The organism is Microbacterium sp. AG1240, assembly GCF_003635115.1.
In the GTDB taxonomy this organism is placed as follows: domain Bacteria; phylum Actinomycetota; class Actinomycetes; order Actinomycetales; family Microbacteriaceae; genus Microbacterium.
The window spans coordinates 1,190,028-1,244,881 of sequence record NZ_RBXJ01000001.1 but is presented as its reverse complement, the minus strand read 5'-3'; the positions used below and the strand labels follow the sequence as shown (position 1 = coordinate 1,244,881).

The window sequence follows — 54,854 nt, the reverse complement described above, 5'->3', positions numbered from 1 at the left end:
GGCGCAGTGGCGCACCCTCAAGCTCCTTCGCGATCAGGGTCCGCTGCGCGTGGGAGAGCTCGCGCTGCTCAGCCGCATCTCGCAGCCCGGGATGACGCGCCTGGTCGGGCAGATGGTCGATGCCGGGCTGCTGGAGCGGGCGCCGGATGCTGCGGATTCCCGCGCGTCGGTCGTCTCCGTGACCGAGGCCGGCGACACCGCGCTCGACACGTGGCTCGTGCGGCTGCAGGATGCCCTCCTGCCCTTCTTCTCCGACCTCGACGACGACGACTGGGAGGCGGTCCGGCGGACGGCGGATCTCATCTCACGCAAGACCTCGATGACGGAGGCCGTGCGATGAGCGGCGCCGCCGCCACGAGCGTCTGGCGCCAGCCCGCCCAGGTCTGGGCGGTCGCGTTCGCCTGCGTCGTCGCCTTCATGGGCATCGGTCTGGTCGACCCGATCCTCCCGGCCATCGCCGACTCGCTCGAGGCCAGCCCCGTCCAGACCGAGTTGCTCTTCACGAGCTATCTCCTCGTCACCGGGCTCGCGATGCTCGTCACGAGTTGGGTGTCGAGCCGCATCGGCGCGAAGCGCACCCTGCTCGTGGGTCTCGCCCTCATCGTCGTCTTCGCCCTCCTGTGCGCGGTGAGCGGCAGCGTCGACGCGGTCATCGGGTTCCGCGCCGGCTGGGGCCTGGGCAACGCGCTGTTCATCTCGACGGCACTCGCGACGATCGTCGGCTCGGCGAGCGGCGGCAGCGCCGCGGCGATCATCCTCTACGAGGCAGCTCTCGGGCTGGGCATCGCGATCGGACCGCTCCTGGGCGGCCTTCTCGGCGAGGTCAGCTGGCGGGGGCCGTTCTTCGGGGTCGTCGCCCTCATGGCGATCGCGTTCATCGCCGTGCTGCTGCTGCTGCGCGGGAAGGAGGCCAGGCCCACCCCGACGCGCCTGTCGGCACCGATCCGGGCACTGCGGCAACCGCCTCTCGCCGTGCTGGCGATCACCGCGCTGTTCTACAACATCGCCTTCTTCGTGCTGCTGGCCTTCTCGCCCTTCCCGCTGGGCTTCGGCGCCATGGGGATCGGCTTCACGTTCTTCGGGTGGGGCGTGGCCCTCGCGATCACCAGCGTCTGGGTCGCCCCGCTGCTCCTGCGCACGATGCGCCGCACGACCGCGATGCTGATCGTGCTGCCGCTCCTCGCCGTCGACCTCGTCGTCGCGGGATTCGTCGCCGGCTCCCCCGCCGCGCTCGTGACCTGCATCATCGTGGGCGGCCTCCTGCTCGGGCTCATGAACACGGTGCTCACCGAGTCGGTGATGGAGGCGACCGACCTGCCCCGCTCGGTCGCCAGCTCGGCGTACTCCGCCGTGCGCTTCCTCGGAGGAGCCGCTGCTCCCCCGCTGGCAGCCCTGCTCTGGCACGCGTTCACCGTCAGCGTGCCGTACTGGTTCGCCGCCGCATCCGTCGTCCTCGCCGTCGTCACCCTGTTCATCGGGCGCCGGGCTCTGGCACGGATCGACGAACGCGAAGCGGATGCTGCGGAGGAGGGCGCCGCCATCCTCGTCGGCGACGCCGCCTGACGCCCACCCGATCACCACACGAGGGCTCCGGTCCACCTCCTGCTGCGGCAGTCCGAGGTGGATCGGAGCCTTTCGACGTTGATCCAGGGGGAACGCCCGGCGCGATCACGGGCCCGGAAAAGCGAAAAAGCCCCGGAAACTGGCGAGAGTTTCCGAGGCTGATCCGTGCACCCCCTCGGACTTGAACCGAGAACCCACTGATTAAGAGTCAGTTGCTCTGCCGATTGAGCTAGAGGTGCGTGGACCGCCGGGGTGGAGCCCGGCGAACCGAGGGTTTACATTACCAGTCCTTACCGCTCCCCGCGAATCGAGGTCGGCTCGCCGGTATCGTGGAGACCGTGTCCCCCACCGAGGTTCCTTCCCCCGTGCCCGGCAGTACCTTCGCAGACGACCTCTCTCTGGCCCTCCGGATCGCCGACGCCGCCGACGCGGTGTCGATGAGCCGTTTCGACGCGGCCGACCTCGACGTGCAGACCAAGGCCGACGATTCTGCGGTCACCGAGGCTGACCTCGCGACCGAGCGCGTCATCCGAGACATGCTGGCCGCGGAGCGCCCCGACGACGGGGTGTTCGGCGAGGAGTTCGGCGTCTCGGGCAGCGCGACGCGTCGATGGATCATCGATCCCATCGACGGCACCTCGAACTACCTCAAGGGCATTCCCGTGTGGGCGACCCTCATCGCCCTCGCCGTCGACGGCGTGCCCCGGGTGGGTGTGGTGAGCGCCCCGTCGCTCGGGCGCCGCTGGTGGGCCGCTGAGGGCGGTGGAGCGTGGACGAACACCCCGGAGGGCGACAGCCGCCGCATCCACGTGTCGACGGTCGACACCGTCGAGAAGGCGAGCGTCAGCTTCCAGAGCATCGAGCAGTGGGATGCGGCCGGCAAGCTCCCCGCGTTGCTGCGGCTCTCGCGCGCCGTGTGGCGCGATCGCGGGTACGGCGATGCCCTGCCCTACATGTGGCTCGCCGAAGGACGCCTCGAGTTCGTCGCCGAGTTCGGCGTCAAGGAGTACGACCTCGCCGCGCTCGTCCCGGTGATCCACGAGGCCGGCGGGAGATTCACCTCCTTCGACGGTGAGGACAGCCTCGCGGCGCGGTCGTCGCTCGCGACGAACGGCGTCCTGCACGCGGACTTCCTCGAACTGGTCCACGCCGCCGGATCGGACGTGGACTCATGACCGCCCTTCGGCGCAGCATCCTCGCAACGCTCTCGCTGGGGGCGGCCTCCATCGCACTGGCGGCGTGCGTAGCCGCTCCCGCCGCCACCCCGACCACGCCTCCGCCCTCGACGGCGTCCAGCGCTCCCCCGGTCGCCTCGCCCGAACCGAGCGTGAGCGCGACCTCGGACGCCGACGCGACATGCGCATCGATCCTCCCCGCATCGACCGTGGCCGACTTCGAGGAGCTCGGTTGGACTTCGCAGGAAGGACCGTTCTACGCCGGCGGCGTCGAGCTCGCCGACGGCATCCAGTGCACGTGGGGCGACTACTCGGTCGCGACCGACCACGTGCAGATCTACGGCTGGGCTCCGATCACCGACGCGGCCGCCTCCACCGCGAAGAACGAGCTGCTGTCGGGCGGGTGGCGCAGCGAAGAGAGCGCCGACGGCCTGTACATCACCGAGAGCGCCGACACCGCCATCGCGACCGACGACGAGGGGTACGGCATCACCTATCTCTTCGGCGACGGATGGGTCACGATCTCCGACACCAAGCAGGGTCTGCTGCTCATCGAGCGCCCCGAGAGCTGACCAGGGCCGACCCGCGTAGCTGCGACGCCGCGCGCGCTCCCGGTGCCCGGTGCAGCCATGGTGCGCGGTACATCCACGGAGCCACGCGGTGCACGATGTGGTGCAGGGCGAGGGCCGTGGCGACCACGACCACGGTCACCGCGATCGGGTACACCGACGACACGACCGGGTTGCCGAAGACCGCCTGGGCGACCTCCCCCGGCAGCAGACCGATCAGGGCGTCGACGGCGATGGCCAGGGGCAGCTGCACCACGTAGATCGGCAGGGTGCGACGGCCGACCCACACGGTCGATCGCGGAAGCAGCCCCTGCGCCTCCAGGAGCTTCAGCAGCGAGACCACCGCCGTGACCCCTGCCACCGTCGAGAGCAGCAGGTAGGTGGTCCACAGCATCCGGCTCTCGGCCTCGTGCATCGCGTTCACACCCGCCATGAGGCCCAGCGCGCCCGCGAGCACGAGCGGGGCGCTGCCCCGGATGCTGCGCAGCAGACCCGGCGCGTAGGCGCCGAGCAGGAAGAAGACGAGGTATTCCGGCATCGGCGTGCGGTCGAAGAAATCGGGCAGGCGGTCGGTGAAGGCCGACCACGACACCCACGCCGCCCCGGCGAGGGCGACCGGGGCGACGCGCGCGCCCGCCTTCGCGATCGTGAAGTAGGCGGCCAGAGCGACGAGGAACCAGAGGTTGTTCGGCGCGTACGTGAGCTGCGCGGCGAGCTCGCGCACGGTAGAGGCGGCCGCCGTGCCCGCGTGAGGGACCATCAGGAAGAACAGGGTCTGCGCCAGCAGCCAGACGGCGTACAGGTAGTACAGGCTCAGCGTGCGGGTGCGCAGCACGGTGCCCCACGGCCGCGCGATGGCGCTCGCGGCGAAGTAGCCGGCGATGAGGAAGAACAACGGCATGCGCACCGGGAGCAGCAGGTCACGCAGGTCGATCCATGCGCTCTGCGCCGGGCCCCACATCGTCCAGGTCGACTCCGGACCCTCCTGGAGGAAGACGTGCCCGAGCACCACGGCGAGGATCGCGAGGCCCCGGGCACTGTCGGCCCAGAGTTCGCGGCGCGCGGAGAAGATCATGCGTCTCGTTCCTGTCGCAGCCGCTGGGGGGCCACGTGTCGGATGGAGCGCAGCGACGACGGCACGCGAAGAAGGACGGACCGGGGGGACGGTCATTCACAATTTTCCCATAGTTCACACACAGTCCGGTCGCCGTCGACGGGGGCGGCGCTCCTTCCCCCTCGTCCCGGAGCGTGCAGCTCAGCGGTAGGGGTTCACCGCTTCGCTCGCGGCCTCCGGGTCGGCGCCCGCCGCGTGGCCCTGATCCCACGCGTCTCCGCGAGCCTCGCGGTCGCGCGAGAGGGCGTCGGTGTCGAGGATGCGGCGGGCCAGACGCACCCACTCCCCCCAGTGCGCCTCGACGGCCGCACCATCGAGCGTCGCTCGCACCTCCCACTTCTCGGGGACGGAGCTGGGGGCGATGGAGAGCACACCGACGCTGAGACGGTCACGACGCGGATCGGACATGGCACGACCTTTCTGGTGCGCTATCAGCCTCACGCTGATAACGAGCGAATATCAGCTCTCAACTGATACGGAGATCCGCGGGGGTGGCGCCCACGGCCCACAGCAACCCCGCCGCGGCCAGTGCGATGGCCCAGCTCGCCATGCTGCCGACGAGGAAATACTCGGCCTGCGTGCCGCCGGCGTTGTCCTTCTGGATCTCGGGGAAGCGCACGATGCCCTTCGCGGCGATGAAAGCGGCCAGCAGCGCGACGGCACTCGTGAAGATCAAGCCGACGACGAACAGGCGCTCGAGCGGGCCGATGAGACGTCCTCCGCGCAATTGCTTGGTCGGAACGGTCGGCTCCGGTGGCGCCGGCCGACGCAGCCGACCGATGAGCCCCCGCCTGACCGCGGGAGCCGTCGCGACGACGACCGCGGCATCGGAGCGCTCGCTCTGCAGAGCGACCCGCACGACGATATTGGCCGACTCGAGCAGGAAGCACGCGACGCCGAGAGCGAGCACGGCCTTGCCGAACGCGACCGACCCCGCCGCATCCATCGCCATCCAGCCCTCTGCGGTCGCGGGCGACCCCACGACGAAGGCGACGACAGCGGCCGCAAGACCGACGACGGGCCAGAAGCTCGCGACCGCCGCATCTTTCGTGCTGGGCATGAGCGCCAACCAGGCGAGGGCGATCACCGCGAAGGCGACCGCCAGGGGCCACGCCACGATGGCGGTGCCGAGCACCGCGACCAGGAGCACCACGGCGACGCTGGCGCCGATACGGGCGGAGCGCGAGCCGCGACCGAGGAACTGCCGGGCGAGGTCGGCGATGCCGATGGTGAGGAGAAGGAGGCCGGCCGTGATCATCGCAGTGCCTCCGGGAGGTTCGAGGTGAGTTGCTGGAGTCCGAGCGAGAGCGCCGACGAGCCCGCGCGCGCGAGGGCCTGCGAGACGGCCGACTGGGTGATCCCCTCCTCCGCCGCGAGCGACTCCTGCGAGCGGCCGAGCCAGGTGCCGTAGGTCAGGCGGCGCGCCCTCTCCCCCATACCTCCGACGATGTGATCCTTCGTGACGAGATACGCGTTCACCGACGAGAGGAACGCGGTCGTCTCCGGGGCTTGCGCATCGCCGCTCGCGATCCACGTGCGCGCGCGAGGAACCCTCGATTCCTCCCACCGGTGCACCGTCTCGATCGCCCGGCGCGCCGCCCACCACCCCGGACCGTCCTCGATCGCGTGATCGGCGCTCGAGGTGACGGCGCGCACCTCTCCGGCCCCGATCCCGAACCGCAGCTCGGCATCGAGCGGGAGGCGCAGCTGCAGCAGGGCGAGCGCGAGCAGCGCCGTGGCGAGGTCGGCGTACACGCCCTGGAACTCGTCGCCCACGGTGGGAACCAGTGCGCGCACCGCCGGGGCGAACCCCTCCACCTCGCGCACGGCATCCTCGATCGTCAGCTGGGCACGACCGCGGTCTGCCAGCTTCCTCGAGCCGACGATGTCGGCGATGACGGCGAACTGCATGACATAAGCCTATAGCTGATTCGGTCGGTTTATAAGAAATGGTCTAATACACGCCGCGCGGCACCCGCGCCCGTCGCCCGCGAACGCCCCAGTGTCCGCTCTCCCGCACCGCCCTCTCGGGCCGCCTGATGACCGTACTCAGGATGAACCGATCGGGCGAACGTCGCGACCCCCGTCTTTTCGGGCCCGGTCGGTGGCGCGCACCGCGTTCATCCTGAATACGGTCGAGAGGGCGGCGCTGCCGTGGGGAAAATGGACGCATGGCCACGTTCACGATCCGCGGGGCGGTGGTGCGCAGCATCCCCTCGTTCTACGACGAGCTCAACCGCCTGTTCATGACGGGCGAGGATTGGGAACTCGGCCCCAGCCTCGACGCGCTCGACGATCTGCTCTACAGCGGATACGGCGCGCTCCAGGGCGACGATGCGGTGCGGGTGGTCTGGTCGGATCACGCCGTCAGCCGCGAGGCCCTCGGGCGCGAGGCCACCGCCGCGTACTACCGGGAGAAGCTCCGCCATCCTGAGACGTTCTCGAGCACGCACTTCAGCAAGCTTCTCGCACAGCTCGAGACGGACACCGGCCAGACCTACTTCGACATCGTCCTCGAGATCTTCGCGCAGCACCCTCGCATCGATCTCGTGCTCGCCTGAGGGCGACGCCTCCTCAGCGCGTGAGCTACCGAGTCTCGCCGCCGGGGCGAAGGGGCGGATGCTGCGCCCTGACACGCCGGCGATCTCGCCACGCCTGCCACGCCCCGGTCGACCAGAGCGCCCAGATGACGAGCAACGGCTGGAACAGCAGCCGGACTCCGCGCGAGAGATCGGTGTCGAGACCGAAGGCATCGGTGCCACGCACGAACTGCTCGATGTTGCCGGGGAAGACGGCGACGAAGAACGCCGCCGCGATCCACCCGATCGGCACGCGCCACCGCGACAGCAGTGCCACCGCGAGACCCAGCACGATCTCCACGACACCGGACGCGACGACCACGAGGTCGACGGGCAACGGAAGCCATGACGGCACCTGCGCGACGAACGACTGACGAGCGAAGGTGAGGTGACCGACGCCGGCGAAGACCAGGCCCGCCCCCAGCAGCAATCGAGCGAGGGTGCGGACAAGGCTCATGTGCCGAGCGTAGGCGCCCGGAGGATCCGTTCGTCCGCCCCGCGGATCACGAAGGCCACCGCGACGAGGGCGATGACGATCGCTGCGATCTCGAGCACACCGCTGAGGGCCGCCAGCGGACCCGGCGTGCCGCGCCCGACGCCGAACGTCGAGAAGTCCCACAGCCCGTGCAGAACCATGGCCCAGAGCAGGCTGCCCGTCACGCGCCGGAAGATGTAGAAGATCGTGCCGGCTCCGAAGGCGAAGACGACCTGCCGCAGCGTCGACACGGAATCCTGACCGCTGAACGCGTTGACGAGGTGCATGAGCCCGAAGAGGGCCGACGTGAGAAACCACACCCACGCCTCGGAGAGTCGGCTGCGCAGACCCACGAGCAGCAGACCCCGCGTGGTGAGTTCCTCCGTGAAACCGACGAGCAGCAGAACGACGGATGCTGCGAAGAATGCGGCGTCGTACGAGCCCCAATCGGTCGAGGCGAGATTGGCGACGAGGGCTACCGCCATGATGACCGGCGCGATGATCGGCCACCTGTGAGCCGCACGATGGCGGTCTCGAAGCGCCGGGCGCCACCACCCGAGCAGCGTCGTGGTGATGGCGAGGAGGATCGCACCGACGATGAGCGAGAGCCCGGCGCCGAGGAACAGGTTGCTGCCGCTGTCGCCGAGGTCGGTGTAGGCAATCCCCGTGGCCTGCTGGACGCCGAAGACGACCGCAATGTAGGCGAGGTAGATGACCAGCCCGATCCACACGCGGGGGTGGACGCGGTATCGATCTGTCGTGTGGAGGGTCATGCGATTCTCTCTGCGAGTGCGAGGGCAGGCGGGTCGGCCGTCGCACGAGCGCGCGCACTCGTGCGACGGCCGGTGATGATCAGTGGCGGAAGAACTCGTTCGCCCGCTTCGTGTAGAGCAGTGCGATGCCGACGAGAGCCACGAGGCCCGAGATGACCGGCGCCACGATGTTCGCCGGGTTCGCCGCCAGGGCGAAGATCGCCGTGAGCAACGACAGGACGAACGAGATGGTGACCAGGATGCGCGCCACGTTGCTTCCGCTGAAGAGGAAGAAGGTGACGACGAAGGAGACCAGTCCGACCACGATCGCGATCCACGCCGCTTCCGTGCCGACGCCGTTCGGGCTCAGAACGCGCGTCAAGACGAGGATCCCGGAAATGACCTGTGCCGCCGCGCCGATCCACGCCAGCACGGCGATGAGGACGACGCCACCGGGGCGCTGACCGGCCATCACGACTTCTCTCCATCCGCGTCGACGGACGTCGATCCGTCGGCCTCGACCTCGCCGAGCAGATCCTTGAGACCGAGACCCCCGATGTTCTGCGCTTCGACCTCGAGTGTCGTCCCTGTCGTCGTGTCGGTCAGACCGATGACCAGGACGGTGCCACGTCGGTGCTTGGTGACCTCCAGATGATCTCGGTCGATGTGCGCGACCGGGTGGAGGTGCTTCCAGCCTCCGACCAGTCCGGTGCTGGTGCGGCCGAGGACATAGAGACGCTTCGCCGAGAGCGCCAGGACGAGGGACGGATAGCTGCCCTTCGACGCTGCGTTCACCCGCTCGCCGATCATGCCGCCCGCAACGCCCCACGCCGTCGCGTTGCTCCCGCCGCCGGCTACGCCCGCGGCCGCGCCGAGCACACCGGCGAAGGTCGAACCTCGAGGCATGACCACGGCGACATCGAGTACCTCGTCGTCGGGAATGACCGCTTGCGCGCCCTCGCGGGCATGTTCTTCTCTCGACATTGGCGTGCTTCCCATCCGATCGGCCGCCGACCCGAATGGCCGGACATCTGGCCTCGAGGTGAGGTTAGCGCAAAGCAGGACAATCCTGAGCAAACTTTTCGGCCTTGTTCTCCGCGCGGTTGCACCGACGTCCGACTGCTTCAATGAAGGCGGAGGAGAACGAGAACATGGACGTGAACGCGCTGAACCGGGCGATGGATCTGCTGGGGCAGTTCAGCGACCGATTGACGCACGTCTTCGACGACGCGTTCGGCACGAAGTGGGCCGAGATCGAGGACATCCTCGCGATCGCCGAGCTCCTTACAGGTCGCTTCGTGACGACCCGGATTCTCGCCGACAACAGCGGGCTGGACCGCCGCGCGATTTCGCGCATGATCGCCCGCCTGCGCTCGGAAGGGTTGGTCACGACACGACCGTCGGAGGCCGACCGGCGTGCCGTCGAAGTCGTCCTGACCGGTCGCGGCGAGCAGCACGCGGGGGTGTTGCGCACCTCTCTCGACAGCTTCTTCCGAGCGAGTTCCCAGATCGCGAGCCAGATCAGCGAAGGGCTCCAACCCTCATCTCCCCTCCCGCCCCCCACCACCCCGGTCGACCCGGTCGATCTGCTCCAGCGCGTCTGCAAGGCGGGTGCAGCGCTCGTGAACACGATGCCCAGCGCCGCGTCCGAGGGGCAGTTGGCCGCTCGCCAGCGGGCGGCGCTCGTGCAGATCGTGTCGCAGGGCGGCGTGCGTCCGAACGACCTCTCTCCCGCGCTCGGGGTCTCCCGGGCGGGCGTGGCCTACATCGTCGATCAGCTCTCTGCAAAGGGATTCGTCTCGCGCCGCCGAGGCGCCGTGCCAGAAGACCGCCGCGCGGTCGTGCTCGAGGCCACCACTGAGGGCATAGATGCCGTGCAGGCGGTGATGGACGGGATCGGACGTCAGCGAGAGAGCCTGGCGATCCTGTTCGCCGAGGTCGCGAACTGGCACCAGCCCGCGAACGGAGCCGCACCTCCCCGTCTTCCGGAGAACGTGAGCGGCTGAGCGGTTCGGGTTCGTCGAACGACGTATCGCGCGGAAGAGGGCCCGGCGAGCGTGCGGGTCGGACCGCGCTTCTGAGCGGCCACCACCGTGACATCTCACCAGCCCGACGGCGAACTCCGCAGGAAGGGGATGATGTGCGCGCCGATGCGGCGGCCCCACTTCGCGTAGGTGCGCGGGGTGAGGTCGTTGGCGGCGTCCAGAGCGATCATCTGCGTACCGGTGAGGTCGCAGATCTGTTGGGTCTCAGTGTCGAGCAATCGCGCGTGATCGCCCGTGAGACGCCGTGCGAGCGGCACGAGCGACCTCGTCAGGTGCATGCTGGCAGCGCTTGTGACGAAGACGGACGCCGCCCCCGACGAGGTCAACAACCCCACGAGCTCGGTCATGCTGTGGCGCCAGCTGCGGCGACCCGTCAGGCAGAAGACGTCGGTCGTCGCGAGCATGAGGACGACCGAGTCGTAGCCGACGAGGTCGACCCCGTCGAGGCGTTTGAGCGTCGAACGGGCGGATGCATCCGGCTGCGCGATGACGGTCACCACAGCTCCGCGTCCCGTGTGCTCTGCGACCTGCCGTGCCAGCGTGCCGGCAATGCCCAGCTCGTGGATCAGCACACCGCACCCCGCCGCCGGGCCGTCACCGACGATGAGGATGCGGACCGGCTGGATTCCCGGGATGCTGACACCGGCCGGTCCTGCGGGATAGAGCCATGTGCGTTCGTGCTGGGTCGTCGCTCTGAAGAGGCCCCAGAACAGTGGCCCGAGCACCACCTCCGGGTTCTCCCAGATCCCTCGTAGGCGGGGCGGGACCCTCAGACCGCGCGCTGACCGCCGGACGACGGGCTGCTCACCGTTGGTCAGCGCAGATCGGTTATCGACCGGCAGATGCGAACTCATGCACTGTCGCCTTTCGGGAGGAGGCCGCTGGTGGCTTCGACGGCGTCTCACCGTACGGATGCGAGCACGTCGATCGATATCCGTTTCGCGCAGCGAAGCAGGCGATCTGCGCGAGCGCATGCCCGCGGGGCGCATCCCTGCGCGTAGGATCCCTCATGGATCAGAGGTGAGCGGGATGTTCGAGGGCCACCGCGTCGCAGACAGTCGCGATGTCGACCACGCCCGGCAGTCTCTCAGCGCAGTCTTCCTCCCCGTCGACTTCCCGTCGGCACGCGCATCAGCGACGTTCGGGATGCAGCTCAACGCGCTGACGGTGGGTCGAGTCACGTGCGGTTACATGCGCTTCAGCGACGCCGTCAGCATCCAGACGGCGGAGGCGGAGAACTACCACGTCGACATTCCGACCGCGGGCCGTGCGACGATGCGCGCAGGTCTCGGTTCGCCGATCTACGGGACGGAGCAGACGGCAGGGATCTTCATGCCGGGGCGTCCGGTGCAGATCTCGAGTGAGGGGCGGTTCTCGCAGCTCTCGCTGATGATCCCGCGCGACCACCTTCAGCTCGAACTGCAGAACCTTCGAGGGGGCGAGCTGTGCCGCCCCCTCGAGTTCTGGGGCGAGGTCGACCTGACGACGCATGGTGCACGAGCGATGATGCAAGCCGTGCGGATCATCGACGAATCTTCCACACAGGCAGGCGGACTGCTGGCTCATCCGCTGGCCGCGCATCAGCTGGAGCGGGTTCTGATCCAGAGTCTGCTCTTCGCGCAGTCCCACAACCACTCCGCCGAGCTCGCCGAACCATCACTCGCGGTCGGAGCCGAGCCCGTCTCGCAGGCCGTGGAGCTCCTACGCTCCGACCTCGGGCATCCGTGGAGCGTCACGGAGCTGGCGGCGGCGGTGTCGGTGAGTGTGCGCGGGCTGCAGGACGCTTTCCGTCGCTCCCTCGAGACGACGCCGATGGCGTACCTACGAGGCCTCAGGCTCGAACGGGTCCGCGCCGAACTGGCCGCCGCCGTGCCCGGCACAGTCAGTGTGACGGACGTCGCCGCACGTTGGGGGTTCACCCATCTCGGGCGGTTCGCGGCGGTCTATCGTGCGCAGTTCTCGGAAAGTCCGTCCGACACCCTGCGGGCACGAAGCGGCGCGGCGGGATAGTCCCGCACGCTGGGGTGCCCCCCATCGATCGCGGTGCGCTTACCGACGGCCTGCAGCGACGAGGTGCTCGTAAGACGAGACGGACCGCGACGGCGCCCTCTCTCGCATGCTGGTGTCGACTCGAGTTCGTCCATGAGGCAGACGCAGTGACCACCATGGCGCAGCCCCTCCTGCAAGAACTGCACCAGCAGGCTGTCTCTGCAGACGCCGGCTCAGATGTCGGCACCTGATGCGACGGCACGCGAGAGGAACGGGAACGTCTCGGGATGCTGCGAAGTGGTCGTCTCGTCGCGGCTCAGACGCCTGTCTCCGCTGCAACGCGTCCAGACGCGACGGCCCGCCGAAGCGCTTCGAAGTCAGCCTCGGCGACATCGGCGTAGGCGGCCGACCATGTCGCCGTCGCCTCGGCGAACTCGTCGGACCGGCCGAGGTACCCCACGATCGCCGCCGACGCGGGCGACTGCCCATGCGCCCGAGCCAGGAGTGCCGCGCACAGCGCGCCATAGGAGCGGAACTGGTCAGCGTCGAGCTCGTCGAGTTCGATCGACCCCTTCATGTCGCGGAACTGCCGCCAGTAGTAGTCCACCCGATGGCGGTCCGCCGCATCCCCGGCCCAACCGCGCATCCATCCGACAAAAAGATCGGAGTTCGCCTGCAGGATCCGCTGAGCGGCGACGACGCGATGGCCTTCTATGAAGTCCATCTCCCCGTCTCGACCGGGGATGACCGCTCGCCTCCCTCCATACGTGGTCAAGACGGAGGGCGGAGCCTCTTTCACCTGCAGGAACAGCATGTCGCCGGTGGGCCCCTCGACAGCGAGCAGATAGCAGCGGGTGCCCACGCTGCCGACACCGACGACCCGCAGAGCGAAGTCGACGACGCGGTACTGCTCCAGCAGGAACGATATGTCCTCGCGCAGAGTCGCGCGGTACTGCGCGAAGAGGTCGGTGACCTCGCCCAGGGTGGCGTGGTCCACGTGACGCAGGACGGGAGGCTGGTCGACGATGCGGAGGCCGCCGTCGACCGAGAGCGTCGTCAGGCGCTGCAGAAGTCGCTCGGACGTGCGTGCGCGTGCTTTCTTCGCTGCTCTCCGGACCGTCCGCTCGCCTCTCTCCCCGAGGTGGCGGGCCACCGCCGACGTGTCGACCCGGGTGTAGTAGCGCTCCCGAGTGGAGAGGCTGCAGTAGTCCCGAAGCATCTTCCGATATGCGTCGGCTGCGGCGAAGGCCGCGTCGCGGCACGCATCCTCGCTCAATCCGATATCGCGCCCGCCGACGTGCACGCTCGCCGTGAGCCGACGCACGTCCCATTCCCACGGCGCGACGCCGCCCTCGTCGAAGTCGTTGAGGTCGAAGACGAGCGCACGTTCGGGTGAGGCGAAGAATCCGAAGTTGGAGATGTGCGCGTCGCCGCAGGAGACGACCTCGAGATCGGTGGTCGGCGCAGCGCGCAGGTCTGCCGCCATCACCGCTGCGGTGCCCCGGTAGAAGGAGAACGGCGATTGCAGCATCCTGCCCACCCGCACCGGCACGAGATCTTTCAGTCTCGACGCGTGCTGCTCCTCGAGAATGCCCAGCGGATCACGGTCGACGGGAAGGAGGAGTTCAGCCAAGCTTCGCCGGGGCAGGCGAGTTCGCACCTGACGCCCGACCCGCTCCGCGGATGATCCTCGCACGCCGTTGCCCATGCCGCAGGCTACCGCGTGCCGAGAGGAACCGGGGAGGAAGACCGCGGCGGCTGATCTGCCGTCCGAGCACGCCACGGATTCCGAGAAAACGAAGAAGGCCCGAGATCCGCGTGGTGACGCGGCTCTCGGGCCCTCTTCAGTGACAGCGGCTTGGTGGAGATGGGGGGAATCGAACCCCCGTCCATCACTGGGAAAGTGCGGTTTCTCCGGGCGCAGTCTGTGCAGACGTTCTGCTCGGCTCCGACCTTTGTCACAGACACCTAAGTCGACGAGCCCAGCCCCGGAAAAGTCCCGCGTGACGTCGAGGCGCCGTCACGCAGCTAGTCCCCTAAATGACGCCGGGATCCGTAGCGGGAACACCTACGGTCCGACGGACTATCGGGCTCGCTTATGCAGCGAGGGCGAAGTCAGTGCGCTTGGTTTCGGCACTTATTGTTTTGCAGAGATCGTTAACGAGATAACCCTGCATCCTCGGCCCGCTTCACGCAGAATCACAAGCGATGTCGAAACCGATCATCCCCGTGGTCCTCCGTCGGAGGGACCGCTGTCACACTGTGGAATTGCCAACCCGGCTGCCGAAGCACCCGAGCCCTACAGACTATAACGGTTCTCGCCTCGGCGCATTCCCGGACCCGCGGCCCAGCTCGCCCCTCGAGCCGTCGCCTACGATGTAAGGGTGCCCTCACCTTCTCGTCGATCCGCCGCTGCCCAGACCACCCTCCAGGTGATCGAGACGATCCGGCTCACGCCCGGACTCGTGCGGGTGGTGCTCGGAGGCGAGGAGCTGGTCGATTTCCCCGACCGCCCCGAGACCGACACCTACGCGAAACTCTTCTTCCCTCCGGCCGGCAGCGCCCTGCGCCCGCCGTACGACCTCGCGGCTCTGCGCGACGAGGTCGCATTCGACGAGCTGCCCACGGTCCGCACCTACACGATCCGCCGCGTCGACCGCGATCGTGGCGTGATGGAGATCGACTTCGTCGTGCACGGCGACACCGGCGTGGCAGGCCCCTGGGCGGCGAACGCGCAGCCCGGCGACGAGCTCACGATGTCTGCCCCCGGCGGGGGCTTCTCCCCCGACCCGGAGGTCGACAGCATCCTGCTCATCGGTGACGAATCGGCGATCCCCGCGATCTCCGCCGCCCTCGAGTCGCTGCACGATGATGCTCAGGTCACCGTGCTGCTCGAAGCCCGTTCCGCCGAGCACCGCGCCGATCTGCCCGACTCCCCCGCGAGCGTGACCTGGATCGACGAAGACCACGATGCCCCGGGTGCGCGCCTCGTCGACGCCGTGACCGCGCTGGAGTGGCCCGTCGGCCGCGTGCAGGTCTTCGCGCACGGCGAGCGAGGGGCCATGAAGGCTCTGCGTCCGATCTTCGTCGAGCGAGGCGTCGATCGATCCGACCTGTCACTCTCGGCGTACTGGGCCGCCGGCCGCACCGAAGACGCGTTCCAGGCCGAGAAGCGCCTGCCCGTCGGGCAGATCTTCCCCGCCTGACTCTCCGGCCCCCGCAGCGCGCGCCCGCTCAGGCAGAGCCCGTAGGCTCGGCGCATGAGCGAGGTCGTCATCACCGTCCGAGGCGAGCAGGAGCGCCGGGTCGCTCCCGAGCGGGCCGTCGTGCAGCTGTCCGTGAGAGCCGACGGGCCCGAACGCGGACCCGTGGTCGAGCGTGTGAACGCCGCCGCGGCGCCGATTCGCGATGGTCTCGATGCCCACCAGCGCTCCGGCGAGGTCGCCGAGTGGTCGAGCGGACGCGTCTCGGTCTGGTCGGAACGCCCCTGGAACAACGAGGGCCGACAGCTGCCGCCGGTGCACCACGCCTCCGTCGACATCTCGGCGTCGTTCGCCGACTTCACCGCACTGTCGTGGTGGCTCGGCGAGACCGCCGACGCCGACGAGGTTCAGGTCGCGTCGATCTCGTGGCAACTCACCCCCGGCACCCGCGCGATCGTCGAGCGCGACGTCGCCTCCGATGCCGTGCGCGTGGCTGTCACGCGCGCCGAGGCCTACGCCGACGCCATCGGGCTCGGCACGGTGGCGCCGATCGAGATCGCCGACGTGGGGCTTCTCGCCGGACAGACGGAGGCTGCAGCATCCGCTCCTCGCATGATGCGGATGGCCGCGTCGGATGCTGCGGGCCCGGCACTCGCGCTCCAGCCGGCCGACATCGTGGTCGGCGCGGCGGTGGAGGCGCGGTTCCGCGCGTCGTAGGGACTACTCGCCCGTGCGGTTGCGCGTGCGCATCGCACGCTCGGCCTCGCGCTTGTCTTCGCGCTCGCGGATCGTCTGACGCTTCTCGAACTCGCGCTTACCCTTGGCGACCGCGATCTCGACCTTGGCACGACCGTCGAGGAAATAGAGCTTCAGCGGCACCAGCGTGTAGCCGCCGGCCGAGATCGCGTGCGAGAGCTTCACGATCTCCTCCTTGTGCAGGAGGAGCTTGCGGATGCGCTTCGCGGAGTGGTTGGTCCAGTGCCCCTGCGAGTACTCGGGGATGTTGACGGCGTCGAGGAACGCCTCTCCCCCGTTGATGTAGGCGTAGCCGTCGCTGAGGTTCGCCCGACCCTGCCGAAGCGACTTCACCTCGGTGCCGGTGAGCACGAGGCCCGCCTCGTACGTCTTCTCGATGGCGTACTCGTGACGCGCGCGACGGTTGGTCGCGACGACCTTCTCGCCTTGTTCGCGGGGCATGGCAACCTCCTCCGGCTGTCGGGCTCATGCAAGCCCATCAGTCTACAAGGCCGACGCCGACCTCAGGTGCGCAGCCAGCGCCTGATGGCGAAGCCGGCCGACAGAGCCGACAGCACCACGCCCAGCGCGACGATCACAGGGATCACCACGCCGAGGTCGCCGGGGCCGACCCACGCGGTGATGAAGGCGACTCTGTCGCGCAGGTAGTCTTCGACCCCGAAGGTCACGATGCCCCACATCGTGACGCTCGCCAGCGCCGATCCGATGAGTGCGGCGAGCACGCCCTCCAGCACGAAGGGAGTCTGGATGAAGCGGTTGGATGCTCCGACGAGACGCATGATGCCGATCTCGCGCCTGCGGGCGAACGCCGAGAGGCGGATGGTCGTGGCGATGAGGAGGACGGCGGCGATGAGCATCAACGCAGCGATTCCGATCGCGACGTAGCTCGCGATCCGCAGAGCGTCGAAGAGCGGGTCGAGGTACTGCAGCTGGTCGGCGACGTCTTCCACGCCTTCGAGCCCACCGAAGGCCTCGGCGATCACATCCGACTGGCTCTGGTCGACGAGGTTGATCGAGAACGTCGCACCGACCTGGTCGGGGGTGAGCACGTCGGCGTATTCCGGCAGCTGCGCGATCGTGCGGTCGTACACCTGCTGATTGTTCTCGTAGGTGTAGTCGCGGATGAGCGGCGCGAGCGCACCGCCCTCGAGCGATGCGGTCACCGCGTCGATCTGCTCCTGCGTCGCCAGACCATCCGAACACGTGGCGGTATCGGAGACCGAGGAGCACATGTAGACCGCGACCTGGGCGCGATCCGCCCAGAACTCCTGCATCTTGCCGATCTGCATCTGCATGAGCATCGCGGCGCCGACGAAGGTCAGCGAGACGAAGGTCACCAACACGACGGAGATGACCATCGAGGCGTTGCGGCGAAGACCGGTGAAGGCCTCGCCGAGGATGAGTCCGATCCTCACGAGGTGGGCCCCACTTCATCGTCGCGACGGTTGCCGCTGAGGCCGAGGCGGTCGGCGAGTCCGAGTTCGTCTATCTCGCCGGAGCCCTCGGCCCGCTGGGTGTATGCCGGTTCCGGCGTCTGCTCGGCGATGACGGGAGCCATGGCTTCTTCGGCGGCCGGCGTGAGCCGCTCCGCGGCTTCCTCCAACGCGGCACCGGCGGCGGGGTTGACCTGAGCGACCTCTCGCTGCACCTCGAGCACCGCGGTCAGGGCCGCGACCGCCGCCGCACCCTTCTCGACCTGGGGGGCGAGGCGCGGAAGACCCGACGTGTCGCCGTAGCCGCCGTGACGCTCGTCGCGCACCATCTCGCCGTTCTGCAACTCGATCACGCGACGCTGCATCTGGTCGACGAAGCCGGCCTCGTGCGTGGCCATGACGACCGTGGTGCCGCCGGCGTTGATGCGCGCGAGCAACTGCATGATGTCGATCGAGGTCGCCGGGTCGAGGTTTCCTGTGGGCTCGTCGGCGAGCAGCACCTGCGGGCGGTTGACGAGAGCACGCGCGATGGCGACGCGCTGCTGCTCACCACCCGAGAGCTCGTGGGGCAGGCGCTTCTCCTTGCCGGCGAGACCGACGAGGGCGAGAGCCTCGGGCACGGCCTGCGAGATGAAGCCGCGCGAGGCGCCGGTCACCTGCAGGGTGAACGCGACGTTCTGGAAGACGGTCTTCGTCGGCAGCAGCCGGAAGTCCTGGAAGACCGCACCGACGTGCCGACGGAAGTAGGGCACCTTGCGGTTCGAGAGGGTGCGGAGGTCTCTACCGAGGACGACGACGCGCCCCTTGCTCGGCGTCTCTTCTCGCAGGATCAGACGCAGGCACGAGGATTTTCCCGAACCCGACTGACCGACGAGGAAGACGAACTCTCCGCGCTGCACCTCGAAGTCGACCTCGTTGAGGGCGGGCTTGGAGGTGCCGCGATACCGCTTGCTGACGTTCTCGAACCGGATCATGGCGCAAGAAGCCTAAGCGGCTCCCCCGTCGCATCCCGTCGTGACGCGCCCGCCGCGCAGCATCCGTTCGACGAAACCGCGTCTGGCCGACGAGACCGCGACATCAGGCCGTGGTCTCGCCACGCAGAACGGGTCTCGCGGTCAGTCGTCTTCGGTCTTGCGCTTGCGCCAGCGGATTCCCGCGGCGATCAGGCCGTCGAGGTCGCCGTCGAAGACGGATGCGGGGTTGCCGACCTCGTAGCCGGTGCGGAGGTCTTTGACGAGCTGCTGTCCGTAGAGGAAGTACGAGCGCATCTGGTCGCCCCAGCTCGCGGTGATCGTGCCGGCGAGCTCCTTCTTCTTCGCTGCCTCTTCCTCGCGCTGCAGCAGCATCAGGCGCGTCTGCAGAACGCGCATCGCGGCGGCGCGGTTCTGGATCTGCGACTTCTCGTTCTGCATCGACACGACGAGGCCGGTGGGGAGGTGGGTGATGCGCACAGCGGAGTCGGTCGTGTTGACCGACTGGCCACCAGGACCCGACGAGCGGAAGACGTCGACGCGGATGTCACCCTCGGGTACCTCGACCTCCTGCGCCTCTTCCATCACGGGGATGACCTCGACCGCGGCGAAGCTCGTCTGCCGCTTGTCGGCGGAGCCGAAGGGGCTGATGCGGGCGAGACGGTGCGTGCCGGCCTCGACACTCAGGGTTCCGAAGGCGTACGGCACGTCGACCTCGAAGGTGGCCGACTTGATGCCCGCGCCCTCGGCGTAGGAGGTGTCCATGACCTTCACGGGGTACTTGTGACGCTCGGCCCAGCGCAGGTACATGCGCAGCAGCATCTCGGCGAAATCGGTCGCGTCGTCGCCGCCGGCACCGGAACGGATCGTCACGACCGCGGAGCGCGGGTCGTACTCGCCGTCGAGGAGCGTCTGCACCTCGAGCGAGTTGATCACCTTCGTCAGGTCGGCGAGCTCCTTACGGGCCTCGGCCGCCGACTCCTCGTCCTCCGCCTCGAGGGCGAGCTCGACGAGCACCTCGAGGTCGTCGAGGCGCGCCTCCACGTCGGAGATGCGCTTGAGCTCCGACTGCCGGTGGCTCAGCGCGCTCGTCACCTTCTGCGCCTTGTCGACGTCGTCCCAGAGGTCGGGGGCGCCGGCCTCCTCGCTGAGGCGTGCGATGTCGGCGGTGAGCGCGTCGACGTCCACCACGGCGCGGATGTCGCCGAAGGTGGAGCGCAGCGCCTGGATATCGGCGGTCAGATCGAGTTCAAGCATGGCTCCCCAGCCTACCGTCCTCCGTGCGCCGGTATCCGGCGCCGGGCGGACCGGCCGGTGCCGCCGACGCCGGGCGTATGTTGGAGGCGACATGGCTGACGACTCCCCCCGCCGCATCCTCGTCCGCTTCGCCCCGATGATCTACGGCCCGACGCTGTTGTTCGCCATCGGCGAGGGCGCGGTCATCCCGCTCATCCCCATCATCGCGTCGCGTCTGGGCGCTGACATCGCCATCGCCGCGCTCGTCGCCTCCGCCCTCGTCGTCGGTCAGCTGTGCGGCAACATCCCTGCCGGCTGGGCGGTCGCCCGCTTCGGTGAGCGCATCACGATGGGGGTCGCCGGGGTGGTGGCCCTCGTTGCGACGATCTGTCTCGCTCTGGCCCCGACCCTGCTGCTGTTCGCCGCGGCCGTCTTCGTGATCGGGCTGTGCGCGGCCGCCTTCGGGCTCGCGCGTCATTCGTTCATGACGACGCGCGTGCCCCTGTCGTTCCGCGCGCGGGCGCTGTCGTTGCTCGGCGGCACGTTCCGCCTGGGCATGTTCGTCGGACCGTTCATCGCGGCGGTGCTCCTCACCGTCTTCGGCAGCGAGAGCGCGGCGATCTGGTTCTTCGGCGTCTGTCTGGTGGCGACGGTGCTGCTCGTGCTGCTGGGGCCCGATCCTGAACTGGCGCTGACGAAGAACGGGTCGGATGCTGCGGCACCCGAGCCGCGCGAAGACACCGGCGAGCCCGTGACCGGCTCGATCCCGCTCCCCGCCGCCGGGGCGCAGCGGGTAGGCGTGTTCCGCACCATGTGGCGGCACCGCGACGTGCTCGCGCGCCTGGGGCTCGCGGCGGCGTCGCTATCGGCCCTGCGGTCGGCGCGTCAGGTGATGCTGCCCCTGTGGGGTGTCTCGATCGGTCTCGACGCGCAGACCATCGCGCTCGTCGTCGGCATCTCGGGGGCGATCGACTTCGCGCTGTTCTACGCCAGCGGTCAGGTCATGGACAGGTTCGGCCGGCTGTGGGCGGCCCTGCCCGCGATGGTGCTCATGGGTGCGGGATTCTTCGCGCTCTCGATCACCCACGACCTGACGAACGCGAGCATGTGGTTCGCGATGTTCGCCGCGGTTCTCGGAGTCGGCAACGGGCTCTCCAGCGGCATCCTCCTGACCCTCGGCGCCGACGTGGCGCCCCCGACCGACCCGGCACCCTTCCTCGGGTCGTGGCGCACCCTGACCGACGCCGGGGGCGCGACGGCCCCGCTCCTGATCTCGGGGATCGCCGCCGTGCTGTCGTTGTCGTTCGCCGCCGGGGCGATGGGCGTCATCGGGCTGCTGGGTGCGCTCGGGTTCGTGCGCTGGGTGCCGCGGTTCGTGCCGCGGGCGAAGTAGGAACGACGCTCAGACGAGCGGAGGCTCGGGCGTGACCCGCGCGAGACGCCTCCGGCGGGCGACCGCCGCCAGGATCGCGATCACGATCGCGAGCATGACGATCGGCAGAAGCAGCACGGGGCTTCCGACTCCGGCAGAGCGGTCGAAGCCCGCATCCATCGAGCCCGTGAACGCCGAGACGGCCAGCAGGAAGACGTTGTTCGCGGTGTGGATCGCGATGCCGCTCTCGAGGCCGCCCGTGAGCTGGGCAAGGATCGACAGTCCGACGCCGAACAGGAAGTAGTAGGCGATCAGCCAGGGGTCGGCGGCGAAGTGCACGGCCGAGAAGATCGACGCGCTCACGGTCGTTCCCACGATGAGCGCCCAGCGCGGCGAGCGCAGCCACGAACCGGCCGCCCGCTGCACCACGCCACGGAACATGTACTCCTCGGCGGCCGCCTGCAGGGGTGTGGTGAGCACGATCACGGCGAGGAAGGCGAGGGCCGACGACGACATCTCGATGCGGTAGGCGGGGTCGAGCAGGTTGAGTGCGGCGAAGGCCAGATAGAACGGCGCGGCGATGGCCGTCGAGATCCACAGCCACCGCCACCGGAACCCCGGTCGCAGCGAGTGGAAGAAGCCCATCCGCACCCCGCTGACGAAGCGGTGGGCGATGATCGAGAGCGCCGCGGCCGCGACGATGCTGAGGTTCGTCGCGAGCAACACGACCGGGGTCATGACGATCAGGCCCGACATGAGGGCGTCGGCGTCCTGCGCGCCGATCATGAGGTCGACGATCGTCGCGACGAGGCCACCGATCGTGGTGAACAGCAGGATGCCGACGATCACGATGAGGATGCTGAGCAGGCCCTTCCACCACCGGGTGCGGGGTGTGCGGTAGCTCGACCCGAAGGGAAGACCCGGCAGCGGACTGCGCGGGTCGGGCATCGGCGCCCTCACCGCGACATAGCCTCCGGGCGCACCCGTCGGCCACGCCTGCGCGGGAGGGACGACGGGCGCAGAGATGTCATCGCGAGGTTCTTCGGCCATGCTTCGAGCGTAACGAGCACCTCGCTCGCGTCCGCGCGGCCGTTCGGTGCGCGCGGCTCGTTCAGGGGCAGCGCGGACACCGAAGACCCGCGCGATCGCCACCGAGCTACAGCAGCGCCGTGCGACTGGTCGCCGTCGCTCCCAGGGGCACGCCGTCGGGCACGAACAGCGACACGACGGGTGGGTGCCACACCCCCGTCACGGTCACCCGGGCCGAGACGCCGTCGGGGGTCGAGGCCTCGACCACCGTGAGGGCCTCGCTCATCGCGGCGACCACCTCCTCCGCCTGTGCGCGGACGTCGTCGTCGGTCAGCACGGCCATCGCTCGACCGTCGGTCACCGTGAGGGTGAATCCGTCGGCGCCGGCGAGCGCCGCAGCATCCGCCGCACTGTCCAGGCGCTTCTGCGCCAGATAGAGCGAAGTGGCGTTGGCGCAGACGAGCACGAGCGCCAGCGCGAGCAGTGCGTAGCCGAGCGTGAGCAGCAGCACGCTCCCGTCGTCGTCGAGGCGCCGCATCACGATGTCGCACCCCAGAACCGGGAGACCTTCTGCACCGCGACCGCCTCGACGGGGAGGCGCGCCAACCGGTCGAGACCGAGCACCGGCGGAGCCAGCGGCAGCGCCACGGCTGTCCGCACCGTCACCACCACGGTCGCGCCGGCGGACGGACACCCGGATGCTGCGCCCGGACAGTCGATCTCGATATCCACCGTGTCTGCATCGAGCCTGTATTCCTCGACAACCGTCGCCAGCACCTCCCGGGCGCGCACATCGGCGTCGGCGCCGTCGGTCGCCGTCGAGATCGTGCGGGCGATGTGCCGGGCTCCCGCCTCGGCCCCGAGCGACTGGTGCTGCACCATGCCGAGCGCGACCACCAGGTAAACGGTCGGGACCAGCAGGAGGAGGCCGACGAAGATGAACTCGATCGCCGCCGATCCCTCGTCGTCGTCACCCAGTGCTCGCCGGAACGCCTCACCCCAGCGACTCGCTCGGCGCATGAGCGGTCACCTCCAGTGCTCGCGGACTCCCCCACAGCCCGAGAAGGGGCAGCGTCGTGCGCACCGTGACGCGAACCGTCTCGCCCTGCTCGACCGCTGTCACGTCTTCGGCATACGACGTCGCCACCGCACGACCGATGAGATCGCGGGTGCGGGCCGCGCCGTCGGCGAGAGTCGTGTCAGCGAGCGCCGCGTGGAAAGCCCCCTCGACCGCGGCGTCGTGCACCACGTTCCGCACGTAGATGGCGAGGGCCAACTGCAGCACGGCGACCGTCAGAAGCGTCAGGAGGCCGCCGACCAGCACGAACTCGACGGGGCTCGCCCCCTCCTCGTCGTCGAGGGCCTGGCGGAGCCTACGCATCTCAGAGACCCGAGACGCGCGAGATCGCCTGCTCGAACAGCTGGGCCAGCGCAGGCCCGGCGAGCGCCCAGATCACCACCACGAGCCCCGCGGTCATGAGCGTGATCAGCACCCACCCGGGCACGTCTCCTGCCTCGTCGTCGAGGGCGTCTCCCCAGGCGGTGCGCAGTCTGCGCGCGAGCACCTTCGCAGCATCCATGTCGTTCTCCTTCCGAGCGTGGGCGATCAGCCGATTCCGAGCCGCAACATGAAGATCCCCGGGAACACTGCGAACAGCACGCTCAGCGGGAGGATCAGGAAGACCAGCGGCACGAGCATGAGAATCTCCTTCCGACCCGCCTGCTCGATGAGCGTGCGCTTGGCGTCTTCGCGCGCATCGAAGGCCTGGGCTTGCAGCACGGCGGCGAGAGGGGCGCCGCGGTCGAGCGCGGCCACGATGTGGTCGATCGATCGCGAGACGGCCGGGATGCGGATGCGGCGACTGAGCGCCGTGAGCGCTTCGGGCAGGGGCGATCCCGTCCCGACGTCGAGCACCGTGCGGCGGAACTCCGGGGTCAGCTCCCCCGAGCCGATCTCCCCCACCCGCCGGAGCGAGTCGAGGATCCCCTCGCCCGCCGCGAGGCACAGGGCGAGGAAGTCGAGCACCGTGGGGAGCTCTTCCTCGATCCGCCGCACGCGAGCCCGAGCCGCGCCCGTGAGGCGAGCGTCGCACGCCATCGCGGTGGTCACGGCAGCCGCGACGGGCACGAGACCCGCAGGGGGCGTGAGCGTGCCCGCCACGGCCAGGAGCACGACGACGCCCCCACCCGCGCCGAGTCCGGCGAGCGACCACACCATCTGACGTGCGCGGAACCCCGCAGCATCCGTCACCCGGCCGGCCTGGTCGATGCGGTGCTGCACGGCCTCCGCCCCACCGAGCATGCGGCCGAGTCGGGTGAGCGCGTCATCCCACGCCCCTCGCAGTCCTGCGGTCGGAGGCTGGGCCGGGCCGAGACCGCGCGGGTCGACGACGTCGCGGATGTAGGGAGCGATACGGCGAGAAAGGCTCGGCGCGCTCACGCGCGGGGCGAGTGAGACGAGGAGGCACACCCCCACCCCGAACGCACCTCCGAGCAGCACCGCGAGGGCCGTCTCTGTGAGCAGCCCGGGGCTCATCCGAACCACCGCCGAGGTTCCGGGAGCCGACCGATGCGCAGCATCACGCGGAACGCCACCACCGACACGACCGCTCCGGCCAGGATGAGCCCGACCCCTTCGCCACTGGCATAGGCGCGAGACCCCTCGGGGCGCAGCGCCAACAGCACGAGGATCACCCAGGGCGCGACGACCCCGAGCACGGCCGCCCCGCGGATCCACGACTGCTTCGCCTCGACCTCGCCGCGGAGAGCCGCATCGGCGCGCACCGAACCGGCGAGCGCACGCAGCACCACCGTCAGCTCGGTGCCGCCGACCTGACGCGCCATCCGCAGGGTCTCGATGATGCGGTCGGCGACCGGATCGGACAGCGCCGTCTTCAGGCGCGTTGCGCTGGAGTCGAAGTGGCCGGATGCTGCCATGTCGCTACCGAATGCGGCGAACGCGGGCCGAAGCGGGGGCGGGGCGGACACCGCCAGGCTGGCCACGGCGTCGGGCAACGACATTCCGGCCCTCACCGATGCGATGAGCAGATCACACACGTCGGGCCAGAGCGCGCGGCGAGTGCGCAGCAGTCGTGTGCGCCGGGCGCGCAGCCACATCAGCGGAGCGACGGCAGCGGCAGCGCCCGCGATGACGCTGAGTGCGGGCACGGCCGTCACCAGCCACACGATGGCCGCCGCGACCAGAGCGAAGACCGTGCCCAGCACGACGACCACGCGCGGTCGCACCGACGCGAACCCCGCCGACTCGAGCAGCCGCAGGAGCGCGCCGTCCGGCTCCGGGGCCGACGGTGCCTGCCCGCTCGGCCATAGCCAGGGCGACGCGACCAGCAGCATCCCGCCGGCCAGGAGCGCCCCCAGCACGAGCGTCACGATCGACCCGCCCTGTACAGCGACCGCACCTCGGCGGCGTCGCCCACCAGCCGCCCGGTCGGCGTGACGATCTCGAGCACCCGACGCCGGCCGCGCGCATCGCGGCCGCAGTGCGCGACGAGATGCACCGACCGGGCGACGGCCGAGAGCACGAACTGCGCGTCGATGTTGCGTCCGGCCAGGAGCGGCAGGGCGGCGAGCTTCGCCAGGGCCTCCGCCGCGGAGTTCGCGTGGATCGTGGCCGCCCCCGGCACACCCGTGTTGAGGGCGAGCAGCAGATCGAGCGCCTCGGCATCTCTCACCTCGCCGACCACGACCCGGTCGGGGCGCATGCGCAGCGCCTCTTTCACCAGGCGCCGCAGCGTCACTTCTCCCCCGCCCTCGAGACTCGGCTGGCGCCCCTGCAAGGCGACGAGGTCGGGCGCATCGATGGCGAGCTCGAACGTCTCCTCGACCGTCACGATGCGCTGCGACCGGGCGGAGGCAGCAACGAGCGCTGCGAGGAGCGTCGTCTTCCCCGCGTGGGTCGGCCCCGACACGAGGATGCTGCGCCCCTGCCGCATCGCATCGACGAGCAGGTCGGCGGCCTCCGGAGCGAGCGACCCCGTCTCGACCAGACGCCCCACATCGCGGAAGGCCGGGAGGAACTTGCGGATATTGACGGCCCAGTGCCGCCGCGTGATGTCGGGGATCACGACGTGGAGCCGCGACCCGTCGGGGAGCGACGCGTCGACGAAAGGTTGGCTGAGGTCGACGCGGCGACCGCTCGTGTGCAGCATCCGTTCGACCAGGTCTCTCACCGCGCTGTCGGTGAGGGAGACCGGCACCCGCTCGGCCACGCCGCCGCGCGCGACGAAGACCCGGTCGGGCGCGTTGAGCCACACCTCCTCGACGGTCGGGTCGTCGAGGTACGCCTGCAGCGGCCCGTACCCGGTGAGCTGGGCGAGCACCTCTCGCACGCACGCACCCTCGTCGTCGAGAGGCGGGATGCCCCTGGCGAGTGCGAAGTCGTTGTGCCGTCGCACCTCGGACCGGATCACCCGCTCCGCGTACCCCGGATCACGGGCCGGATCGCTCTCGTCGGCGCGCAGTCGCTCGCGCACACGCTCGACGACAGCTGCTGTCGCGGTGCCGGAAGAGATGGCGAGGCTCACGCCCAGCATCCTGGCAACGATGCGGCCCAGGCTGACGGCGGTTCTCCACAGCACGCAGACATCTCGTCAGAACGGACGAAAGTCATCCACAGTCGGCATCCGGCCCGAGAACCGAGCACGCGACAGGGCTACTGTTCGCGCGGGCCACTCGCAGACGGCTCGAGGTCACCCCATCACGATGACCGCGCGCCCGGTGATCTCGCCGCGTGCGAGCGCCTGATACGCCTGGTCGACGTCGGCGAGCGCATAGCGCCGCGTCACGAGACGATCGGCATCGAAACCGCCGTTCGCGGCGAGGTCGACGACGGCGGGAAGGTCTTCTCGGGTGCGGGCGCCGAACGAACCCGTGATCGTGTATCCGCGGCGCACCAGCGGTGTGATCTCGACCTCGGCGGAGGCGTTGCCCGCGGCGATCCCGATCGCGACCATCCGTCCGCCGTCGGCCAGCAGGGAGACGGCCTGACGGAAGGTCTCGGGGCGGCCAAGGGCCTCGAAGGCGATGTCGACCCCGCGGCCGTCGGTGATCTCGCGCACCGCGGCCGCGACGTCGTTCTCGCGGGAGTTGACCGCGTGCGTGGCCCCCAGCGCGAGTGCGGCGTCGAGCTTGTCGTCCGCGACGTCGATCGCGATGACGGGGTAGGCCCCCGAGGCGGCTGCGACCTGGATCACCCCGCTGCCGATGCCCCCGACGGCCACCACGGCCACCGACTGACCCTCGATCAGCGCGCCGGCCCGGCGCACGGCGCCGTAGGCGGTGAACGCCGCACACCCGAGCACCGACGAGGTCACCGGATCGAGGCTCTCGGGCAGCGGCGCAAGAGCCGACAGCGGCACGACCGAGTACTCGGCCAGGCCGCCCATCGAGTACATCGCCAGGAACGACCCGTCATCGAGGCTCAGCCGGCTCTCGCCGTCGTAGAGCGTTCCGCGCAGGCGGTTCTGGGCGAAGAAGTTCTCGCACATGTCGTCGCGACCCTGCAGGCAGTACCGGCACTCGGTGCACGGCATGATGAACGCGCCCACGACGGTGTCGCCTTGCGACAGCCCGCGCGTGTCGGTCGTGCCCTCGCCCAGCGACACGATGGTTCCCGTGATCTCATGGCCGAGCACCGCGGGACGGGGGAACGCGACCTCACCCTTCATGACGTGGAGATCGGTGTGGCAGACACCGCACGCGATGATCTTCACGAGAGCCTCACCCGCACGCGCGACCGGAACGGGAATGTCCATCACTTCCAGTGCCGCCGCGTCATCGCGCAGCACCGCCGCCCGCATCATCCGTTTCGTATCGGCCATGGTTCGCATCTCCTCATCGAGAACTGTCTGACCACCAGTGTCTCAGGCTGCCTGAAAAAAGGCCCGGGGCCGTCTGCGCGTGGCGGCGCCTGACGAAGATTCCGGCGTCTCGCGCCGGCGCCGTTGGCCGTGAATTCACCCGCCATATCTGCGCACCCGCCTCATTTAGACTGATCGCACCCGCGGGAGTGGTGAAATCGGTAGACACGCAGGATTTAGGTTCCTGTGCCTTCGGGCGTGGGGGTTCAAGTCCCCCCTTCCGCACAACGGCCCCAGCGGCCAACCCACCTATCGGCCCTACACCTCCGAGGCACCCGTGATCCAGCATTCCGCGCTCATCCCCTGGCTCGATCCGGCTGCGATCATCGACGCCGCGGGGCCCTGGGCCCTGCTCGTGGTGTGCCTCATCATCTTCGCCGAGACCGGCCTGCTGATCGGGTTCCTGCTCCCCGGCGACACTCTGCTCGTTCTCGCCGGTCTTCTGTCGAACCCGACGACCCATCCCCCGCACGGCGTCTTCGGGGTGAACGTCTGGATCGTCGGCCTCCTCATCGGATTGTCGGCGTTCGTCGGAGGGGAAGTCGGCTACCTCATCGGTCATAAGGCGGGGCCGGCGATCTTCGAGCGCAAAGATTCCGGCATCTTCAGCCGGAAGAACGTCGAACGCACCAACGAGTTCTTCGAGCGTTTCGGCGCGGCCACGGTGATCCTGGCTCGCTTCGTGCCGATCGTCCGCACGTTCGCACCGATCGCCGCGGGCGTCGGTCACATGAACAAGTGGAAGTACACCCTCTACAACTTCATCGGGGCCGTGATCTGGGGTTTCGGCCTCACGATCTTCGGCTTCCTCATCAGCTTGATCCCGGGCGTGGGTGAGTTCGTCGCCGAGTACATCGACGTGTTCCTGCTGATCGCGGTCGCCGGCACGGCGCTGTTCATCGCCTTCAACTTCCTGCGCGAGCGCGCTCAGGCGAAGAAGGCGGAGCGCGCGGGCGACGCGGTGACCGACCGCGCCGAGGCGCAGGAACTCGCCCTCGACGAGGACGTCGTCGAGCACGGCCGGCACACCCCCACCGACGGCGACGCGCCGAAGGCCTGACGCCGCAGCATCCGCGCCCTTAGGAAGCCTTCTTCTTCGCCGCGGTCTTCTTCGCGGCCGGCTTCTTCTCCGGCGACTTCTTCTCGTCGCTCGACCCGCCGCGCGCGGCCCGGCTGCGCTCGACGCTCGCACGCAGGGCCTCCATGAGGTCGATGACCTCTCCCCCGTCGGATGCTTCTTCCTGCTCGCCGAACGTCGCCGCGGTGTCGAGCGCGTCGCCCTGCTCGAGCTTCGCGTCGATCAGCGTGCGCAACTCGGCCTGGTAGTCGTCGGTGAACTCCTCCGGGTCGAAGTCCTTCGCGAAGCTCTCCACCAGCGATGCCGACATCTCGAGCTCTTTCGCCGAGATCCGCACCGATTCGTCGAGGGACGAGAACGACGCCTCACGCACCTCATCGGCCCACAGCAGCGTCTGCAGCACCAGCACGTCGCCGCGCACACGAAGCGCGGCCAGACGCGTCTTCTGGCGGAGGGAGAAGCGCACGATCGCCGTGCGCTCGGTCTGCTCGAGGGTCTTGCGCAGGAGCACATAGGCCTTGGGCGAGGTGGAGTCGGGCTCGAGGTAGTAGGCCTTGTCGAGGATGAGCGGGTCGACCTGCTCGCTCGGCACGAACTCCACCACGTCGATCTCGCGGCTCTTCTCCGACGGCAGCGCGTCGAAGTCGTCCTTCGTGAGCACCACCGTCTGCTCGCCATCGTCGTACGCCTTGTCGATGTCGGCGAACGGCACCACCTCGCCGTCGATCTCGCAGATGCGCTGGTAGCGGATGCGCCCGCCGTCTTTGTTGTGCACCTGGTGCAGCGAGACGTCGTGGTCCTCGGTGGCCGAGTAGACCTTCACCGGCACGTTCACCAGCCCGAACGTCAACGCGCCCTTCCAAATCGCCCTCATGGTCCCAGTGAACAGCAGTCACACCCGTCACGGCTATCCCCTTGCGTCGCCCGTCGGCCCGCGCCTTCAAACTGGGCGGGTGCGCGCCGTCGCTCTGCACGAACTCAGGATGAGAACCCGGCACGGCCCGGGGCGGCCCGGATTTCCGGCGTCCGACCCGCGGGCCTCTCGTCTCATCCTGAGTACGGACGAAAAGGGGCGACGCATCGTGGGCCGCGAGGGGCGGATGCTGCGGCGGGGCTACCGTGGACGCATGGCGGGCGGCGAGCAGACGGTGCGGATCGACGGCCGCCGCCTGCGCATCACCAACCTCGACAAGGTGCTCTACCCCGAGACGGGCACCACCAAGGGCGAGGTGATCGACTACTACAGCCGCATCGCACCGTTCCTCATCCCCCACGTCGCCGGCCGCCCCGTCACGCGCAAGCGGTGGCCCGACGGCGTGGGCACCGACGAGCACCCGGGGATGTCGTTCTTCGCGAAAGACCTCGAGGCCGGGACACCGTCGTGGGTCGCGCGGCGCGCGATCGATCACTCCACCGGCGCCAAGGACTATCCGCTCGTCACGGAGCGCGCCACCCTCGTCTACCTCGCCCAGGTCGCCAGCCTCGAGCTTCACGTGCCGCAGTGGCGGTTCGCGCCGGACGGCGACAGGGGGCCGGCCGACCGGCTCGTGCTCGACCTCGACCCCGGACCCGGTACCGGGCTCGCCGAGTGCGCCGAGGTCGCCCGGTGGGCGAAGGCCATCCTCGGCGGCATGGGGCTCGAGGCTCTTCCGGTGACGAGCGGCAGCAAAGGGATCCATCTCTACGCACCGCTCCCGGGCGATCAGTCCAGCGATGCGATCACGGCGCTGGCGAAAGAACTCGCCCGCGCGATCGAGGCCGACCATCCCGAGCTCGTCGTCAGCCAGATGGCGAAAGCGGTGCGACCCGGCAAGGTCTTCATCGACTGGAGCCAGAACAACGGCGCGAAGACCACGATCGCCCCCTACTCGCTGCGAGGTCGCACGCATCCGACGGTCGCCGCGCCCCGCACGTGGGAGGAGCTCGACGATCCCGCCCTGCGCCACCTGCAGTTCGACGAGGTGCTGGCCCGCGTGGCGGATGCCGGCGATCCGATGGCCGACCTCGGCTTCCGCGCGGGGGCCCGGCATGCCGACACCGGTCCTCTGTCGGAGTACATCTCCATGCGCGCCGCCGGCAAGACGCCCGAACCGGTGCCGTCGAATCCGCTCGGCGCCGCAGCATCCGAGGGCCTTCCCGTCTTCGTCATCCAGGAGCATCACGCCACGCGCCTGCACTGGGATCTTCGGCTCGAGCGCGACGGCGTTCTCGCCAGCTGGGCGGTGCCGAAGGGCGTGCCCCCGAGCGCGAGCCGCAACAATCTGGCGGTGCAGACCGAGGACCACCCGATGGAGTACGCCGCCTTCTCGGGCTCGATCCCGGCGGGCGAGTACGGCGCGGGCACGATGACCATCTGGGACGAAGGCCGCTACGAGCTCGAGAAGTGGCGCGACGACGAGATCATCTTCACCCTCGAGGGCCGAGCGGGCGGTCCTCTGGGCCGCGTGCGCCTCGCCCTCATCCGCACCGACGGCACGGGGGCCAAATCGACGTGGTTGCTGCATCGGATGAAGACGGATGCGGCGGGCCGCCCTCAGCCCGAAGGCCAACCCGTCGTGCCCGTCGATGAGACCGACGACGACGAGCGACCCCACGATCACGGGCCGGTGACACAGACGACTCCCCCGGCCTCGGACCTTGCCCCGATGATCGCGACCTCGGCGACCCGCGGCCTCGCCCGCGATGCGGCGCGGCGCTGGGCCATCGACGGGCACCCCTGGGTGGAGATGAAATGGGACGGCGTGCGCGCCATCGGTCTGTGGGACGGCTCGCGTCTGCGGCTGCGCGCCCGCAGTGGCGCAGACATCACCGCGAAGTATCCCGAGCTCAGCACCTCCGACCTGGGACTCGGACCCGATCCCGCGGTGATCGACGGCGAGATCGTCGCCCTCGACGAGAAGGGCCGTCCCAGCTTCCCGCTCCTCCAGGCCCGCATGAATCTGCAGAAAACCCGCGAGATCGCCCGGGAAGCACCGCGCACCCCGGTGAAGCTCTACCTGTTCGACGTGCTGTCGTTCCGCGGCGAAGACACCGCCGGATCGCCCCTCGCCGAGCGCCGCCGCATCCTGGAGTCCCTGGCCGAGGGTGCCCGCGACCCGGTGGTGCTTCCCCCCGTCTTCGACGACCTCGACGCGGCCCTCGAGACGAGCGAGCTGTTCGGTCTCGAGGGCGTGATGCTGAAAGATCCGCGATCGCGGTACCGCCGTGGAGTGCGGTCGGAAGAGTGGCTCAAGGTCAAGCTCACCCGCACGCAGGAGGTCGTGATCGGCGGCATCCGACCGGGTAAGGGCGGGCGCTCGGGATCGATCGGATCGTTGCTCGTCGGGGTCCCTGCACCCGGCGGACTCGCCTACGCGGGCCGGGTCGGCTCGGGCTTCAGCGAATCGACGATCGCCCGCCTCGAAGAGGTGCTGCAACCGTTGCGCACGACCGCGGTGCCGTTCGTCGACGTGCCGGCCGCCGATGCCTCCGACGCCCTGTGGGTGCGACCCGAACTCGTCGGCGAGGTGGAGTTCGCGGAGTTCACCCCGGGGGGCATCCTGCGTCAGGCGCGATGGCGGGGCCTGCGGCCCGATAAGCGGCCCGACGAGGTCGTTCGCGAATCCTGACGTCAGGCGTGGCGGGCGTCGTCGTGCTCGACGTGCCCGGCGGGTTCGAGCTGGAAGGTCGAGTGCTCGACGTCGAAGTGCGTCGCGAGGCACCCCTGCAGCTCGTGCAGGATGCCGCCGGCGCGGCCGCCTCGGAAGTCGTCGTCATCGACCACGACGTGGGCGCTCATCACCGGGGCTCCTCGGGTGAGCTGCCACACGTGCACGTCGTGCACGTCGACGACCCCCGGGGTCGAAAGGATGTGCTCGCGGATGTCGCTGACCTGCATCCCCTTCGGCGTCCCCTCGCTCAGCACCGACGCGACCTCGCGCAGCAGTCCGATGGCGCGCGGCACGATCATGGCCGCGATGAGAAGAGACGCGACGGCGTCGGCCTGCATCCACCCGGTGAAGAGGATCACGACCGCGGCGATGATGACCGCTGCCGAACCGAGCAGATCGCCCAGCACCTCGAGGTAGGCGCCGCGTACGTTGATGCTGCGCTTCTGCGCCGCGCTCAGCAGCCACATCGCGACCGCGTTGGCGAGGAGGCCGATGACGGCGACGACGAGCATGAGACCGCCCGTCACCTCGGCGTCGGCGGGTTCGAGGAGGCGCCGCACGCCCTCCACCGCGACCCAGACCGCCAGCACGATGAGGATCACTCCGTTGACGAGGGCTCCGGCCACCTCGGCGCGCTGGTAGCCGAAGGTGCGTCGGTCGTTGGCCGGGCGCGCGGCCACGGCGCTGGCGATCAGCGCGATGACGAGGGCCGCAGCATCCGTGAACATGTGCACGGCGTCGGCGAGCAGCGCGAGCGAGCCCGACAGGACGGCGCCGACGATCTGCACGACCATGACGATCGCGGTGATCGACAGCGACAGCGCAAGCAGACGCCGATTGCTGGCGCCTCGGAGGCCGCCGCTCGGGCTCGCGTGATCGTGCATGCTCCCAGGCTAGAGCCGGCGCGCCCCCGCCAGGCGGACTTACGCGCTGTCGGGAACGATGACGATTCTCAGTCCGGCACGACCCCCGCGGCGGCCTGGGCGTGGTGCTGGCCGCCGGTCTCGGGGAGGCTGATGCCCGCGTGGCCTCGGCGGGCCTGGATGCGTCGCTCGGCGTGCAGCGCCGGATAGGTGCCGAGCAGCACCACCATCGGCGTGAGAAGACGCACGTCGTGAATACCGTGCAGTCGGTACGTGCGCTCGAACCGCTCGACGTAGAAGCGGAAGTCGCGCGGGCTGTCGTCGAGGCGACGGGCCGACATGCCGGCGACCATGGCCGAGACGTATCCGACCTTGAAGCCGTTCTTCACGAGGTGCACCGAGAGGTCGAGGTCTTCGTGCATGAGGTCGTCGCGGTCGGCGCAGACGTCGTCGCGAACCCCCAGCCATGCTCTCTTGGTCAGCGCCATGTTGCTGCCGAAGAGGAAGACGTACTCGCCGGCGAGCTTCACCTGCAGGCGGCGGAACGCGTCGTCGGCCTGGTGTCCGAACCCGCGCAGCGGCATGTCGTAATACTCGACCGAGCCGGAGGCTGCGTCGAAGTCGCCGGTGGCGAAGGCGCCCTTCACCTGCTCCACCCAGTCGGCGGCGAGGGCGGAGTCGGCGTCGATGCGTCCGATCACGTCACCGGTGGCGGCATCGAACCCGGCGTTGCGCGTGGGGGTGATGCCCTGCTCGGCGTCCTGGCGCACGAGCCGGATGTTCGCCTCGGGGAAGGCGACGCTCATCGCCTCGACGATCTCGGCGGTGCGGTCGGTCGAGCGGTTGTCGACGACGACGATCTCCTCGGCCGCAACCGTCTGCTCGATCGCGGCGAGCAGACAGTGCCGGATCGTCTCCTCCTCGTTGTAGGCGGGGATGACGATCGAGACGGTGGGTGTCGCAGCCATTCTCAGACCGTAGCGGAAACGCTCCGGTGCGGCACTGGCCCGCCGAGACGACAGCCTTTCGCCGAGGCGACATCCCTTTCACGCCGGGATGATGTCGACTCGGCGAGACGACGTCGACTCGACACCGGTATCAGAGCGCAGCGAGCAGGGGCGCCAGCGCGTCGAACGCGCGCGCACGGTGCGAGGCCGCGTTCTTCTCGGCCGCACTCCATTCGCCGACCGTGCGCTCCGCCGCGGGGTCTTGACCGTCGGGCACGAAGATCGGGTCGTACCCAAACCCGCCGTCTCCGGATGCTTCGGACGCCAGCCGTCCCGGCCACACGCCCTCCACGACGTGCTCGGGGCCGTCGGGCACGACGAGCGCGATCGTGGAGACGAACTGCGCGGTGCGGTGCGGGTCGGCGACGTCGGAGAGCTGGTCGAGCAGCAGGCGCAGGTTCGCCCCGGCGTCTTTCGCGTGCCCCGCCCAGTACGCCGAGAACACGCCGGGCGAACCGCCCAGCACATCGACGCACACCCCCGAATCGTCGGCGAGGGCCGGGAGACCGGTGTGCGCTGCGGCCGCACGAGCCTTGATGAGCGCATTGGCGGCGAAGGTGACGCCGTCCTCGACGGGCTCGGGGCCGTCGTACCCCACGACCTCGAGGTCGGGACGCACCCGTGCCACGATCCCGGCGAACTCCTCCACCTTGTGCGGATTGTGCGTCGCGAGCACGACCCGGCGCACCGCCTCCTCAGCCCTCAAGGGACGCCTCCAGCGCGGCCGTCTGGATGTCGCGCAGGTCGCCGCATCCGTTGACTCCCAGCTCGAGCAGGCGGTCGAGCTCGGCCTTGTCGAACGGCGCACCCTCGGCCGTTCCCTGCACCTCGACGAAGAGACCCCGGCCGGTGACGACGACGTTCATGTCGGTCTCGGCGCGCACGTCCTCGACGTAGGCGAGGTCGAGCATGGGCGTCTGGTCGACGATGCCCACCGAGATGGCCGAGACGGAGTCGAACAACACCTCGGAGCGCTGCGCGATGAACTTCTTGCGGCGTCCCCACTCGATCGCGTCGGCCAGGGCGACGTAGGCCCCCGTGATCGCGGCGGTGCGGGTGCCGCCGTCGGCCTGCAGCACATCGCAGTCGATGACGATCGTGTTCTCGCCGAGCGCCTTGGTGTCGACGACGGCACGGAGCGCCCGGCCGATCAGACGGGAGATCTCGTGCGTGCGCCCGCCGACCTTGCCCTTGATGCTCTCGCGGTCGTTGCGAGAGTTGGTCGCGCGCGGCAGCATCGCGTACTCGGCCGTCACCCAGCCCTTGCCCTTGCCGGTGAGCCAACGCGGTACGCCGTTCGTGAACGACGCCGTGCACAGCACGCGCGTGTTGCCGAAACTGATCAGCGCGGAGCCCTCGGCGTGGGCCGACCAGCCGCGCTCGATCGTGACCGGACGGAGCTGGTCGAGCGCGCGCCCGTCGGCGCGGGTGATGTCGGTCATGCGGTTCTCCTCGGGATAGGAATGTGCCACTTTCTGCACACGGTCGGTGGATGCGGCGACTCAGCGTCGCGGCAGGTGGCCGGTCGACGACGTCGATGGTGAAAGGGGGGCGCGGGACGCGATGACCGGGATCGTTCCGGTCTGCACGAGCTGCACCTCGGTGACCTCGCGTCCCATCAAGCGATGGGCGAGGTCGAGGAACTCGTCGGCCGATGCGCCGGTGGCTTCGTACACATGGGTGGGTATCGAGTCAGGACCGGCGAGCAGATCGCGGCTCACCAGCTGGCGGTACACGTCCTTCGCCGTCTCGGTATCGCTCGAGACCAGGCTCACGTCGGGCCCCATCACGTAGGAGATCGCACCCTCGAGGAACGGATAGTGCGTGCAGCCGAGAACGAGGGTGTCGACCCCGGCGTGGCGCAGCGGCGCGAGGTACTCCTCCGCCGTGGCGAGCACCTCCGGCGACTGGGTCACCCCCGCCTCGACGAACTCCACGAACCGGGGGCACGCCTCGGCGAAGACCGTCAGGCGCTCGTTCACCTCGAGCATGTCCTGGTACGCGCCCGACCCGATCGTGCCGGCGGTGCCGATCACGCCGATGCGGCCGTTGCGGGTCGTGGACATCGCGGTGCGCACGGCCGGTCCGATGACCTCGACCACCGGAACGTCGTACCGTTCACGGGCGTCACGGAGCATGGCCGCCGAAGCGGTGTTGCACGCGATCACGAGCATCTTCACGCCCTGCTCGACCAGCGTGTCGAGCACCTCGAGCGAATAGCGCCGCACGTCGGCGATGGGCTTCGGCCCGTAGGGCGAGCGCGCCGTGTCGCCGATGTAGCGGATCGACTCGCGCGGAAGCTGCGCAGAGATCGCCCGGGCGACGGTGAGACCCCCCACTCCGGAGTCGAAGATCCCGATCGGTGCGTCGTCCACGGGACCCCAGCCTACCCGCCGACTCCTGCGGCCCGCCGGCGCGCGGGTATGGTGGCCGGATGAGCGCTCGTACGGCCCTGCACACCGACCGCTACGAGCTCACGATGCTCGACGCCGCTCTGCGCGACGGCACCGCCGATCGGCGGTGCGTCTTCGAGGTCTTCGCGCGCCGGCTACCCGGGGGGCGCCGCTTCGGCGTCGTCGCCGGAACGGGACGCCTGCTGTCGTTGCTGCGCGACTTCCGCTTCGGCGACGAGGAGCTGCGCTTCCTGCGCGACGAGAGGGTCGTGGACCCGACGACCCTCGACTACCTCGCCGACTATCGGTTCACCGGCACCATCAGCGGCTACCGCGAGGGCGATCTGTACTTCCCCGGTTCGCCCATCCTCGAGATCGAGGGCACCTTCGCGGAGGCCGTGCTGCTGGAGACCCTCGCGCTGTCGGTGCTGAACCACGATTCGGCGGTCGCCACCGCCGCCGCACGCATGAGCATCGCCGCCGGCGACCGCCCGCTCGCCGAGATGGGCTCGCGGCGCGCGGGCGAGCAGTCGGCCCTGGCAGCGGGTCGGGCGGCCTATATCGCCGGGTTCGGGGCGACCAGCAATCTCGCGGCGGGTCTTCGATGGGGAATCCCGACGATGGGCACGGCAGCGCACTCCTGGACCCTGCTGCACGACACCGAGGAAGAGGCGTTCCGCTCTCAGGTCGCCGCTCTCGGCGCAGGCACCACTCTGCTGGTCGACACCTACGACATCCCCACCGGCGTCGAGACCGCCGTTCGCGTGGCCGGCACCGACCTGGGCGGCGTACGCATCGACTCGGGAGACCTCCCCACGGTGGCGGCGCAGGTGCGCGAGCTCCTCGACGATCTGGGAGCGACGCGAACGCGCATCACCGTGACCAGCGATCTCGACGAGTTCGCCATCGCCGCTCTCGCGGCCTCCCCTGTCGACGCCTACGGGGTGGGGACGTCGGTGGTGACCGGCTCGGGAACCCCCACGGCCGGCATGGTCTACAAGCTCGTCGCGCGGCAGGGCTCCGACGGCGGGTGGGTCTCGGTGGCGAAGCGCTCGACCGACAAGTCGAGCGCGGGCGGCCGCAAAGCCGCGTTCCGCACCCTCGACGACGGTGTCGCGACGAGCGAGCTGATCGTGGTCTCCGACGGGTTCGAGAAGATCGCGGATGCTGCGTCGCATCCGTCCGCGCGTGCGCTGCACGTGCCCCTGGTGGTCGGCGGGGAGATCGACGAGGCGGCGGAGGGTCCGTCCGGAGTGGCCGCCGCCCGCGCACACCACCTGCGCGTGCGGGAGGAGCTGCCGGTGCGCGGCCTGGCGCTCAGCCGTTCCGAGCCGGCGATCCCGACCGTCTTCGCCGAGGCCGACTGACGCTACTTCGTCAGGTTCTCGTAGATCTCTTTGCAGGTCGGGCAGACGGGGAATTTCTCGGGATCGCGCCCGGGGGTCCACTTCTTGCCGCAGAGCGCACGCACCGGCTTGCCGCTGATCGCCGACTCGAGGATCTTGTCCTTCTTGACGTAGTGCGAGAACCGCTCATGATCTCCGGGCTCGATGCTCTCCTCGCGGATGAGCTCTTCGAGTTCACGGTCGAGGGTCGCCAGACCCCCCTGGTCAGGACTGTCGAGAGGCGTGCTCATAGGGTGCCAGTGTAGTCGGGAGGTCCTTCGCCGGGGCCCGTCACGTCGACTCCGCGAACTCCATCAGTCGGCTGCCTCGTCGCTGGAAGACGGCCGATCCGATCGCCACCCCGAGAACGAGCACCACGACACCCGCACCGATGCCCGCCCACATCGACGGCATCGCGAAGGAGATGTCGCGGGTGAGCGCGAGCCACCCCCACCAGAGGGCCGGAGCGGCGGCGGCGATCGACCCGAGCAGCACGAGGCCCTGCGCCATCGCACCCGACCCGGCGCGCTGCGGCTGCTGGAACGGGCTGTCCCCGGGCCGGGACACCGCGTACGGGGCCAGCGCGGAGGTGATGCTCGACAAACCGAGCCCGGCGAGGAAGAGCGCCGCGCAGACCCCCACCATCGCGGGAAGCAACGCCCACCGACCGTGGAGGGCGATAGCGATGGGGATCGCGATGGCGAGGATCGGAGCGCCGACGAAGATCATGGGCACGAGGCGGCCGATGCGGTCAGACGATCCGCGGACCGCGCTGGCGAGATGCATCCATACGGCGGTCGAGTCGTACGCAAGGTCGTTGTGCGGGAGCCACCCGAAGAAGAGCGCCATGATCGGCACCGGAACGAGTACCGCGATCTCGAAGGGCACGCCCGCGACGAGGAGGGGCACGACGGCGAGCACCGCGGCGACGGGGACGACCACGATGTTGACCAGGTATCGGCGGTCGCGCAGCCAGTAGACCAGGCTTCGCGCCGCGATCGCCCCACCGGGTGTTCCCGGCGCGACGGCGAACCAGCCGAGGCCGCCGCGTTCGCGCACCGCCACGGGTCGCTCCGTGGTGGTGAGCGCGCGGCTCACCAGCGCCACCCACGCGACGGCGAGGGCGACGACGGTGGCCACCATCACCACGGCGCCCCAGACGGCCGCCGCCGGCTGCGACGCGGACGGCAGGGCCCACGCGGCACCCACCGGGGTGTAGCCGAGAACGGCGACGGCTTCACTCAGCTGCGGGGGCACCTGCCCGCGCCATTCGAGCGACGCCAGGAAGACGCCGACGGGAACCACGACGACCAGGATCGCGACCAGGAACATGCCCGACAGCTCACGTGAACGGCGCTCGCGAAGCACGAGCGCGGCCACGGCCATGCTGACCCGCGCGGCGAGCACGCACGTCACGACGCCGGCGACGGCAGAGACGACGGCGACGAACGACGACGCTCCCTGCGCCGTCCACGCGAGCGCCGCGCACACCGAGAGGGTGATGAGCACGAGACTCGGCACGCTGATGAGTCCGGACAGGGCGAGCACAGCGGCGAGCGGGCGGGGAGTAAGACCGAGCACAGCGAACCGGCGCGGATCGAGCGGGTCGGCCGCACCGGTCACGAGCGGTGCGACGACGAAACCGAGGGTCACGGCTGACCCGGCGAAGACGAGGACGACCGCGATCGCCGTCTCGGATGCATCGGCGAGGCTGAGTACGGCCATGGCCCCCACGACCGTCGCGACGACGAGCAGCACCAGGCCAGTGCTCACACGGATGACATGCCGACGGTCGCCCCGGAGGGCGCCGAGCATCGTAGCGATCCTCAGTCGGAGAACGTGTGCAACCACTCGAGGCCTTCCATGTCTCCGAGGCCGCCCGCGAGTTCGAGGAAACGCTGCTCGAGAGTCGACTCGCCGCGCACCTGGTCGACCGTGCCCTCCGCGAGCACCTGTCCGGAGACGATGACCGCCACCCCGGAGCACACCCGTTCGACGAGCTCCATGCCATGGCTGGAGAGGATCACCGTGCCTCCGTGCGAGACGTACGTCGAGAGGATGTCGAGGATGACGGCGCTGGAGACCGGGTCGACGGCCTCGAAAGGCTCGTCGAGCACCAGGAGTCGGGGCGAATGGATCATCGCGCCGGCGAGCATCACCTTCTTGGTCATACCCGCGGAGTAGTCGGAGACCGACCGACCGAGCGCACTCGTGAGATCGAACGCCCGCGCGAGATCGGTCGTGCGCGACTCCACGACAGCTGCCGGCAGGCCTCGGAGCACTCCGTAGTAGTAGAGCAGCTGGCGGCCGGTGAGGCGGTCGAAGGTGCGCAGCCGATCGGGAAGCACGCCCATGAGCTTCTTCGTGGCCGCGCTCTTGCGAGACACGTCGATGCCGCCGATCGTGATGGTGCCGGCGTCGGGGCGCAGGAGACCGGCGATCATCGACAGGGTCGTCGTCTTGCCTGCGCCGTTCGGACCGACCAACCCGTAGAACGAGCCGGCCGGAACCGTCAGGTCGATACCGTCGACGGCCCGCGTGTCGCCGAAGACCTTCGTCACACCGCGCAGCTGAAGAGCGGGAACGGCGGACTCCGCGTCGAAGGCGAGAGAGTCGCCGGGCTCGGTCACGATCACGGCGGGGGCGAGAGCGCCCTCGTCGTCGTCGGTGATGACCGCCTCGTCGACGAGTTCGTCGGATGCGTCGACCGCCGAGGTGTCGGACGGCGCCTCGGTCTCGACGACCGAATCCTCCGGCGCAGCGGGCTCGGGCGCGGATCCGGCGGCCGGCTCGGTCTCGTCGACCGACGCGACCTCGGGGTCGGTCGGTTCGGGGTCGGCGATCGCCTCGTCCTCGGGCGATTCGGGCAGGTCGATGGGCTCGGACGGGTCGCTCGGATCCGCCGCGGAGTCAGCCTCGACCTGATCGACCTCGACGGCGGGCTCGGGCGCGACCTCGACGACAGGCTCGGACTCGACGTCGACGACAGGCTCGGGCTCGGGCTCGACGTCGACGACAGGCTCGGGCTCGACGTCGACGACAGGCTCGGGCTCGACGTCGACGACAGGCTCGGGCTCGACGTCGATGACGGGCTCGGGGTCGGGTTCGGGCTCGGCATCGATGACCGCCGCGGCATCGGCGACGGCCTCGGCCCCGAGGTCGACGACCGGCTCGCCCTCGCGTTCCACGACGGGCTCCGCCGGCGCGTCCGCGACCGGCAGCGCCTCCGATGAATCCGCCTCGGCGGCGGCTGCGGGGGCGTCGTCGACCGGTGACGGCGATTCGGAAGACCGTGAGCCCGCGCCGTGAGCCGCGACCGCCAGATCTGCCGGCAGGGGCGGGACGGGGGGTAGCGGAGGCTTCGGCGGCACGACGACATCGGTGGGCAGCGGCGGGGGCGGACCCGGATCGATCGGCTTCGCCGACGCCTTCGGGGTCGTCCGCGGCGCCTTCGACGCCGGCGTGCGCCGCGGCGTCTTCGCCTTGTTCGCCGACGAGCTCCGCGCCGGCCGCGGCGACGCGGGCTTGGCACGCGGCGCGCGAGGCTTGGGGGCTGCGGCCGGTTGCTCGTCGCGGCCGTCGACGCTCTGGTCTCCGGCCTCTTCGGCCGGTGACTCGAACGGGTTCGGCAGCGATGCTGTCATCGCTCCAAACTACCAAGGGTCACGACCGGCTCCCGCCGCGAATGTCATGGGTGTCGGGTTCTCGGGCGCAACCCCCCAGGCTCTTTCCGGCTCGCATTCGTAGGATCGTGCAGGTGAGCGACAAGGTGCATCGGATCCATTCGCTGCCCGGTGACGCGCCGTGGGACGGCGGCCTCCCGCCGGTCGGCTCCCCCGAGCACCCCCGGACCATCCGCGCCCTCGACCGGGTGCTGGCGATACAGCGCCCCGTCGTGCTGGCGCACCTGCGCAGCATCCGGCTGCGCCACCCCGAGGCGTCCACCCTCGACATCGTGCGCATCCTGGAGCGCCGCTACCTCGCCGCGGTCACGACCGGCGGGGCCGCCGTCGGCGCGACCGCCGTCGTCCCCGGTATCGGCACCGGGGTGACCCTCGCCCTCAGCGGCGTGGAGACGCTCGGATTCCTCGAATCGACGGCGCTCTTCGCGCAGTCGATCGCCGAGGTGCACGGCGTCGCCGTCGAAGACCCCGAACGGGCTCGAGCGCTCGTGCTCACCCTGATGCTCGGCCGCGAGGGTGTCGATCTTCTCGCGCAACTTGCCGGACAGGCAGCCGGGCGCGGCCCCGACCGATCGGGGTACTGGGGGCAGATGATCACGAAGACACTCCCGCGCGCAGCCATCGGCCCGCTCGTCGATCGTCTGAAGACGACGTTCGTGCACCAGTTCGCCGCGCGCGGCGGGGCGTCGGTGCTCGGCAAAGCGCTCCCGTTCGGCGTGGGAGCGGTCGTCGGCGGCGCGGGAAACCACATCCTCGGCCGGCGCGTGCTGGTGGGTTCACGCCGGGCTTTCGGCCCTCCGCCGCTCACCGTCCCCGCCGTCATCGAGCCCCGGCCGGGCGCGAAACGGGTCGAGCACTCGGCGGCGAGCGGCGTCGCGCGTGTCGGCAGCGCGATCGCGGGAGCCGCGGGAAGCACCGCACGCGGAATGGGGTCGGTCGGCCGGCGGGCGGTCCCCCGCCGGAAGCGCAAAGAGATCGAATCGACGACCTCGGCGGAGGTCGACGAAGCCTCCGACAGTGCCGCACCACCGGAGAACACCGACGAAAGGTAACCCCGCCCCATGGACAGCACCCTGCAGTCCCTGACCGACTGGATGCCCGCACAACGGTGGTACGCCTCGAAGGGTCGCACTCCGCGCCTTCGACTCGTCGCCGAGTGGGACGTCGCGAACGAGCCATCCGCGCGCGTGCGCGTGCTCCTCGTCGCCGATGACGCGCCCGAGACCCCGGTGCTGTATCAAGTGCCCCTCGTCGTGCGCTCCACGCGCCCCGAGACGGGGGTCGTGGGCGAGCTCGACGACGCGACGGTGCTGGTCGACGGTGCGACCGACGACGCCTACGCGGCGTGGCTGTACCGGTCGGTGACGGCCGGCGGTCGGGTCAGCGGTGTCGACGGCCCTCTCGACAGCCACCCCGCGGCGCGGCGTCCGTCCACCGCGCCGACCGCCGCGGCGTCGGTGCTCGGGGCGGAACAGTCGAACACCTCGCTGATCTTCCGTCCCGACGGCGAGGGGAGCGCGGTCATCTGCAAGCTCTTCCGTCAGGTGCACCCCGGACTCAATCCCGACATCGAACTGCAGACCGCCCTCGCAGACAACGGGTCGTCGTCGGTTCCGCGCGCCATCGGATCTCTCGAGGGCACCTGGCGCGACCCGGGCAACCCCGAGCACGTCGTGTCGGGATCGCTCGCGTTCGCGCAGGAGTTCCTCGACGACGTCGAAGACGCGTGGCGCGTCGCACTCACCGCCGCGCAGCAGGACGACGACTTCGCCGATCGTGCCGCGGCCCTGGGGGCCGCCGTCGCCGACGTGCACCTGACGCTGTCGCGCATCCTGCCGACGCACGAGGCCGACGACTCCGACAGACGGCGCGTCGCGGCGGTCTGGGAAGACGGGCTGGCCACGGCGGTGGCCGAGATCCCTGCGGTGGCGCGGTTCGCCGCATCCATCCGGGAGGTCTACGCGGCGGCCGAATCCGCCCCGTGGCCGCTGTTCCAGCGCGTGCACGGCGATCTGCACCTGGGGCAGGTGCTCGAGGTGCAGGGCCGCGGCTGGGTGCTGCTCGATTTCGAGGGCGAACCGCTGCGGCCGATCGCGGCTCGACGCATGCCCGACCTCGCGGTGCGGGACGTCGCAGGGATGCTGCGGTCGTTCGACTACGTCGCCGGATCCGTCGAACGGCTCGGCGTCGACGAGACCCGGGCACGTGCGTGGGCGACCGCGGCGGTCGCCGCATTCGAGCGGGGCTACGCCGCGGCGGGCGGCCCCTCGGCCGACGAGCGGCTCCTGCGGGCGTTCGAACTCGACAAGGCCGTCTACGAGGCCGTCTACGAGGTGCGCAACCGCCCCGACTGGCTCTCGATCCCCCTGTCGGCGATCGAGCGGCTCACCCGCGGCGTATGACCCCCTGAGCGCACGACGAAGGCCGCCCCGCATCGAGCGGGGCGGCCTTCTTCGCTTGATGGGTCAGGAGCCCAGGGAACCGAGCGTCACGTTCGCGGTGCGGGTCTGACCGTCGCGGACGTAGGTGACGGTCGCGTCGCTCCCGGCGGCCACGGCGCGCACCTGCGCGGTGAGATCGACCGAGTTCGTGATCGGGAGGTCGTTGAACGCCGTGACGATGTCGCCCGAGCGGAGCCCGGCCGCGGCCGCGGGACCGCCGTCGGTCACACTCGCCACGTAGGCGCCCTCGATCGTGGAGTTCGCCACGGTGGAAGTCGACTGCACCGACGCGCCCAGCAGACCGTGTGTCGCCGAGCCGTTGTCGATGATCTCGTTCGCGACGCGCTCGGCGACCGACGACGGGATCGAGAAGCCGACACCGATCGAACCGGCCTGACCGCCGCCGGATGAGCTGCCCGCCGAGGCGATGGCGACGTTGATGCCGATGAGACGGCCCTGGTCGTCGACGAGCGCGCCACCGGAGTTCCCGGGGTTGATCGCCGCATCCGTCTGGATGACGGCGATCTTGATCGTCTCCGACGACGGCGTCGAGCCCTGCCCGCCCTGCCCGAAGTCGAACTGGAAGGGGCTCTCGCCGGAACCGCCCTCACTGGGCTGGTCGTCCTGCGGTGCGGCCGACGACGCGACCTCGATCGAACGGTTCAGAGCGCTCACGATGCCCGTGGTGACCGTGTTCGACAGCCCGAGCGGGGCGCCGACCGCGACCGTCGCGTCGCCCACGTTCAGATCGCCCGAATCGCCGAACTCGATCGGCGTGAGACCCGAAGCATCCGTCAGCTTGATGACGGCGAGGTCGTACGTGGGGTCGGTGCCGACGACCGTCGCGTTGTACACGCGCCCGTCGGACGTCGTCGCGCGGATGGTCGCGTCGCCCGTCGCGCCGTCGAGGGTGACCACGTGGGTGTTGGTGACGACGTAGCCGTCGGCGCTCAGGACGACGCCGGAACCGGTGCCGCCGCTGCTGCCGCCGGTCGCGCTGATCGTCACGACGCTGGGCACGACCTTCGCGGCGATGCCGGTGGTCTGGTTCACGTTCTCGGTGTCGTTGACCGTGACCGTCGCCGCCCCCGCGACCGGGGTCGCGTCGGACCCGCCCCAGAGGCTGAGGCCGGCGTAGGTGCCGCCGAGGCCGGCGGCGCCGCCGACGAGTGCGGCGGCCACGATGAGGCCGGCGACCTTGCCCGCGTTCGACTTCTTGCGCGGAGCGGTGTCGATGGTGCCGTGCAGCGGCAGGGTGGGCTGGGTGTGCTGCGGCGGGATCCCGAAGCTCTGGCCGGCCGGCTGGCCCGCGTAGCCCTCACGGGAGGGCACGCCGTATGCCGGCTGCTGGGGGGCACCGCCGTAGGGCGCCTGCGGGTGGGGCGGCTGCGGCGGGCGCTGTCCCGACCACGCGGGAGCAGCGGGCGGCGCCGACGGCTGCGCCGACGCCGGAGTCGTCGGAACCGGCGGTGCGGCGGGCGCGGGGGTGCCTGCCGACGCGGACGTCGCGCCGGTCTGCGGCGCCGGCGTCGCGTCGGAGGAAGTGTGCGGCGCGGGCGTCGCGGCGTTCTCGTCGGGGCGGTCGCCCTGTGTCTCACTCATGATTGCTCCTTCTGCCAAGCGACTTTCAGCTTGGGGCGAGTTGCTGTGCGTTTCATATGGTGCGGATGGGCTCTGTCTATGCGACTAGCGTGAGCAGGATGCGAGTGATTCCCGGGGCCTGGCAGCGGACCGCAGATGGGGCCGGTCTCCGTGCCGCGGACGGCACGATCGGTACCACCATCTTCGCCGAGATGAGCGGGCTCGCGGCCCGAACGGGCGCCATCAATCTCGGACAGGGGTTTCCCGACGAGGACGGACCGGCAGAAGTGCTGGATGCGGCGATGCGGGCGATCGCCGACGGAGTGAACCAGTACGCCCCGGGGCGCGGGTTCCCCGATCTGCTCGCGGCGGTCGCCGAACACCAGGAACGCTTCTACGGCCTGCACCTCGACCCCGAGCGCGACATCATCGCCACCGCCGGTGCGACCGAGGCGCTGGCGGCCACGCTCCTCGCTCTCCTGGACGGACCCGACGACGAGGTCGTCGTCTTCGAGCCCTACTACGACGCCTATGCGGCAGCGGTCGCCCTCGCCGGCGCCCGGCTGGTGCCGGTGCCGCTGCGGTGGCCCGACTTCCAGCCCGATCTCGACCGGTTGACCGCCGCCGTGAGCGACCGAACGCGCGTCATCCTCGTCAACGACCCCCACAACCCGACCGGGGCCGTCTTCACCCCGGCCGTGCGCCGACGCATCGTCGAGTTGGCCGAGAGTCACGACGCGATCATCGTCACCGATGAGGTGTACGAGCACCTCGCCTTCGATGCACCGCACGTGCCCATCGCCACCCTTCCCGGCGCAGGGGAACGTACGGTCTCCATCTCCTCCGCGGGCAAGACGTTCTCCGTCACCGGGTGGAAGATCGGATGGGTCTCGGGCCCGGCGCCCGTGATCTCCGCGATCCTCACCGTGAAGCAGTATCTGACCTACGTGAACGGCAGCCCCTTCCAGCCGGCCGTGGCCGCAGGCCTCCGGCTGCCCGACGCCTTTTTCGAGGGCATCGCGACGACGCTCCGCGAGAAGCGCGACGTCCTCGGACGAGGACTCACCGCCGCGGGCTTCGACGTATCGACACCCCGCGGCACGTACTTCACGGTGGCTGACGCCGCGCCCCTCGGAGCGACGGATGCGGCGGAGTTCTGCCGCGCCCTTCCCGAGCGGGCGGGTGTCGTGGGCATCCCGCTGACGGCCTTCGCCAGCCGCGAGAACAGGGCCGAGTACGCCACGCTCGTGCGCTTCGCCGCCTGCAAACGCGCCGACGTGCTCGACGAAGCATCCCGTCGACTGTCGCTCCTCGGCGGCTGATCAGTCGGGAACGACGCGGAAGCGCCGCAGCGCCAGCGCCGGGTTCACTCGTCGCACCCGGGCGACCGCGTCGAGGTCGAGGTGTGCGACCGCGACATCGGTCGTCGTGCCGACCGCAGCGATCGCGACGCCCTGAGGATCCACGACGAGGGAGTGCCCCACCCCGAGGGGCGGCGGGTGGTCGGATGCCGCGACGAAGACCGTGTTCTCGATCGCGCGCGCCTGCAGCAACGTGCGCCAGTGGTGCTCCTTGAGCGGCCCCCGCACCCACTCGGCAGCGACGAGCACGACATCGACGCCCTCGTCGACGATCGTGCGGGCGACCTCCGGGAAGCGCAGGTCGTAGCACGTCATCAGTCCGAAGCGCAGTCCATCGACCTCGAAGGTCTGAGGGGTGGCGATCTCGCCGGGCTCGACCCAGTCCGACTCGCGCTGCCCGAACGCGTCGTAGAGGTGGAGCTTGCGGTAGACCGCAAGGGGGCCGGCGGACCCCACCGCGACCACGGTGTTGCGCACACGTCGACCGTCGGTGCTCTTCTCGAGCAGGCCCGCGACCACCACGACGCCCGTGGAGGAGGCGAGTCGGGCGAGAGCCGCGACGAACGGCCCGTCGATCTCCTCGGCATTCGCGGCGAGGGTGTCGTCGAAAGGATCCACGAAGTAGCTGGAGTACTCGGGGAACAGCACGACCTTCGCGCCGCGCGCGGCGGCGCGCTCGGTCAACTCGACGATGACCTCGAGGTTCGCGTGCACCGACGCCGACGGCGCGAACTGCGCCACCGCGACACCGACCGATCGGTCGCTCATTCCGTGCTCCTCCCGCACCGACGGATCACCGTCGGCACTATCACCCACAGTACGAGGATCACCGCGCCGAGCGCGATCCCCGCCGCCCACGCCGCGACCCCGCCGATGACCACGTCGAAGACGAACGCGGCGACACCCGCGAGGAGCAGGCTCACGGCGGCGAGCGCGGCGATGAGCGAGACGTGCCCGAAGTACACCACCTCGGGTTCGACGCGCCGACGGAACACGATCCGGTGGAGGGCGACCGACCGTCATCACTCTCGGGAAGCGCGGAATCACGGGGATCACTCACCCGGCGATCTTGGCGCGTCGCCCCTCTCGGAGCGATGTCCCGCCATCTCGATGTGCACCCGGTCGAATCCCGTGCTAGGCTAACTTCTTGTGCCGCGGGGTGGAGCAGTTCGGTAGCTCGCTGGGCTCATAACCCAGAGGTCGCAGGTTCAAATCCTGTCCCCGCAACAAAGAAGAACAGATCAGAAGCCGTTTCCGGAGAAATTCGGAAGCGGCTTCTGGCATTTTCGCCGCGTGATCCTGCGGGTTCGGGGCACGGCACGACCGGACGCCGACGCCAGCCCGCCTCGGGTGCGCCGCCAGGATCGACTCAGCTCGGGTCGACGGCCTCGCCCAGTTCGCCCATATACCGCGCGATCACCTCGAGCTCGCCATCGGAGTACCGGGCCGTGACCTCCCGCATCGCTCCGAGATGGGCGCCGAAGTGCCTCGAGAACTCTCGCCGCGACTCCTCGGTGAGCGTGACGATCCGCGCGCGGCGGTCATGCGGGTGCGGGCGTCGCTCGACGTGCCCCAGCGCGGCGAGACGATCGAGGAGCTTGGTCGTCGACGCGGTCGAGATGCGCAGGTGACGCGCAAGATCATGCGGGCTGACCGACTGGCCGCGCTGTTCACGGACGATCAACATGCGCAGCGCCGCGAGGTCGCTCGCGTTCATGTCCATGTCGTCCTTCATCCCCCCGTGCATGCGATCGAGCGCGTCGCTCAGAGCGCGCACCGCGAGGAGCGCTGCACGCACGCTCTCATCGGTCGGCGTACGCTCGGAGACCCGGTCGGTCACTGTGGACACTCTCCTCGTACCGCTTGTATGCTCGAATGAAGTCGCTAGCTAATCTAGCAAAATGGAGGCACGGTGAGCGAGACGGAATACGTCGTGCTGGTCGACGACGACGGCAACCCGATCGGAACGGCGCCGAAGAGCACCGTCCACGGGACCGACACCGCTCTCCACCTCGCCTTCTCCTGCCACATCATCAACGGCGCCGGACAGGTGCTCGTCTCGCGCCGCGCTCTCGGTAAGAAGACCTGGCCGGGGGTGTGGACGAACTCGTTCTGCGGCCACCCGCAGCCCGGAGAGGCGATCGTCGACGCGGTGCATCGTCGCGCGGCGTTCGAGCTGGGGATGACCATCGACGACGTCGAGCTCGCCCTGCCCGATTTCCGGTACCGCGCCATCGACGCCTCCGGAATCGTCGAGCACGAGATCTGCCCGGTCTACACCGCGTTCACCACGGTGGAACCGCAACCCCACCCCGACGAGGTCGTCGACACCCGGTGGGTCGACCCCCTCGATCTCGCTTCATCGATCATCGCCACGCCCTGGGCGTTCAGCCCGTGGCTCGTCCTCCAGGCCGAGCAACTCCCTCTCCTCGCCCACCAGATAGATAGCCTTCGAGCCCCGTGATAACCCTGCCCCATGCTCCCCTCGCTCGAGCCGGCATCGACGCCGCCATCGATGCGAGCCTGCGGCGACTGCGCGAACGTGCCGCTGCCGTCGATCCTGTCGTCGATGCACTCGCCGCATCGATCGAACGTGCCACCAGCGGAGGAAAGCGCTTCCGACCTGCGCTCGTCGTGGCCGCGTTCGAGACGCTCGGGGGCAGCGCCGACGAGACCCCTGCCCTCTTCCCCGTCGCTGCCGCGTTCGAGTTGCTGCACACGGCGTTCGTCGTTCACGACGACGTGATCGACCACGACACCCACCGCCGGGGTGCGCTGAACATCGCGGGCGAATTCCGCGCGCGTGGTACCACCCGAGGAGCGGATGCTGCGGGCGCGGCGCTCCTCGGTGACGCCGCCGGAATCCTCGCCGGTGACCTGCTGCTGCACGAGGCGACGCGCGCAGTCGCTCTCGCCGATCTCGACCCGACGACGCGCGGCGACCTGTTCGAGCTGATGGACGAGGCCGTGCTGGTCTCGACCGCCGGTGAGCTGGCCGATGTGGAGAACTCCGTCACGCAGGGCGATCTGCTCGACGCCGACGACATTCTTCTCGCGACGGCGAACAAGACCGCGGTGTACTCCTTCTCCGCCCCGTTGGAGGCCGGCGCGGTGCTGGCCGGCGCGCCGACCGAGTCGCGCAGGGCGCTGCGTCGCTTCGGCGAGAAGCTCGGTCTCGGTTACCAGCTGGTCGACGACCTGATCGGAGCGTTCGGCTCAGCCGCGGTCGCGGGGCGGCGCGAGGGCGGCGACCTGCACGAGGCCAAGCAGACGCCGCTGATCGCACTCGCCCGCCAGAGCGAGCACTGGCCGGAAGTGGCCGACGCCCTCTCCGAAGCGCACACCGGCCCGGTCGCGATCCGCGCGGCCCAGCGGGCACTGGCGGCGTCCGGCGCCCGCGCGCGGATGGAGGCGCTCGTCGTCGAGACCCTCGACTCCGCACGTGGTGCGGTCGACGCATCCCTTCTCCCCGACGCGACGCGAACGATGCTGTTCGAGCTCGCCGACGCCGTCCAGGATCGCATCCCGTGAGCCACGCCCCGACCGGCCTGGCGCTGTACGACCGTACGGCCGACGACGCAGCCGCGGCGGTCATCTCCCGATACTCGACATCGTTCGCGCTCGCCTGTCGCCTGCTCGGTCCGCGCGTGCGCCCTCACGTGCGCAACATCTACGCGCTCGTGCGCGTCGCAGATGAGATCGTCGACGGACCCGCCGGTGATGCGGGTCTCAGCCGCGACGAGCAACGCAGGGTGCTCGATGCCCTCGAGCGCGACACCCTCGAAGCGATCGCATCGGGCTTCAGCGCGAACCTCGTCGTCCACGCGTTCGCGCGGTCGGCCCGTGCGGGAGAGATCACTGCCGACCTCGTCGAGCCGTTCTTCTCGTCGATGCGCACCGATCTCGATGTCGTCGAGCATGATGAGGCCTCCCACGCCGCCTACGTGTTCGGGTCGGCCGAGGTCGTGGGCCTCATGTGCCTGCAGGTGTTCGTGAACGCCGATGCGACGCCGAAGGGACGACCCGACGAACAGCTCGTCGACGGCGCCCGGCGCCTCGGCCGCGCCTTCCAGGACGTCAACTTCCTCCGCGACCTCGACGACGACGCCGGCCGCCTGGGTCGCGACTACCTCAACGGCGCGGCCGACGCGGCGCGACGGGTGCACGTGCTCGACGGGATCGACGCCGACCTGGCCGCCGCCGCCGCTGTCATCCCCCGCCTTCCGGCCGACGTGCGCGGAGCGGTCTGGACGGCTCACCACTTGTTCGCCGAACTGTCGCGCAGACTGCGCGCGACCACACCCGGGGCACCGCGCGTGCGTGTGCCCGATGCCGCGAAGGCGACCATCGCCCTGCGCGCCATGATGAAAGCTCGAGAGGCCTCCCGATGACCCGCAAGACCGTGATCGTGGGCGGCGGTATCGCCGGATTGGCGACCGCCGCGCTCCTCGCCGAGGAGGGCGACGACGTCGTGCTCCTCGAGGCGCGCTCCGAACTCGGCGGTCGTGCCGGATCGTGGTCGAGCGACGGCTTCCGGTTCGACACCGGGCCCAGCTGGTACCTGATGCCCGAGGTGTTCGACCACTTCTTCCACCTGCTCGGCACCTCGGCCGAGAAAGAACTCGACCTGGTGCGGCTCGACCCGGCGTACCGCATCTACAGCGGAGAGGACGCCCCCGTCGACGTCGTCTCGGGGCGCGAGGCGTCGACCGCACTGTTCGAATCGATCGAGCCCGGCGCCGGCGGCAAACTCGACGCCTACCTCGACTCCGCGGCCGATGCGTACGAGCTGGCCGTCTCGCGCTTCCTCTACGACCCGTACACGACGACGGAGGGGCTGCGCGACCCGGCGCTCCTGAAGCGACTGCCGACCTTGCTGCCGCTGCTCGCCCGCACCCTCTCGTCCCACATCGAGAAGCGCTTCACCGACCGGCGTCTCCGGCAGATCCTCGGGTACCCCGCGGTGTTCCTCGGCGGCTCGCCCTATGCGGTCCCGAGCCTGTACCACCTGATGAGCCATCTCGACCTCGACGACGGCGTGCTCTACCCGCGCGGCGGGTTCGTCGAGGTCATCGCCGCGATTGAGCGGCTCGCGCGCGCCCGCGGCGTGCGTGTCGAGACCGAGGCGGAGGTGTCGCGCATCGTCACCGACGGCGGCGAGGTCACCGGCGTCGAGCTCGAGGACGGCCGGTTCATCGCCGCCGACCACGTCGTGTCGACCGCCGACCTGCATCACACCGAGACCAAGCTCCTCGCCGAGAAGGAACGCACCTACCCCGAGAAGTGGTGGGACAAGCGCATCCCCAGCTTCGGCGCCCTCCTCGTGCTGCTGGGCGTGCGGGGCGAGCTCCCCCAGCTCGCACACCACACCCTGGTGTTCACGGAGGACTGGAGATCGAACTTCGAGGCCATCTTCGGCAAGGACACCCGCATCCCCGACCCGGCCTCGCTCTACGTCTGCCGCCCGAGCGCCACCGACACCGGAGTCGCCCCCGAGGGCTTCGAGAACCTCTTCGTCCTCGTGCCCGTGCCCTCCGATCCCTCGCTGGGTCACGGCGGCGTCGACGGCGACGGCGACGCCCTCATCGAGGCGGCCGCCGACCAGGTGATCGCGCAGATCGCCGAGACGTGCGGCATCCCCGACCTCGCCGAACGCATCGTCGTGCGCCGCACCATCTCACCCGGCGATTTCGAGACCGACCTGCACACCTGGCGCGGCAACGCGCTCGGCCTCGCGCACACCCTGAACCAGAGCGCCATGTTCCGCCCGAAGAACGCCTCCCGCCGCGTGGCGGGGCTCTCGTACGCCGGCGGATCGGCGCTCCCCGGGATCGGGCTGCCGATGTGCCTCATCTCGGCCGAGCTCGTCGTGAAGCGCCTGCGCGGCGACTCCTCACCCGGGCCTCTGCCCGAACCCGCGCGCTCGGCGGTGTGATCGCGTGCCAGGGCTGTACCTCCTCGCGATCCTGGCCTCGTTCGGCGGTATCGCCGCGATCGACGTGCGGTCGCGGCTCGTCGTCCGCGATGCGCCGGTGCGCACCGCGATCACCGTCGTGGCCGGCACGCTCTTCTTCGTCGTGTGGGATCTCGTGGGCATCGCCACGGGCGTGTTCGTCAAGGGAGACAGTCCGCTGCTGATCGGTGTCGAGCTGGCGCCGCACCTCCCGATCGAGGAGCCCGTCTTCCTCGCCTTCCTCTGCTACCTCGCGCTGGTCGCCTGGGCCGCGGCCGAGCGGATGCTGCGCCGCCGCCGCGCGCGGATGGAGCACTCGTGACGTATCCGCTGATGATCCTGCCGTTCGTCGCGCTCACGGTCGTTGTCACGGCGGTGAGCGCGGTCCGTCCGGGATTCGGCCGCCGGATCGCCGCATCCGCTCTCGGCGCGGTGGTCCTCGTCGTGTTGACAGCGATCTTCGACAACGTCATGATCGCCCTCGACCTGTTCACCTACCCGCCCGAGCACCTGAGCGGGCTCCGCATCGGGCTCGCCCCGCTGGAGGACTTCTCCTACCCCGTGTGCGCCGCCTTCCTGATCCCCGCCGTCTTCGCACTCCTCACCCGCCGGAAGGACACCGCGTGACCTCCCCCGCCCTCACCCCCGCGCGGGTGGTGCGCGAGCTCTTCGTCTCGTCGCGCCCGGTCAGCTGGATCAACACCGCCTATCCGTTCGCCGCGGCCTACCTGCTCGTCGTGCGCGAGATCGACCTCACGCTCGTCATCGGCACGATCTTCTTCCTCGTGCCGTACAACCTCGCGATGTACGGCGTGAACGACGTCTTCGACTACGAGTCGGATCTGCGCAACCCTCGCAAGGGCGGCGCCCACGGCGCGGTGCTCGACCGACGGATGCATCGGATCACCCTGTGGGCGGCGACGCTGTCATGCCTGCCGTTCGTGGCGTACCTCGTCGTCGTCGGGTCTCCGATGTCGTGGCTCGTGCTCGCCGCGAGCCTCTTCTTCGTCGTCTTCTACTCGGCACCGCCGCTTCGGCTGAAGGAGCGGCCGTTCGCCGACTCGGTGACCAGCAGCATCCATTTCTTCTCCCCCGCCGTCTACGGCCTCGTGCTCGCGGGCGCGGCGTGGACCTGGCAACTCGCGGCGATCATCGTCGCGTTCGCCCTGTGGGGGATCGCCTCCCACGCGTTCGGCGCCGTGCAAGACGTGGTCGCCGACCGCGCGGCCGACATCTCGTCGATCGCCACGGCTCGCGGCGCACGCTGGACCGTGCGCTTCGCGATCGCGTGCTACGCGGCATCCGGCCTCGTGATGCTC

The 54,854-nt window shown here is 69.8% G+C and carries 59 protein-coding genes, 3 tRNA genes and 1 other RNA gene (2 of these 63 cut by a window edge); 25 read left to right on the top strand and 38 right to left on the bottom strand.

What is annotated here, in order from left to right:
• Positions 1–340: the 3' portion of a MarR family winged helix-turn-helix transcriptional regulator gene (locus DEU34_RS05755; protein WP_121149192.1), read on the top strand. The gene continues 92 nt to the left of window position 1, outside the view; the window shows 340 of its 432 coding nt (coding positions 93–432); its start codon lies beyond the left edge, outside the window; it ends in the stop codon at positions 338–340.
• Entirely contained in the window at positions 337–1,563 is a 1,227-nt protein-coding gene (locus tag DEU34_RS05750) for an MFS transporter (RefSeq protein ID WP_121149191.1), read from the top strand. The genes DEU34_RS05755 and DEU34_RS05750 overlap by 4 nt, the downstream gene beginning before the upstream one ends.
• Before the next feature lie 166 nt (positions 1,564–1,729).
• Here the strand turns inward: DEU34_RS05750 and DEU34_RS05745 are convergent.
• Positions 1,730–1,802: transfer RNA gene (locus DEU34_RS05745), tRNA-Lys, on the bottom strand.
• A gap of 99 nt (positions 1,803–1,901) precedes the next feature.
• Here DEU34_RS05745 and DEU34_RS05740 point away from each other — a divergent pair.
• Entirely contained in the window at positions 1,902–2,738 is an 837-nt protein-coding gene (locus DEU34_RS05740) for an inositol monophosphatase family protein (RefSeq protein WP_259460042.1), read from the top strand.
• Positions 2,735–3,310: a hypothetical protein gene (locus DEU34_RS05735; RefSeq protein ID WP_259460041.1), complete on the top strand. Its 576-nt coding sequence runs from the start codon at positions 2,735–2,737 to the stop codon at positions 3,308–3,310. Before DEU34_RS05740 ends, DEU34_RS05735 begins: the two co-directional genes overlap by 4 nt.
• Here the strand turns inward: DEU34_RS05735 and DEU34_RS05730 are convergent.
• The 4 genes from DEU34_RS05730 to DEU34_RS05715 form a co-directional block, all read right to left on the bottom strand.
• Positions 3,288–4,382, bottom strand: a complete 1,095-nt coding sequence (locus DEU34_RS05730) for an acyltransferase (protein ID WP_183042368.1) — start codon at positions 4,380–4,382, stop codon at positions 3,288–3,290. The genes DEU34_RS05735 and DEU34_RS05730 overlap by 23 nt on opposite strands.
• A gap of 180 nt (positions 4,383–4,562) precedes the next feature.
• The gene (locus DEU34_RS05725; RefSeq protein ID WP_121149189.1) at positions 4,563–4,829 is read right to left on the bottom strand and encodes a hypothetical protein; all 267 of its coding nucleotides are present in this window, start codon (positions 4,827–4,829) and stop codon (positions 4,563–4,565) included.
• Between the two features lie 58 nt (positions 4,830–4,887).
• Entirely contained in the window at positions 4,888–5,679 is a 792-nt protein-coding gene (locus tag DEU34_RS05720) for a hypothetical protein (RefSeq protein WP_121149188.1), read from the bottom strand.
• Positions 5,676–6,332 carry a SatD family protein gene (locus DEU34_RS05715; RefSeq protein WP_121149187.1) on the bottom strand — a complete coding sequence of 219 codons (657 nt, stop codon included), beginning with the start codon at positions 6,330–6,332 and terminating at the stop codon, positions 5,676–5,678. The genes DEU34_RS05720 and DEU34_RS05715 overlap by 4 nt, the downstream gene beginning before the upstream one ends.
• A 260-nt stretch (positions 6,333–6,592) precedes the next feature.
• Here DEU34_RS05715 and DEU34_RS05710 point away from each other — a divergent pair, with 260 nt between their 5' ends.
• Complete coding sequence (locus DEU34_RS05710; RefSeq protein ID WP_121149186.1) at positions 6,593–6,982, top strand: ribonuclease inhibitor; 390 nt, start codon at positions 6,593–6,595, stop codon at positions 6,980–6,982.
• A 25-nt stretch (positions 6,983–7,007) separates the two neighbouring features.
• Here the strand turns inward: DEU34_RS05710 and DEU34_RS05705 are convergent, their stop codons facing one another.
• From DEU34_RS05705 to DEU34_RS05690, 4 genes are all read right to left on the bottom strand, one after another.
• Complete coding sequence (locus tag DEU34_RS05705; RefSeq protein ID WP_121149185.1) at positions 7,008–7,457, bottom strand: hypothetical protein; 450 nt, start codon at positions 7,455–7,457, stop codon at positions 7,008–7,010.
• Positions 7,454–8,248, bottom strand: a complete 795-nt coding sequence (locus DEU34_RS05700; protein WP_121149184.1) for a CPBP family intramembrane glutamic endopeptidase — start codon at positions 8,246–8,248, stop codon at positions 7,454–7,456. The genes DEU34_RS05705 and DEU34_RS05700 overlap by 4 nt, the downstream gene beginning before the upstream one ends.
• A gap of 79 nt (positions 8,249–8,327) precedes the next feature.
• Positions 8,328–8,699, bottom strand: a complete 372-nt coding sequence (locus DEU34_RS05695; protein ID WP_121149183.1) for a hypothetical protein — start codon at positions 8,697–8,699, stop codon at positions 8,328–8,330.
• Complete coding sequence (locus tag DEU34_RS05690; RefSeq protein ID WP_121149182.1) at positions 8,699–9,211, bottom strand: hypothetical protein; 513 nt, start codon at positions 9,209–9,211, stop codon at positions 8,699–8,701. The genes DEU34_RS05695 and DEU34_RS05690 overlap by 1 nt, the downstream gene beginning before the upstream one ends.
• Positions 9,212–9,354: 143 nt before the next feature.
• Here DEU34_RS05690 and DEU34_RS05685 point away from each other — a divergent pair, with 143 nt between their 5' ends.
• Positions 9,355–10,233: a MarR family winged helix-turn-helix transcriptional regulator gene (locus tag DEU34_RS05685; protein ID WP_121149181.1), complete on the top strand. Its 879-nt coding sequence runs from the start codon at positions 9,355–9,357 to the stop codon at positions 10,231–10,233.
• 95 nt (positions 10,234–10,328) lie between these two features.
• Here DEU34_RS05685 and DEU34_RS05680 read toward each other — a convergent pair whose 3' ends face one another.
• Positions 10,329–11,000 (bottom strand): hypothetical protein, encoded by a 672-nt coding sequence (locus tag DEU34_RS05680; RefSeq protein ID WP_121149180.1) that lies wholly within the window; start codon positions 10,998–11,000, stop codon positions 10,329–10,331.
• A gap of 301 nt (positions 11,001–11,301) precedes the next feature.
• Between DEU34_RS05680 and DEU34_RS05675 the strand changes: the two genes are divergently transcribed.
• Positions 11,302–12,282, top strand: coding sequence for an AraC family transcriptional regulator (locus DEU34_RS05675; RefSeq protein WP_259460040.1), 981 nt, complete (start codon positions 11,302–11,304; stop codon positions 12,280–12,282).
• A 295-nt stretch (positions 12,283–12,577) separates the two neighbouring features.
• Here DEU34_RS05675 and DEU34_RS05670 read toward each other — a convergent pair whose 3' ends face one another.
• Together DEU34_RS05670 and ssrA are read right to left on the bottom strand one after the other, a co-directional pair.
• Complete coding sequence (locus DEU34_RS05670; RefSeq protein ID WP_220659924.1) at positions 12,578–13,894, bottom strand: DUF2252 domain-containing protein; 1,317 nt, start codon at positions 13,892–13,894, stop codon at positions 12,578–12,580.
• Between the two features lie 226 nt (positions 13,895–14,120).
• Positions 14,121–14,490: a transfer-messenger RNA gene (gene ssrA, locus DEU34_RS05665) on the bottom strand.
• Between the two features lie 155 nt (positions 14,491–14,645).
• Here ssrA and DEU34_RS05660 point away from each other — a divergent pair.
• A complete protein-coding gene (locus tag DEU34_RS05660; RefSeq protein WP_121149178.1) occupies positions 14,646–15,467 on the top strand; it encodes a siderophore-interacting protein in 822 nt (273 codons plus the stop codon).
• A 54-nt stretch (positions 15,468–15,521) separates the two neighbouring features.
• Positions 15,522–16,181 carry an SIMPL domain-containing protein gene (locus DEU34_RS05655; protein ID WP_121149177.1) on the top strand — a complete coding sequence of 220 codons (660 nt, stop codon included), beginning with the start codon at positions 15,522–15,524 and terminating at the stop codon, positions 16,179–16,181.
• 3 nt (positions 16,182–16,184) lie between these two features.
• Here the strand turns inward: DEU34_RS05655 and smpB are convergent, their stop codons facing one another.
• The 4 genes from smpB to prfB all read right to left on the bottom strand — a co-directional run bounded on the left by smpB (position 16,185) and on the right by prfB (position 19,881).
• Positions 16,185–16,661 carry an SsrA-binding protein SmpB gene (smpB, locus tag DEU34_RS05650; RefSeq protein WP_116646287.1) on the bottom strand — a complete coding sequence of 159 codons (477 nt, stop codon included), beginning with the start codon at positions 16,659–16,661 and terminating at the stop codon, positions 16,185–16,187.
• Between the two features lie 62 nt (positions 16,662–16,723).
• On the bottom strand, positions 16,724–17,635 hold the full coding sequence (gene ftsX / locus DEU34_RS05645) for a permease-like cell division protein FtsX (protein ID WP_121149176.1): 912 nt from the start codon (positions 17,633–17,635) through the stop codon (positions 16,724–16,726).
• Positions 17,632–18,627, bottom strand: coding sequence for a cell division ATP-binding protein FtsE (gene ftsE, locus DEU34_RS05640; RefSeq protein ID WP_121149175.1), 996 nt, complete (start codon positions 18,625–18,627; stop codon positions 17,632–17,634). Before ftsE ends, ftsX begins: the two co-directional genes overlap by 4 nt.
• A 141-nt stretch (positions 18,628–18,768) precedes the next feature.
• Positions 18,769–19,881, bottom strand: coding sequence for a peptide chain release factor 2 (gene prfB, locus DEU34_RS05635; protein ID WP_116646284.1), 1,113 nt, complete (start codon positions 19,879–19,881; stop codon positions 18,769–18,771).
• Between the two features lie 91 nt (positions 19,882–19,972).
• On the opposite strand from prfB, the gene DEU34_RS05630 reads away from it, so the two are divergent.
• Complete coding sequence (locus DEU34_RS05630) at positions 19,973–21,253, top strand: MFS transporter (protein ID WP_121149174.1); 1,281 nt, start codon at positions 19,973–19,975, stop codon at positions 21,251–21,253.
• A 9-nt stretch (positions 21,254–21,262) separates the two neighbouring features.
• On the opposite strand, the gene DEU34_RS05625 is transcribed toward DEU34_RS05630, so the two are convergent.
• From DEU34_RS05625 to DEU34_RS05585, 9 genes are all read right to left on the bottom strand, one after another.
• Positions 21,263–22,282, bottom strand: coding sequence for a CPBP family intramembrane glutamic endopeptidase (locus DEU34_RS05625; protein WP_121149173.1), 1,020 nt, complete (start codon positions 22,280–22,282; stop codon positions 21,263–21,265).
• A gap of 106 nt (positions 22,283–22,388) precedes the next feature.
• On the bottom strand, positions 22,389–22,799 hold the full coding sequence (locus DEU34_RS05620) for a pilus assembly protein TadG-related protein (protein WP_121149172.1): 411 nt from the start codon (positions 22,797–22,799) through the stop codon (positions 22,389–22,391).
• Positions 22,799–23,281 carry a TadE/TadG family type IV pilus assembly protein gene (locus DEU34_RS05615; RefSeq protein ID WP_121149171.1) on the bottom strand — a complete coding sequence of 161 codons (483 nt, stop codon included), beginning with the start codon at positions 23,279–23,281 and terminating at the stop codon, positions 22,799–22,801. Before DEU34_RS05615 ends, DEU34_RS05620 begins: the two co-directional genes overlap by 1 nt.
• Positions 23,256–23,642 (bottom strand): TadE/TadG family type IV pilus assembly protein, encoded by a 387-nt coding sequence (locus DEU34_RS05610; protein WP_121149170.1) that lies wholly within the window; start codon positions 23,640–23,642, stop codon positions 23,256–23,258. Before DEU34_RS05610 ends, DEU34_RS05615 begins: the two co-directional genes overlap by 26 nt.
• A gap of 1 nt (position 23,643) precedes the next feature.
• Positions 23,644–23,841, bottom strand: coding sequence for a hypothetical protein (locus DEU34_RS05605; RefSeq protein ID WP_121149169.1), 198 nt, complete (start codon positions 23,839–23,841; stop codon positions 23,644–23,646).
• 26 nt (positions 23,842–23,867) lie between these two features.
• Complete coding sequence (locus tag DEU34_RS05600; RefSeq protein ID WP_121149168.1) at positions 23,868–24,797, bottom strand: type II secretion system F family protein; 930 nt, start codon at positions 24,795–24,797, stop codon at positions 23,868–23,870.
• On the bottom strand, positions 24,794–25,651 hold the full coding sequence (locus tag DEU34_RS05595) for a type II secretion system F family protein (RefSeq protein ID WP_121149167.1): 858 nt from the start codon (positions 25,649–25,651) through the stop codon (positions 24,794–24,796). Before DEU34_RS05595 ends, DEU34_RS05600 begins: the two co-directional genes overlap by 4 nt.
• Entirely contained in the window at positions 25,648–26,814 is a 1,167-nt protein-coding gene (locus tag DEU34_RS05590; RefSeq protein ID WP_121149166.1) for a CpaF family protein, read from the bottom strand. The genes DEU34_RS05595 and DEU34_RS05590 overlap by 4 nt, the downstream gene beginning before the upstream one ends.
• A gap of 156 nt (positions 26,815–26,970) precedes the next feature.
• Positions 26,971–28,101, bottom strand: coding sequence for a zinc-binding dehydrogenase (locus DEU34_RS05585; RefSeq protein WP_259460039.1), 1,131 nt, complete (start codon positions 28,099–28,101; stop codon positions 26,971–26,973).
• A gap of 182 nt (positions 28,102–28,283) precedes the next feature.
• On the opposite strand from DEU34_RS05585, the gene DEU34_RS05580 reads away from it, so the two are divergent.
• Positions 28,284–28,365: transfer RNA gene (locus DEU34_RS05580), tRNA-Leu, on the top strand.
• Positions 28,366–28,417: 52 nt separating this feature from the next.
• Positions 28,418–29,200, top strand: coding sequence for a DedA family protein (locus DEU34_RS05575; RefSeq protein WP_396652101.1), 783 nt, complete (start codon positions 28,418–28,420; stop codon positions 29,198–29,200).
• Positions 29,201–29,219: 19 nt separating this feature from the next.
• On the opposite strand, the gene DEU34_RS05570 is transcribed toward DEU34_RS05575, so the two are convergent.
• Positions 29,220–30,092, bottom strand: coding sequence for a Ku protein (locus tag DEU34_RS05570; RefSeq protein WP_121149165.1), 873 nt, complete (start codon positions 30,090–30,092; stop codon positions 29,220–29,222).
• 253 nt (positions 30,093–30,345) lie between these two features.
• On the opposite strand from DEU34_RS05570, the gene DEU34_RS05565 reads away from it, so the two are divergent.
• Positions 30,346–32,826 (top strand): ATP-dependent DNA ligase, encoded by a 2,481-nt coding sequence (locus tag DEU34_RS05565; RefSeq protein ID WP_121149164.1) that lies wholly within the window; start codon positions 30,346–30,348, stop codon positions 32,824–32,826.
• Positions 32,827–32,828: 2 nt separating this feature from the next.
• On the opposite strand, the gene DEU34_RS05560 is transcribed toward DEU34_RS05565, so the two are convergent.
• From DEU34_RS05560 to murI, 5 genes are all read right to left on the bottom strand, one after another.
• A complete protein-coding gene (locus DEU34_RS05560; RefSeq protein WP_121149163.1) occupies positions 32,829–33,752 on the bottom strand; it encodes a cation diffusion facilitator family transporter in 924 nt (307 codons plus the stop codon).
• 68 nt (positions 33,753–33,820) lie between these two features.
• Complete coding sequence (locus DEU34_RS05555; protein WP_121149162.1) at positions 33,821–34,699, bottom strand: glycosyltransferase family 2 protein; 879 nt, start codon at positions 34,697–34,699, stop codon at positions 33,821–33,823.
• A gap of 130 nt (positions 34,700–34,829) precedes the next feature.
• A complete protein-coding gene (gene rdgB / locus DEU34_RS05550; RefSeq protein ID WP_121149161.1) occupies positions 34,830–35,426 on the bottom strand; it encodes an RdgB/HAM1 family non-canonical purine NTP pyrophosphatase in 597 nt (198 codons plus the stop codon).
• 7 nt (positions 35,427–35,433) lie between these two features.
• Positions 35,434–36,180: a ribonuclease PH gene (rph, locus tag DEU34_RS05545; protein ID WP_121149160.1), complete on the bottom strand. Its 747-nt coding sequence runs from the start codon at positions 36,178–36,180 to the stop codon at positions 35,434–35,436.
• 60 nt (positions 36,181–36,240) lie between these two features.
• Positions 36,241–37,113: a glutamate racemase gene (gene murI / locus DEU34_RS05540; protein ID WP_121149159.1), complete on the bottom strand. Its 873-nt coding sequence runs from the start codon at positions 37,111–37,113 to the stop codon at positions 36,241–36,243.
• 59 nt (positions 37,114–37,172) lie between these two features.
• Here murI and DEU34_RS05535 point away from each other — a divergent pair, with 59 nt between their 5' ends.
• Positions 37,173–38,498: a nicotinate phosphoribosyltransferase gene (locus tag DEU34_RS05535; RefSeq protein ID WP_121149158.1), complete on the top strand. Its 1,326-nt coding sequence runs from the start codon at positions 37,173–37,175 to the stop codon at positions 38,496–38,498.
• A 2-nt stretch (positions 38,499–38,500) separates the two neighbouring features.
• On the opposite strand, the gene DEU34_RS05530 is transcribed toward DEU34_RS05535, so the two are convergent.
• Genes DEU34_RS05530 through DEU34_RS05520 form a run of 3 tightly spaced genes read right to left on the bottom strand, consistent with a single transcriptional unit; the run spans position 38,501 to position 42,160 of the window.
• A complete protein-coding gene (locus DEU34_RS05530) occupies positions 38,501–38,767 on the bottom strand; it encodes a DUF3039 domain-containing protein (RefSeq protein WP_116646268.1) in 267 nt (88 codons plus the stop codon).
• 40 nt (positions 38,768–38,807) lie between these two features.
• A complete protein-coding gene (locus DEU34_RS05525; protein ID WP_259460038.1) occupies positions 38,808–40,331 on the bottom strand; it encodes a hypothetical protein in 1,524 nt (507 codons plus the stop codon).
• Positions 40,332–40,342: 11 nt separating this feature from the next.
• The gene (locus DEU34_RS05520) at positions 40,343–42,160 is read right to left on the bottom strand and encodes an ATP-binding cassette domain-containing protein (protein WP_121149156.1); all 1,818 of its coding nucleotides are present in this window, start codon (positions 42,158–42,160) and stop codon (positions 40,343–40,345) included.
• 113 nt (positions 42,161–42,273) lie between these two features.
• On the opposite strand from DEU34_RS05520, the gene DEU34_RS05515 reads away from it, so the two are divergent.
• Positions 42,274–43,251 (top strand): hypothetical protein, encoded by a 978-nt coding sequence (locus DEU34_RS05515; RefSeq protein WP_259460037.1) that lies wholly within the window; start codon positions 42,274–42,276, stop codon positions 43,249–43,251.
• Between the two features lie 9 nt (positions 43,252–43,260).
• A complete protein-coding gene (locus DEU34_RS05510; protein WP_121149155.1) occupies positions 43,261–44,601 on the top strand; it encodes a maltokinase N-terminal cap-like domain-containing protein in 1,341 nt (446 codons plus the stop codon).
• Between the two features lie 63 nt (positions 44,602–44,664).
• On the opposite strand, the gene DEU34_RS05505 is transcribed toward DEU34_RS05510, so the two are convergent.
• On the bottom strand, positions 44,665–46,242 hold the full coding sequence (locus DEU34_RS05505; protein WP_121149154.1) for a S1C family serine protease: 1,578 nt from the start codon (positions 46,240–46,242) through the stop codon (positions 44,665–44,667).
• Between the two features lie 98 nt (positions 46,243–46,340).
• On the opposite strand from DEU34_RS05505, the gene DEU34_RS05500 reads away from it, so the two are divergent.
• The gene (locus DEU34_RS05500; RefSeq protein WP_121149153.1) at positions 46,341–47,543 is read left to right on the top strand and encodes an aminotransferase class I/II-fold pyridoxal phosphate-dependent enzyme; all 1,203 of its coding nucleotides are present in this window, start codon (positions 46,341–46,343) and stop codon (positions 47,541–47,543) included.
• On the opposite strand, the gene DEU34_RS05495 is transcribed toward DEU34_RS05500, so the two are convergent.
• Together DEU34_RS05495 and DEU34_RS05490 are read right to left on the bottom strand one after the other, a co-directional pair.
• A complete protein-coding gene (locus DEU34_RS05495) occupies positions 47,544–48,350 on the bottom strand; it encodes a carbon-nitrogen hydrolase family protein (protein WP_121149152.1) in 807 nt (268 codons plus the stop codon).
• Entirely contained in the window at positions 48,347–48,577 is a 231-nt protein-coding gene (locus DEU34_RS05490) for a DUF6328 family protein (protein ID WP_121149151.1), read from the bottom strand. The genes DEU34_RS05495 and DEU34_RS05490 overlap by 4 nt, the downstream gene beginning before the upstream one ends.
• Before the next feature lie 158 nt (positions 48,578–48,735).
• Between DEU34_RS05490 and DEU34_RS05485 the strand changes: the two genes are divergently transcribed.
• Positions 48,736–48,809, top strand: a tRNA-Met gene (locus DEU34_RS05485).
• 142 nt (positions 48,810–48,951) lie between these two features.
• Here DEU34_RS05485 and DEU34_RS05480 read toward each other — a convergent pair.
• Positions 48,952–49,422 (bottom strand): MarR family winged helix-turn-helix transcriptional regulator, encoded by a 471-nt coding sequence (locus tag DEU34_RS05480; protein ID WP_259460036.1) that lies wholly within the window; start codon positions 49,420–49,422, stop codon positions 48,952–48,954.
• Between the two features lie 72 nt (positions 49,423–49,494).
• Between DEU34_RS05480 and idi the strand changes: the two genes are divergently transcribed.
• The 7 genes in view from idi to DEU34_RS05445 are tightly spaced (at most 4 nt apart) and all read left to right on the top strand, a layout consistent with a single transcriptional unit that may run on beyond the window.
• Positions 49,495–50,046, top strand: coding sequence for an isopentenyl-diphosphate Delta-isomerase (gene idi, locus DEU34_RS05475; protein WP_121149150.1), 552 nt, complete (start codon positions 49,495–49,497; stop codon positions 50,044–50,046).
• Positions 50,043–51,113, top strand: coding sequence for a polyprenyl synthetase family protein (locus tag DEU34_RS05470; RefSeq protein WP_259460035.1), 1,071 nt, complete (start codon positions 50,043–50,045; stop codon positions 51,111–51,113). The genes idi and DEU34_RS05470 overlap by 4 nt, the downstream gene beginning before the upstream one ends.
• On the top strand, positions 51,110–51,973 hold the full coding sequence (locus DEU34_RS05465) for a squalene/phytoene synthase family protein (protein WP_121149149.1): 864 nt from the start codon (positions 51,110–51,112) through the stop codon (positions 51,971–51,973). The genes DEU34_RS05470 and DEU34_RS05465 overlap by 4 nt, the downstream gene beginning before the upstream one ends.
• Positions 51,970–53,517, top strand: a complete 1,548-nt coding sequence (gene crtI, locus DEU34_RS05460) for a phytoene desaturase family protein (RefSeq protein ID WP_121149148.1) — start codon at positions 51,970–51,972, stop codon at positions 53,515–53,517. Before DEU34_RS05465 ends, crtI begins: the two co-directional genes overlap by 4 nt.
• Before the next feature lie 4 nt (positions 53,518–53,521).
• Entirely contained in the window at positions 53,522–53,857 is a 336-nt protein-coding gene (locus DEU34_RS05455) for a lycopene cyclase domain-containing protein (protein WP_121149147.1), read from the top strand.
• A complete protein-coding gene (locus tag DEU34_RS05450) occupies positions 53,854–54,162 on the top strand; it encodes a lycopene cyclase domain-containing protein (protein ID WP_121149146.1) in 309 nt (102 codons plus the stop codon). The genes DEU34_RS05455 and DEU34_RS05450 overlap by 4 nt, the downstream gene beginning before the upstream one ends.
• Positions 54,159–54,854 carry the 5' portion of a prenyltransferase gene (locus DEU34_RS05445; RefSeq protein ID WP_259460034.1) on the top strand. The gene runs 195 nt beyond the window's last position, so only the first 696 of its 891 coding nucleotides appear in the window; the start codon lies at positions 54,159–54,161; the stop codon falls past the right edge of the window. Before DEU34_RS05450 ends, DEU34_RS05445 begins: the two co-directional genes overlap by 4 nt.

Coding starts and splice junctions, on each gene's coding strand:
- DEU34_RS05710 (WP_121149186.1), top strand. CDS start 6,593: ATGGCCACGTTCACGATCCGCGGGGCGGTGGTGCGCAGCATCCCCTCG.
- prfB (WP_116646284.1), bottom strand. CDS start 19,881: ATGCTTGAACTCGATCTGACCGCCGATATCCAGGCGCTGCGCTCCACC.
- DEU34_RS05625 (WP_121149173.1), bottom strand. CDS start 22,282: ATGGCCGAAGAACCTCGCGATGACATCTCTGCGCCCGTCGTCCCTCCC.
- DEU34_RS05530 (WP_116646268.1), bottom strand. CDS start 38,767: ATGAGCACGCCTCTCGACAGTCCTGACCAGGGGGGTCTGGCGACCCTC.
- DEU34_RS05565 (WP_121149164.1), top strand. CDS start 30,346: ATGGCGGGCGGCGAGCAGACGGTGCGGATCGACGGCCGCCGCCTGCGC.
- DEU34_RS05500 (WP_121149153.1), top strand. CDS start 46,341: ATGCGAGTGATTCCCGGGGCCTGGCAGCGGACCGCAGATGGGGCCGGT.
- DEU34_RS05630 (WP_121149174.1), top strand. CDS start 19,973: ATGGCTGACGACTCCCCCCGCCGCATCCTCGTCCGCTTCGCCCCGATG.
- DEU34_RS05590 (WP_121149166.1), bottom strand. CDS start 26,814: ATGCTGGGCGTGAGCCTCGCCATCTCTTCCGGCACCGCGACAGCAGCT.
- DEU34_RS05520 (WP_121149156.1), bottom strand. CDS start 42,160: ATGACAGCATCGCTGCCGAACCCGTTCGAGTCACCGGCCGAAGAGGCC.
- DEU34_RS05715 (WP_121149187.1), bottom strand. CDS start 6,332: ATGCAGTTCGCCGTCATCGCCGACATCGTCGGCTCGAGGAAGCTGGCA.
- DEU34_RS05510 (WP_121149155.1), top strand. CDS start 43,261: ATGGACAGCACCCTGCAGTCCCTGACCGACTGGATGCCCGCACAACGG.
- DEU34_RS05675 (WP_259460040.1), top strand. CDS start 11,302: ATGTTCGAGGGCCACCGCGTCGCAGACAGTCGCGATGTCGACCACGCC.
- DEU34_RS05525 (WP_259460038.1), bottom strand. CDS start 40,331: ATGCTCGGCGCCCTCCGGGGCGACCGTCGGCATGTCATCCGTGTGAGC.
- DEU34_RS05610 (WP_121149170.1), bottom strand. CDS start 23,642: ATGCGTAGGCTCCGCCAGGCCCTCGACGACGAGGAGGGGGCGAGCCCC.
- DEU34_RS05655 (WP_121149177.1), top strand. CDS start 15,522: ATGAGCGAGGTCGTCATCACCGTCCGAGGCGAGCAGGAGCGCCGGGTC.
- DEU34_RS05555 (WP_121149162.1), bottom strand. CDS start 34,699: ATGGCTGCGACACCCACCGTCTCGATCGTCATCCCCGCCTACAACGAG.
- ftsE (WP_121149175.1), bottom strand. CDS start 18,627: ATGATCCGGTTCGAGAACGTCAGCAAGCGGTATCGCGGCACCTCCAAG.
- DEU34_RS05620 (WP_121149172.1), bottom strand. CDS start 22,799: ATGCGGCGCCTCGACGACGACGGGAGCGTGCTGCTGCTCACGCTCGGC.
- DEU34_RS05725 (WP_121149189.1), bottom strand. CDS start 4,829: ATGTCCGATCCGCGTCGTGACCGTCTCAGCGTCGGTGTGCTCTCCATC.
- DEU34_RS05505 (WP_121149154.1), bottom strand. CDS start 46,242: ATGAGTGAGACACAGGGCGACCGCCCCGACGAGAACGCCGCGACGCCC.
- rph (WP_121149160.1), bottom strand. CDS start 36,180: ATGACCGACATCACCCGCGCCGACGGGCGCGCGCTCGACCAGCTCCGT.
- smpB (WP_116646287.1), bottom strand. CDS start 16,661: ATGCCCCGCGAACAAGGCGAGAAGGTCGTCGCGACCAACCGTCGCGCG.
- DEU34_RS05560 (WP_121149163.1), bottom strand. CDS start 33,752: ATGCACGATCACGCGAGCCCGAGCGGCGGCCTCCGAGGCGCCAGCAAT.
- DEU34_RS05600 (WP_121149168.1), bottom strand. CDS start 24,797: ATGAGCCCCGGGCTGCTCACAGAGACGGCCCTCGCGGTGCTGCTCGGA.
- DEU34_RS05750 (WP_121149191.1), top strand. CDS start 337: ATGAGCGGCGCCGCCGCCACGAGCGTCTGGCGCCAGCCCGCCCAGGTC.
- DEU34_RS05585 (WP_259460039.1), bottom strand. CDS start 28,101: ATGGCCGATACGAAACGGATGATGCGGGCGGCGGTGCTGCGCGATGAC.
- DEU34_RS05605 (WP_121149169.1), bottom strand. CDS start 23,841: ATGGATGCTGCGAAGGTGCTCGCGCGCAGACTGCGCACCGCCTGGGGA.
- DEU34_RS05570 (WP_121149165.1), bottom strand. CDS start 30,092: ATGAGGGCGATTTGGAAGGGCGCGTTGACGTTCGGGCTGGTGAACGTG.
- DEU34_RS05685 (WP_121149181.1), top strand. CDS start 9,355: ATGAAGGCGGAGGAGAACGAGAACATGGACGTGAACGCGCTGAACCGG.
- DEU34_RS05495 (WP_121149152.1), bottom strand. CDS start 48,350: ATGAGCGACCGATCGGTCGGTGTCGCGGTGGCGCAGTTCGCGCCGTCG.
- DEU34_RS05535 (WP_121149158.1), top strand. CDS start 37,173: ATGAGCGCTCGTACGGCCCTGCACACCGACCGCTACGAGCTCACGATG.
- DEU34_RS05720 (WP_121149188.1), bottom strand. CDS start 5,679: ATGATCACGGCCGGCCTCCTTCTCCTCACCATCGGCATCGCCGACCTC.
- crtI (WP_121149148.1), top strand. CDS start 51,970: ATGACCCGCAAGACCGTGATCGTGGGCGGCGGTATCGCCGGATTGGCG.
- DEU34_RS05735 (WP_259460041.1), top strand. CDS start 2,735: ATGACCGCCCTTCGGCGCAGCATCCTCGCAACGCTCTCGCTGGGGGCG.
- DEU34_RS05700 (WP_121149184.1), bottom strand. CDS start 8,248: ATGACCCTCCACACGACAGATCGATACCGCGTCCACCCCCGCGTGTGG.
- DEU34_RS05705 (WP_121149185.1), bottom strand. CDS start 7,457: ATGAGCCTTGTCCGCACCCTCGCTCGATTGCTGCTGGGGGCGGGCCTG.
- DEU34_RS05730 (WP_183042368.1), bottom strand. CDS start 4,382: ATGATCTTCTCCGCGCGCCGCGAACTCTGGGCCGACAGTGCCCGGGGC.
- DEU34_RS05690 (WP_121149182.1), bottom strand. CDS start 9,211: ATGTCGAGAGAAGAACATGCCCGCGAGGGCGCGCAAGCGGTCATTCCC.
- DEU34_RS05695 (WP_121149183.1), bottom strand. CDS start 8,699: ATGGCCGGTCAGCGCCCCGGTGGCGTCGTCCTCATCGCCGTGCTGGCG.
- DEU34_RS05615 (WP_121149171.1), bottom strand. CDS start 23,281: ATGCGCCGAGCGAGTCGCTGGGGTGAGGCGTTCCGGCGAGCACTGGGT.